This is a genomic window from Streptomyces glaucus (assembly GCF_039533365.1).
Lineage (GTDB): Bacteria > Actinomycetota > Actinomycetes > Streptomycetales > Streptomycetaceae > Streptomyces > Streptomyces glaucus.
Genome location: NZ_BAAATK010000019.1, coordinates 57,672 through 115,342, shown reverse-complemented (window position 1 = coordinate 115,342; position 57,671 = coordinate 57,672). Strand labels below are relative to the sequence as shown.

General features: G+C 74.3%; 46 protein-coding genes and 1 pseudogene (1 of these 47 only partly in view). 35 read left to right on the top strand and 12 right to left on the bottom strand.

The window, feature by feature from the left end:
* Together ABD363_RS16620 and ABD363_RS16615 are read left to right on the top strand one after the other, a co-directional pair.
* Positions 1-764 carry the 3' portion of a GlxA family transcriptional regulator gene (locus ABD363_RS16620; protein WP_344604144.1) on the top strand. 235 nt of this gene lie to the left of the window's left edge, so only the last 764 of its 999 coding nucleotides appear in the window; its start codon lies off the left edge, out of view; it ends in the stop codon at positions 762-764.
* A 155-nt stretch (positions 765-919) separates the two neighbouring features.
* Positions 920-1,861, top strand: coding sequence for an ion transporter (locus ABD363_RS16615; protein ID WP_344604142.1), 942 nt, complete (start codon positions 920-922; stop codon positions 1,859-1,861).
* A gap of 231 nt (positions 1,862-2,092) precedes the next feature.
* Here the strand turns inward: ABD363_RS16615 and ABD363_RS16610 are convergent, their stop codons facing one another.
* The gene (locus ABD363_RS16610) at positions 2,093-2,434 is read right to left on the bottom strand and encodes a putative quinol monooxygenase (protein WP_344604140.1); all 342 of its coding nucleotides are present in this window, start codon (positions 2,432-2,434) and stop codon (positions 2,093-2,095) included.
* Between the two features lie 604 nt (positions 2,435-3,038).
* On the opposite strand from ABD363_RS16610, the gene ABD363_RS16605 reads away from it, so the two are divergent.
* The gene (locus ABD363_RS16605; protein ID WP_344604138.1) at positions 3,039-3,902 is read left to right on the top strand and encodes an SCO6745 family protein; all 864 of its coding nucleotides are present in this window, start codon (positions 3,039-3,041) and stop codon (positions 3,900-3,902) included.
* 247 nt (positions 3,903-4,149) lie between these two features.
* Here ABD363_RS16605 and ABD363_RS16600 read toward each other — a convergent pair whose 3' ends face one another.
* Positions 4,150-5,094, bottom strand: coding sequence for a helix-turn-helix domain-containing protein (locus tag ABD363_RS16600; RefSeq protein ID WP_344604170.1), 945 nt, complete (start codon positions 5,092-5,094; stop codon positions 4,150-4,152).
* A gap of 122 nt (positions 5,095-5,216) precedes the next feature.
* Between ABD363_RS16600 and ABD363_RS16595 the strand changes: the two genes are divergently transcribed.
* Complete coding sequence (locus tag ABD363_RS16595) at positions 5,217-6,737, top strand: alpha/beta hydrolase family protein (protein ID WP_344604136.1); 1,521 nt, start codon at positions 5,217-5,219, stop codon at positions 6,735-6,737.
* Positions 6,738-7,108: 371 nt separating this feature from the next.
* On the opposite strand, the gene ABD363_RS16590 is transcribed toward ABD363_RS16595, so the two are convergent.
* From ABD363_RS16590 to ABD363_RS16580, 3 genes are all read right to left on the bottom strand, one after another.
* Positions 7,109-9,016, bottom strand: coding sequence for a thiamine pyrophosphate-binding protein (locus ABD363_RS16590; protein ID WP_344604134.1), 1,908 nt, complete (start codon positions 9,014-9,016; stop codon positions 7,109-7,111).
* Positions 9,013-9,279, bottom strand: coding sequence for a hypothetical protein (locus tag ABD363_RS16585; RefSeq protein ID WP_344604132.1), 267 nt, complete (start codon positions 9,277-9,279; stop codon positions 9,013-9,015). The genes ABD363_RS16590 and ABD363_RS16585 overlap by 4 nt, the downstream gene beginning before the upstream one ends.
* A gap of 486 nt (positions 9,280-9,765) precedes the next feature.
* Entirely contained in the window at positions 9,766-10,137 is a 372-nt protein-coding gene (locus ABD363_RS16580; RefSeq protein ID WP_344604130.1) for a hypothetical protein, read from the bottom strand.
* 1,310 nt (positions 10,138-11,447) lie between these two features.
* Here ABD363_RS16580 and ABD363_RS16575 point away from each other — a divergent pair.
* The 15 genes from ABD363_RS16575 to ABD363_RS16505 all read left to right on the top strand — a co-directional run bounded on the left by ABD363_RS16575 (position 11,448) and on the right by ABD363_RS16505 (position 29,065).
* The gene (locus ABD363_RS16575; protein ID WP_344604128.1) at positions 11,448-12,383 is read left to right on the top strand and encodes a LysR family transcriptional regulator; all 936 of its coding nucleotides are present in this window, start codon (positions 11,448-11,450) and stop codon (positions 12,381-12,383) included.
* An 845-nt stretch (positions 12,384-13,228) separates the two neighbouring features.
* Positions 13,229-14,128 (top strand): NAD-dependent protein deacetylase, encoded by a 900-nt coding sequence (locus ABD363_RS16570; RefSeq protein WP_344604126.1) that lies wholly within the window; start codon positions 13,229-13,231, stop codon positions 14,126-14,128.
* Positions 14,129-14,408: 280 nt separating this feature from the next.
* Positions 14,409-16,541, top strand: a complete 2,133-nt coding sequence (locus ABD363_RS16565) for an FG-GAP repeat domain-containing protein (RefSeq protein WP_344604124.1) — start codon at positions 14,409-14,411, stop codon at positions 16,539-16,541.
* Between the two features lie 222 nt (positions 16,542-16,763).
* Complete coding sequence (locus ABD363_RS16560; protein WP_344604122.1) at positions 16,764-17,537, top strand: SDR family oxidoreductase; 774 nt, start codon at positions 16,764-16,766, stop codon at positions 17,535-17,537.
* A 37-nt stretch (positions 17,538-17,574) separates the two neighbouring features.
* Complete coding sequence (locus ABD363_RS16555; RefSeq protein ID WP_344604120.1) at positions 17,575-17,901, top strand: nuclear transport factor 2 family protein; 327 nt, start codon at positions 17,575-17,577, stop codon at positions 17,899-17,901.
* 59 nt (positions 17,902-17,960) lie between these two features.
* A complete protein-coding gene (locus ABD363_RS16550) occupies positions 17,961-18,806 on the top strand; it encodes a MerR family transcriptional regulator (RefSeq protein WP_344604118.1) in 846 nt (281 codons plus the stop codon).
* A 184-nt stretch (positions 18,807-18,990) separates the two neighbouring features.
* A complete protein-coding gene (locus ABD363_RS16545) occupies positions 18,991-19,875 on the top strand; it encodes an SDR family NAD(P)-dependent oxidoreductase (RefSeq protein WP_344604116.1) in 885 nt (294 codons plus the stop codon).
* Positions 19,876-20,091: 216 nt separating this feature from the next.
* The gene (locus ABD363_RS16540) at positions 20,092-20,544 is read left to right on the top strand and encodes an MmpS family transport accessory protein (protein WP_344604114.1); all 453 of its coding nucleotides are present in this window, start codon (positions 20,092-20,094) and stop codon (positions 20,542-20,544) included.
* Positions 20,545-20,933: 389 nt separating this feature from the next.
* Complete coding sequence (locus tag ABD363_RS16535) at positions 20,934-21,161, top strand: helix-turn-helix domain-containing protein (protein ID WP_344604112.1); 228 nt, start codon at positions 20,934-20,936, stop codon at positions 21,159-21,161.
* Between the two features lie 321 nt (positions 21,162-21,482).
* Complete coding sequence (locus ABD363_RS16530; RefSeq protein ID WP_344604110.1) at positions 21,483-21,869, top strand: BlaI/MecI/CopY family transcriptional regulator; 387 nt, start codon at positions 21,483-21,485, stop codon at positions 21,867-21,869.
* A 5-nt stretch (positions 21,870-21,874) separates the two neighbouring features.
* Positions 21,875-22,807, top strand: coding sequence for a M56 family metallopeptidase (locus ABD363_RS16525; RefSeq protein ID WP_344604108.1), 933 nt, complete (start codon positions 21,875-21,877; stop codon positions 22,805-22,807).
* 307 nt (positions 22,808-23,114) lie between these two features.
* The gene (locus tag ABD363_RS16520) at positions 23,115-24,497 is read left to right on the top strand and encodes an LCP family protein (RefSeq protein WP_425577992.1); all 1,383 of its coding nucleotides are present in this window, start codon (positions 23,115-23,117) and stop codon (positions 24,495-24,497) included.
* Between the two features lie 1,417 nt (positions 24,498-25,914).
* Positions 25,915-26,988: a pectate lyase family protein gene (locus tag ABD363_RS16515; protein ID WP_344604106.1), complete on the top strand. Its 1,074-nt coding sequence runs from the start codon at positions 25,915-25,917 to the stop codon at positions 26,986-26,988.
* Between the two features lie 15 nt (positions 26,989-27,003).
* Entirely contained in the window at positions 27,004-28,029 is a 1,026-nt protein-coding gene (locus tag ABD363_RS16510) for a pectate lyase family protein (protein WP_344604104.1), read from the top strand.
* A gap of 16 nt (positions 28,030-28,045) precedes the next feature.
* On the top strand, positions 28,046-29,065 hold the full coding sequence (locus tag ABD363_RS16505; protein WP_344604102.1) for a pectate lyase family protein: 1,020 nt from the start codon (positions 28,046-28,048) through the stop codon (positions 29,063-29,065).
* A gap of 213 nt (positions 29,066-29,278) precedes the next feature.
* Here ABD363_RS16505 and ABD363_RS16500 read toward each other — a convergent pair whose 3' ends face one another.
* Positions 29,279-29,674 carry an EVE domain-containing protein gene (locus ABD363_RS16500; RefSeq protein WP_344604101.1) on the bottom strand — a complete coding sequence of 132 codons (396 nt, stop codon included), beginning with the start codon at positions 29,672-29,674 and terminating at the stop codon, positions 29,279-29,281.
* 399 nt (positions 29,675-30,073) lie between these two features.
* Here ABD363_RS16500 and ABD363_RS16495 point away from each other — a divergent pair, with 399 nt between their 5' ends.
* Positions 30,074-31,948: a SpoIIE family protein phosphatase gene (locus ABD363_RS16495; RefSeq protein ID WP_344604099.1), complete on the top strand. Its 1,875-nt coding sequence runs from the start codon at positions 30,074-30,076 to the stop codon at positions 31,946-31,948.
* A 182-nt stretch (positions 31,949-32,130) separates the two neighbouring features.
* On the opposite strand, the gene ABD363_RS16490 is transcribed toward ABD363_RS16495, so the two are convergent.
* On the bottom strand, positions 32,131-32,442 hold the full coding sequence (locus tag ABD363_RS16490) for a putative quinol monooxygenase (protein WP_344604097.1): 312 nt from the start codon (positions 32,440-32,442) through the stop codon (positions 32,131-32,133).
* Positions 32,443-32,611: 169 nt separating this feature from the next.
* Positions 32,612-33,265, bottom strand: a pseudogene (locus ABD363_RS16485) (SDR family oxidoreductase); the annotation flags it as partial.
* 549 nt (positions 33,266-33,814) lie between these two features.
* Between ABD363_RS16485 and ABD363_RS16480 the strand changes: the two are divergent.
* The 5 genes from ABD363_RS16480 (at position 33,815) to ABD363_RS16460 (ending at position 40,297) form a co-directional block, all read left to right on the top strand.
* Positions 33,815-34,282 (top strand): SsgA family sporulation/cell division regulator, encoded by a 468-nt coding sequence (locus ABD363_RS16480; RefSeq protein ID WP_344604095.1) that lies wholly within the window; start codon positions 33,815-33,817, stop codon positions 34,280-34,282.
* A gap of 160 nt (positions 34,283-34,442) precedes the next feature.
* Positions 34,443-35,576: a DUF4158 domain-containing protein gene (locus ABD363_RS16475; RefSeq protein WP_486388793.1), complete on the top strand. Its 1,134-nt coding sequence runs from the start codon at positions 34,443-34,445 to the stop codon at positions 35,574-35,576.
* A 128-nt stretch (positions 35,577-35,704) separates the two neighbouring features.
* Positions 35,705-38,485: a tetratricopeptide repeat protein gene (locus ABD363_RS16470; RefSeq protein WP_344604091.1), complete on the top strand. Its 2,781-nt coding sequence runs from the start codon at positions 35,705-35,707 to the stop codon at positions 38,483-38,485.
* 229 nt (positions 38,486-38,714) lie between these two features.
* Positions 38,715-39,299 carry a recombinase family protein gene (locus ABD363_RS16465; protein ID WP_425577991.1) on the top strand — a complete coding sequence of 195 codons (585 nt, stop codon included), beginning with the start codon at positions 38,715-38,717 and terminating at the stop codon, positions 39,297-39,299.
* Positions 39,300-39,667: 368 nt separating this feature from the next.
* Positions 39,668-40,297: a cysteine hydrolase family protein gene (locus ABD363_RS16460; protein ID WP_344604089.1), complete on the top strand. Its 630-nt coding sequence runs from the start codon at positions 39,668-39,670 to the stop codon at positions 40,295-40,297.
* A gap of 28 nt (positions 40,298-40,325) precedes the next feature.
* Here the strand turns inward: ABD363_RS16460 and ABD363_RS16455 are convergent, their stop codons facing one another.
* Positions 40,326-40,502, bottom strand: a complete 177-nt coding sequence (locus tag ABD363_RS16455) for a hypothetical protein (RefSeq protein WP_344604087.1) — start codon at positions 40,500-40,502, stop codon at positions 40,326-40,328.
* A gap of 424 nt (positions 40,503-40,926) precedes the next feature.
* Here ABD363_RS16455 and ABD363_RS16450 point away from each other — a divergent pair, with 424 nt between their 5' ends.
* Positions 40,927-41,691: an MBL fold metallo-hydrolase gene (locus ABD363_RS16450; RefSeq protein WP_344604085.1), complete on the top strand. Its 765-nt coding sequence runs from the start codon at positions 40,927-40,929 to the stop codon at positions 41,689-41,691.
* A gap of 389 nt (positions 41,692-42,080) precedes the next feature.
* Complete coding sequence (locus ABD363_RS16445; protein ID WP_344604083.1) at positions 42,081-42,914, top strand: alpha/beta fold hydrolase; 834 nt, start codon at positions 42,081-42,083, stop codon at positions 42,912-42,914.
* 131 nt (positions 42,915-43,045) lie between these two features.
* Here the strand turns inward: ABD363_RS16445 and ABD363_RS16440 are convergent, their stop codons facing one another.
* A complete protein-coding gene (locus ABD363_RS16440; protein WP_344604081.1) occupies positions 43,046-43,411 on the bottom strand; it encodes a winged helix-turn-helix transcriptional regulator in 366 nt (121 codons plus the stop codon).
* 151 nt (positions 43,412-43,562) lie between these two features.
* On the opposite strand from ABD363_RS16440, the gene ABD363_RS16435 reads away from it, so the two are divergent.
* The 7 genes from ABD363_RS16435 (at position 43,563) to ABD363_RS16405 (ending at position 51,819) form a co-directional block, all read left to right on the top strand.
* Positions 43,563-44,597, top strand: a complete 1,035-nt coding sequence (locus tag ABD363_RS16435) for a zinc-binding alcohol dehydrogenase family protein (RefSeq protein ID WP_344604079.1) — start codon at positions 43,563-43,565, stop codon at positions 44,595-44,597.
* Between the two features lie 229 nt (positions 44,598-44,826).
* Positions 44,827-45,696 carry an MBL fold metallo-hydrolase gene (locus tag ABD363_RS16430; protein ID WP_344604077.1) on the top strand — a complete coding sequence of 290 codons (870 nt, stop codon included), beginning with the start codon at positions 44,827-44,829 and terminating at the stop codon, positions 45,694-45,696.
* A 330-nt stretch (positions 45,697-46,026) separates the two neighbouring features.
* The gene (locus ABD363_RS16425) at positions 46,027-48,006 is read left to right on the top strand and encodes an AfsR/SARP family transcriptional regulator (protein ID WP_344604075.1); all 1,980 of its coding nucleotides are present in this window, start codon (positions 46,027-46,029) and stop codon (positions 48,004-48,006) included.
* Positions 48,007-48,460: 454 nt separating this feature from the next.
* Complete coding sequence (locus tag ABD363_RS16420) at positions 48,461-49,303, top strand: alpha/beta fold hydrolase (RefSeq protein ID WP_344604073.1); 843 nt, start codon at positions 48,461-48,463, stop codon at positions 49,301-49,303.
* Positions 49,304-49,334: 31 nt separating this feature from the next.
* Positions 49,335-50,054 carry a hypothetical protein gene (locus ABD363_RS16415; RefSeq protein ID WP_344604071.1) on the top strand — a complete coding sequence of 240 codons (720 nt, stop codon included), beginning with the start codon at positions 49,335-49,337 and terminating at the stop codon, positions 50,052-50,054.
* Between the two features lie 78 nt (positions 50,055-50,132).
* A complete protein-coding gene (locus ABD363_RS16410; protein ID WP_344604069.1) occupies positions 50,133-51,005 on the top strand; it encodes an aldo/keto reductase in 873 nt (290 codons plus the stop codon).
* Between the two features lie 202 nt (positions 51,006-51,207).
* Positions 51,208-51,819, top strand: a complete 612-nt coding sequence (locus tag ABD363_RS16405; RefSeq protein WP_344604067.1) for a flavodoxin family protein — start codon at positions 51,208-51,210, stop codon at positions 51,817-51,819.
* Positions 51,820-52,246: 427 nt separating this feature from the next.
* Here ABD363_RS16405 and ABD363_RS16400 read toward each other — a convergent pair whose 3' ends face one another.
* Positions 52,247-54,142: an AfsR/SARP family transcriptional regulator gene (locus tag ABD363_RS16400; protein ID WP_344604065.1), complete on the bottom strand. Its 1,896-nt coding sequence runs from the start codon at positions 54,140-54,142 to the stop codon at positions 52,247-52,249.
* 805 nt (positions 54,143-54,947) lie between these two features.
* Here ABD363_RS16400 and ABD363_RS16395 point away from each other — a divergent pair.
* Positions 54,948-56,336 (top strand): dihydrolipoyl dehydrogenase family protein, encoded by a 1,389-nt coding sequence (locus ABD363_RS16395; protein WP_344604063.1) that lies wholly within the window; start codon positions 54,948-54,950, stop codon positions 56,334-56,336.
* Positions 56,337-56,744: 408 nt separating this feature from the next.
* Here the strand turns inward: ABD363_RS16395 and ABD363_RS16390 are convergent, their stop codons facing one another.
* Complete coding sequence (locus ABD363_RS16390; RefSeq protein ID WP_344604061.1) at positions 56,745-57,593, bottom strand: helix-turn-helix transcriptional regulator; 849 nt, start codon at positions 57,591-57,593, stop codon at positions 56,745-56,747.
* Positions 57,594-57,671: the final 78 nt, after the last annotated feature.

The following is a 57,671-nucleotide window of genomic DNA, read 5'->3' as shown; positions in this document are numbered from 1 at the left end:
TCCCGGGGTACGCGCCGCACCAGCGGGAGCTCCCGGCGGACGTGCTCGCCGCGCTGGCCGAGGCGCACGCCCGGGGCCGGCGGCTGGTGTCCATCTGCACGGGCGCGTTCGCGCTGGCGGCGGCCGGGATCCTGGACGGCCGCAGGGCCACCACCCACTGGAAGTACGCCGACGAACTGGCGGCGCGGCATCCGAGGGTGTCGGTGGACCCGCGTGTGCTCTACGTCGACGAGGGGCAGGTGCTGACCTCGGCGGGTGTCGCCGCCGGCATCGACCTGTGCCTGCACCTGGTGCGACGCGACCTGGGCGCGCGGACGGCGAATCAGGTGGCGCGCGCCCTGGTCTCCGCTCCCCACCGCGACGGCGGGCAGGCGCAGTACATCAAACGGCCGCTGACCCCCGACGCGTGCGGCGTCACCCTCGCGCCCACCCGGGCGTGGGCCCTGGCCCGCCTGCACGAACCACTGACGGTCCCCCGGCTCGCCGCACACACGCACATGGCGCCGCGCACCTTCGTCCGGCGGTTCGTCGCCGAGACCGGCACGACTCCCCTGCGGTGGCTGCTCGCCGCTCGGCTCGACCGCGCCCGGGAGCTGCTGGAGAGCACCGACCTCGGCGTCGACCACATAGCCGACCGATGCGGCCTGGGCAGCCCCTCGAACCTCCGGCTGCACTTCCGGCGCGCCCTCGGGACGACACCCACCGCCTATCGCGCGGCGTTCACCCCGGCGGCACCGCCGGCCGAGGGGCGTCTCCGCCCCTGACGCGGCACGGGCGCCCGGTTTCCCCGGGGCGCCCGCGCATCGGCAACTACAGTGCTGTAGAAGTCTCTTCTGGAGCTTGATCGCTCAACGAGTCGTACCGGGCCGGGCCGGCCGGGCACGGACCGTCGCAGGCACGCAGGAGACAGGGCAGCAGGATGCCGCAGCACCAGGACCACGCAGTCGAAGTCATCGTCCCGTCCGGGCGCCGGCGGGTCGCGCACTACTGCCGCGGCCTCACCGGGACCCGCTGGTTCGCCCTCACCGTCTTCGCCGTGATCCTCGTCAACGCCGCGCTGCTGGGCGCGGAGACGTACTCCGGATTCGTCGCGGAGTGGCACCGCTGGTCACAGCTCGCCGAGCACGCCTGCCTGGCCGTGTTCACCGTCGAGATCCTGCTGCGCATGGCCGCGCACGCCGACCGGCCACGGGACTTCTGGAAGGACCCGTGGAACGTCTTCGACCTCGTCGTGGTCCTGTGCGCCTTCCTGCCCGTCGTCCGTGAGAACACCACCGTGCTGCGGCTGCTCAGGCTGGCCCGGGTCCTGCGGACCGCCCGCTTCCTGCCCCAGCTGCGCATCGTGCTCGTCGCGGTCGCCCGCAGCCTGCCCGGCACCCTGAGCTTCCTGCTCGTCGGCGCCCTGCTGCTGTACGTGTACGCGATGGTCGGCTGGGTCTTCTTCGGCCACCACGACCCCGAGCGCTACGGCTCCCTCGGCCGCGCCGTCCTCACCCTCTTCCTGCTGATGACCCTGGACGGCATCGGCGACGCCGTCCACGCCGGGCTGGAGATCTCCCGCTGGAGCCTGCTCTACTACGCCTCCTACGTACTGCTCGCCTCCTTCGTCCTCGTCAACGTCCTCATCGGCGTCGTCCTCACCTCCCTCGACGAGGCCAGGGACATGGACGCGGCGGACGAGGGACAGACGACGGCACGTCACCCGACGGCGCATCATGCGGGCTCCCGGCACCTGCGTCTGCGCATCGAGGCGGCCCGCCGGGCCCTGGACGACCTGGAGTGCGCCCTCGCCCGGGCCGAGCCGCCCGAAGACGGAGAAAGGCGGCAGACGGTGCCGATCGCGGAAGGACGCGCGCGGTGAGGGTGCCCCGAGGACGGCCCGGGGCGGTGGCGTCCGGGGTGCGGGTCCGGTCAGCGGGGCCCCTCACCGGTCCGCTTCACGGTGTTCCGCGGAAGGGGACGGCACCGGAGACCGGTCGTCGGGGCCGGGGCCGGGCAGGCAGCCCGCAGCCGCTTGTACGCGGGACGGCGCCCGGGGCGCGGTGGAACCGTGCCGCCGCCGTCGCGGACCGGCACCGCGGGGAAGTGCTTCCTACCCGGGCTGCCCCTGCTCCGGAACGGCCATCTCGCCCAGCAGCGACCAGTCGTCCTGCGGGACGTTCGCGTTCACGATGCGGGGTGTCTCGACCAGGTGGCGCGGCAGCGTCTGCTGCGCGGTCTTGAAGTGCGCCGACTGGACGTGGGCAGCGCCTGCCTCGTCGTCACGGAAGGCCTCGACCAGGACGTACTCCGTGGGGTCGGTCACGCTTCGCGACCAGTCGAACCAGAGGCAGCCGGGCTCGCGGCGCGTGGCTTCGGTGAAGTCCGCGGTGATTTCCGGCCATTGGTCGGCATGTTCGGGACGGACCCGGAACTTGGCGGTGATGAAGATCATCAGGCTCCCTCCATGGACGTGTGTCGACCGTACGGGCCCGGCAGGTGGCGAGGACCGGCACGTGCGGCCGCTCCGGCACGGGGTACACCGGCGGCGTCGGGCCGCCGAACAGGCGGTGGCCGACCCCGGCCCGGCGACCGGAACCCTCGGCGACCCGATCGTACGGCGTCCCCCGGTCACCGGCGGTCCGCCCACGCCAGGAGAATGCCCGACAAGATGCATTTTCCCGTCTCCTATTCTCATACGTCCGTTTCCGCCCTGGACCGAACCGCAGGGCAACCGCGCGGATCCGGACCTCCCGGTCGCGTTCCTCGACGCCGAGCGGCGGTTCACCGGCCTGTGCGACCACACGAACCCGGTGCGCGGCGCGGACGCCGCGGTCCACTCCGGCGGCCTCACGTCCTCCCCGGCGCCGCAGCGCGCCACCGTGGGCCTCGACCTGGACCGGCCGGCGGAGCGGAGGCGGCCCATGGCCTGGTTGCCCCGCGGCCGATGGGGGAATGTGCCGACCGGGGTCCGCCCGGTGGGTCCGGCGGCTCGCGGGACCACCGGGCAAGGGGCCGGGGCCCGGTCCGGACCGGGGCGGCCGGGGAGGAGGGCACACGTGGACGCAGCGTTCGCCCGTACGGTCTGGCAGGTCCTGGAACCCCTGCACGCCGTCACGTACTTCGCGCCCGAGAGCCGCGAGGCCGGTCGCGCGGTCGGTCTGCGCGGCTTCTGGACGGGCTACTTCGCAGCCCGGGCCGCGCCGCTGGGAGCGGTGGAGGCGGGTGTGGTGGAGGCGGTCTTCTTCAACTTCCACCCCGCCATGGTGCGGCGCGCCATTCCCGGCGCCTGGGGGGTCGCCGCACCTGAGGCCGTGCTCCGCGCCCGCGTCGAGGCGGCCGCCGCGGCCCTGCGCCGAGTGGCGCCGTCGACGGCGGACGCGGCGGCGAAGGCCGTCCCGCTGCTGGAACGCGCGATCGCCGGCGCGGACGGCGCCGGACGTCCGCTGTTCGCCGCCAACCGCGGCCTGCCCGCGCCCCGGGACCCGGTCGGCGCCCTCTGGCAGGCCGTCACGGCGCTGCGCGAGCACCGCGGGGACGGCCACGTCGCCGTGCTGACCGCCGAGGGCCTGGACGGCTGCGAGGCCCACGTACTCCTCGCCGCGTGCGAGGGAGTGCCCGCGGCGATCCTGCGGAACAACCGCGGCTGGTCCGAGGAGGACTGGCAGCGGGCCGTGCACCGCCTCACCGCACGGGGCCTGCTGGAAAGCGGCGGGCACCCCACCGTCGAGGGGCGCGGCCTGCGCACCCACATCGAGGCCCGCACCGATGCCCTCGCCGTCCGGCCCTACCAGGCCCTCACCGCGGCCGAGGCCGCTCGCCTCCCCGGTCTGCTCCGCCCGCCGGCCGACGAGGTCCTCGCCTCCGGTGTCCTTCCCTTTCCCAACCCCATGGGTCTCCCGGCCCGCCGCACACGACCGTGACCGGTCCGTCCCGTGAGTGATCACGGATGGCCCTCGGCGCCTCTCCGGCGGACGTGACCCGCAGGGGTCCGCCCGCGTGACCGCCGCCGCGGGGCAGGAGTGGTCGTGGCCCGTGCAGCCGTGGGGTTCGCCGGGCCGTGCCCTCGCGCACCGGCCGGCGCACCGAAGGTGTGCGGCGGTGCGGGCCGTCCTGCGGCCGCGGGTGTCCTCCCACAGGTGTGCCGGAAGGCCGGGTGCGGGCCGCGGTCTACGCCGCTCGGGCGTTGTCCCGTTCCAGTGCCGTGCGCAGCCAGTCGTCCGCGGAGCCCGGGGTCGGCTCCGGCCTGCCGCCCGGCGGCGTGAGCACCACGGCCGTCAGCTCCCAGTACCGGTCCAGGCGCGGCCCGGCCGCGAGCCGCGCGGCCAGCAGGCGGCGGAACTCCCGGGTGTCCCGGCTGCCGTACGCGCTCGCGTACGCCGCCACGTAGGCGTCCAGCGCCTCGCCCGGGTACGGATCCCGTGCCCGGCGCAGCTGCGGGCCGGCGAGTTCGTACGCCTCGGCGAGGCCGGCGTACAGCGCGGCCGCCCCGCGGGCCCCGGTCACCCGGTGCACCTCCGGCTGGGGCTGCCGGTCGCCCGGGCAGGGAGCCGTCGTCATGGCGTGCAGCCGGGCGAAGGCGAGCACCTGCGCCGGGTCCGGCTCGTCGGGCGGCTGCGGAACGGCCACCTCCAGGAACGCCGCCGTCGCCCGGGCCGGCATCCGTGGCGGCAGCCAGCCGCGCCAGAACCGGGCCAGCGGCGCCGTGCTCGGCGGGGTGCTCATCGCCCCGATCAGCCGCAGCCGGGCGGCCTGTTCCCCCGGCGGGCACTCCCGTACCAGCCGCAGCGCCGCCTCCCGCCAGCGCAGCGCCTTCAGTTCGCTGCCCAGCTCGCGCAGGCGGCCCGCGACGGCGTCCTCCAGCGCACGGCCCGCGGGGTCCTCGTCCTCGACGACCCGGCGCACCTCGGGCAGCGGCAGGTCGAGGGCGCGCAGGGAGCGGATCAGCCGCAGCCGCTCCAGCGCCTCGGGACCGTACCGGCGGTGCCCGCCGCCGCTGCGGGACGCCTCGGGCAGCAGACCCCGGTCGGAGTAGAAGCGGACGGTCTTCACCGTGGCACCCGCGCGCTCGGCGAGTTCGCCGATGCTCCAGAGCACTTCGTGGGACGTGGACAGTTGAACCTCCCTCCGGGGGAGTTCCTACGGTACCGGCGCGCGGGCCGGGCGTACGCACCGGTCCGCGGACCATGGCGCACGCGCTCGGCGCGGCGCCCTGCGACGGACCCGAGGAGAGGGCCATGACCGTGTTCATCCTGGTGGCGGGCGTGTTCACCGGCGCCCCTGTGTGGCAGGAGACGGCCGCGCTGCTGGCCGCGGCGGGCAGCGAGGCGTACGCGGTCCCGCTGACCGGAGTCGACGCGAACCGCCCCGCCGCGTCGGCCCGCGTCGATCTGGAGACGCACATCGCGGACGTGGTCGCGGCGATCGACGCGGTGGACGCGGCGTCCGGCCGGGAGGTCGTGCTCGTCGGTCACGACTACGGCATCCATCCGGTGCTCGGCGCCGCCGACCGGCGGCCGGAGCGCGTCGCCCGCGTCGTGTACCTGGACTGCGGGATGCCGCAGAACGGCGTCCCGGCCCTGGCCGCCGTACCGGACCAGGCCCTGCGCGCGCAGCTGGCGGAGCGGGCCCGACAGGGCGGGGACCAGGGCGAGCTGGCGCCGCCGGCCCGTGACGAGTGGCAGCGCTGGGGCAGTACCGCCGGCGTCTCCGACGCGGCGCTGGACCGGCTCACCGCCCTCGCCGCGCCGCAGCCGCTGGGCACCCTGCTCCAGCCGCTGCGGCTGACCGGGGCGGTGGCCGCGGTGCCCGTCACCGGGGTGCTGTGCACCCGCAACGGCGTCAGCATCGACCTGATGCAACGGCTCGTCGACTTCGGCGACCCCGCGCTGGCGGCCCTGGCCGGCCCGCAGGTCACCTTCTTCGAACTGCCCACCGGGCACTGGCCGATGCTGTCCTGTCCCACCGAACTGGCGGACGTCCTGCTGCGGGCCGCGGCCGGCGAGGGCCGCCGCCTGCGACCGGCCGGCGCCGGCGCGCCGCCCGCCCATCTGCGTCCGTTTCCGCTGGACGTGCCCGAACTGCCCCGGGAGCGCAGGGAACATGTCGACCTGTACGTCCCCGACGCCCCGGGGCCGCGGCCGGCCGTGGTCTTCGTGCACGGCGGCCCGGTGCCCGCCGGGGCCCGGCCGACCCCGCGCGAGTGGCCGACCCTGGTGGGGTACGCCCGTCTGGCGGCCGCCGAGGGCATGGTCGGCGTGACCCTCGACCACCGGCTGCACGACATCGCCGACTACGGGCGCGCCGCCGCGGACGTCACCGCCGCGGTGGAACTGGTGCGGGCCGATCCCCGGGTGGACGCCGACCGGGTCGCCCTGTGGTTCTTCTCCGGTGGCGGTCTGCTGGCCGCGGACTGGCTGGCCAAGCCGCCGGCCTGGCTGCGCTGCCTGGCCGCCTCCTACCCGATCCTGGCGCCGCTGCCCAACTGGGGGCTGACCGGCAGCCGGTTCCACCCGGTCCGGGCGGTCGCGCACGCGGGCGACCTGCCCGTCGTCCTCCTGCGTGCGGGGCTGGAGACGCCCGAGATCGCCGCCACCGTGGAGGCGTTCACGACCGCGGCCGAGGACTGCGGGGCGCGCCTGGAACTGGTCGACGTGCCCCACGGCCACCACGGCTTCGAGACCCTGGACGCGCCCGAGGAGACCCGCCCGGCCCTGCGGCGTGCGATGCGCTCGGTGGTGGCCCACCTGACCGGCTGACGCCCGGACCGCGCATCCCGCCCCGCCGGCAAGAACCCGGGGCCGCCGGACGCGCCGGAGCCGGCCGCGGGGACGGCCGCGGCCGGCGCTTCGCTGTCGCCGCTCACGCACCGGTACGGCAACGCCTCGTGATCGCCGCCGAGCGGCAGCGTCGTCTCGCGCCGCCCGGCGCCGTCCCCGGGTCCGGCCCGAAGGTGCGACCCGGCCCCGACGTGCCGGCGATGCGACGGTGCCGCGTCGTCATGCGGATCGGGCCGTGGTCGACGCGCGTCGGCGCGTCGGGGTTCCTCGGCGCGCCGGGATTCCGCCCGACGACGGTGACCGCGTCGGACGGGACCGGCACGCCGGTGTCTGCCCGTCTCCCGCTCCCTTCACCCGCGGGGGTTTCCTGGGACGCCGTCTCGGCGCGTGTTCTCCCGCCCTCCGGGCCGGCCGGTCCAGGGGGCCGTCGCGGAGGGCTTCGGCACCTTGTACGCCATCGCTCGCGGGTAGTCGTGCCGGTGCAGACGGACGCGGACCAGCAGCGGTCCGGCGTTGACCGGGTCGGTCGGGTCGGTGAGGCGGGCCAGCAGGGCGTCCAGTTCGGAGGGGTGTTCGATGCTGACCCCGTTCGCCGGGGTCTTCTCCCCGGCGAAGACGGCCGCGAGGCGGTCGTGGTGCCACGGGTGGAGGACGTTGTAGGGGTCCGGGTCGGCGAAGCCCGGCTCGGCGTAGTAGGACGGGTGCACCAGCATCTGCTCGATGCCGTAGAAGTGCCCGTTGTCCAGGACGAACACCACCGACCGCAGCCCGAGCCGGGTGTGGGTGGAGATCTCCTGGCAGGTCTCCTGGAAGGCGCCGTCGCCGACGAACACCATCGGCCGGGTGTGTTCGCGCTCGGGGGCGAGCGCGACGCCGGTGGCCGCGCCGACCGACCAGCCGATGGACAGCCAGCTGATCTGTGACAGGAACCCGCCCGCGGGCAGGGACAGGTTCATCGAGCCGATGAGGGAGAACGCGGCATCGGAGACGACCGTCCAGTCCTGCCGGGTCTCGTGGCCCAGGAAGTGGTTGATCCGGTCGAACACGCCGTCGTAGGTGAGCCGTTCGGCGTGCCGGGACGGTGTGCCGGAGACGTGGAGCGAGGCGCGGTGGTGCGCCAGGCCGGCGGGGCGGTCCCCGGGCGCTCCGTGGTGGGCGTGGGCCTCGGCGTAGTAGTCGGCGGCCAGTCCCCCGGAGCCGTAGGCCTTCACCAGCGCGTCCTGGAGGGCGGGCAGCAGGTGGCCGAGCTGGACGTCGGGGAAGTAGGAGGTGCCGACGCTGACGCCGCCGTTCGCGGCCATCACCCAGTCGCCGCCGACGCACTGCTCGCCGCCGAGGTTCTTCGACGTGGACCAGGCGCCGAGCCCGATCCGGCAGGTGGCCCAGTCCTTGAAAATCCAGCGCACGTCCGGGTGGCTGGCGTGGCCGTTGTAGACGCCGTGGAACCGCGGCAGGTCCTCGTCGACGACGGCCTTGGCGCCGACGGTGGTGCAGAACGGCACTCCGGTGGCCTCCACCAGGTCGGTGAGCTGCCCGCCGAGGCGGAACCGGTCGATCTCCTCGCCGGCCCACACGATCGGGCGGGGCCTGCCGTCCGGGCCGGGGTGCTTCTCGACCAGGGTGAGGATCGCGTGCACGGCGTCGTTCAGCATGAGCCGGCTGCGTGCGCCGAACGGCCGCTCACGGCGGAGGACCGGCTTTTCCGGCGCGGCGCAGGGCTCGTCCCACAGGTCCTCCATGACCTCCAGGTAGACCGGCCGGCGCTCGGTCAGGCACGCGGTGAGCGCGGCGTCGATCTGGCCGGGGGCGAGGCCCGGGTTGGAGATGACCTGCGCGTCCACGGTGACCTGCCGGTAGACCTCCAGGTTGCTCTCGGGGCGGGGGCTCATGTGCGAGGTGAGCAGGCCGAGGGCGCGGTAGTTCTGCCACTGCTCGTAGGACGGGGAGGCGTTGACGGCGATCAGCGGGACCCGCTCGACGTAGGCGCCGCCGCAGGCGCCCAGCAGGTTGAACGCGCCGACGCTGTAGGTGACCGCGGCCGCGCCGACGCCGTGGAGGCGGGCGTAGGCGTCGGCGGCCTGGCCGGCGCCGCCCTCGGTGGGGGTGCCGACCCACTCGATGTCGCCCTCGGCCCGCAGGGTGGTCAGGAACGGCCCGAGGTGATTGCCGGGGACGCCGAACAGGTGGGTGATGCCCAGCTCGGCCAGGCGCAGGGCGAGATAGCGTGCGACCGTGCACTCGGGGGCGATCGCGGTCATGAGCGGTCCTCCTCGTCCGGGTCCGGGGCGGTGGCGGGCGGGGCCTGACGGGCGGCGACGAGGCCGGTGGTGCCGGCGCCGCCGAGGATCTTCTTGCGCGGGCGGCGGGCGGGGCCGAGACGGCCCGTGTCGATCGGGGTGTGGAGGCGGCCGGGTTCGAGGTCCTTGTCGTCCGGTCCGACGAGGAGGGGGTCACGAGCGGGCTCGGGACGCGTCCGCCGGCGCGCGCGGCTGACGGAGCCGTCCCGGGAGATGTCGGTCATAGCCCGCGATGGTAGATATAGAGAAACGATTCCCTGATTCTTCCGGAAAACAAAGTCCTGAAATAATCCATCGCACCGCTCGACGGAATTTCCGCTCGGCCCGATTTCCTTGCGGAGGCAGAAGTTCCACCTGGGGCGGGTGAGGGAAGGGAGCGGAGACGAAACAACGATCCACCCGCGGAATGTGGAAATTCTGTGCCTTGCGCGGTGGTGTTTCCGCCGGCCGGCCGGGGCCGAGAAGACGCGCCGGGGGTGATGTCCGTCCGGTCACCGCCGCCGCAGCCCCGTGGGACAGCGGGCCGGTCGCCTCGACCACCTGTCCGAGTCCGCTCCGCCGGCCGTGCGCCTCCGCCGGCGAGCGCGCCGAGCCGCGTTCAGCGGGATGACCGCACCGCTCCCGGCCGGCCGGGAGCCGGTGGCGGCACACCGCCCACCACACCCGCTGATCCCCGGCGGGAAGGCCCGAGCCCTTCCCGGCCACGGTGGTCAGTCCGCGTACACGACGACCAGGCACAGGGCGGCGAACAGCACGACGGACGCGCCGAGCAGCGTCAGTACCGCCGGGACCGCCGCCGTCAGCCGCTCCTCGCCCCTGCGCCGGCCCAGGCGGAACACCACGCGGGCCGGAACGAGCGGCAGCGCCAGGAGGACGAGGAGGAGCGCCGGCACCGAGAGCCGGCCGAACGCGGTGGTGCCGGTGCCGGTGGCCGGATGCCAGGCGGTCGTGCCGAAAACCACTGCCGGGCCGGCCAGCAGGACGAACGAGAGGAGCGACGCCACGGCGACGGTCAGTCCTTCGGTCAGCCGCTCGGCGCGCGTCCGCTCCCGGCGCGCCTGCGTCGTCCCGCCGTACTCCATGCCCGCTCCCCCAGGTGCCGCAGTTCGGTCTCGCCGGCGCTCCGGTCGAGCCGCTCGGCCCAGGACCGGCAGGACCACGGCGCCGGGGCCCCGGGCCGCGGACACGATGGTCCCATGGGTCCGCCGCCCCGTCGGCGTCCTCCACGCCGGTGCACGGCTCGGGTCCCGCCCGGCCGGAACCCGTTCCGCGGCCGGCCCCGCACCCGCCGGGCCATGCGTCCCGGCCGTCAGGAACGCCGTGCTGGAATTCCGCCGCCGGCCCTGCCGAGCGGACCGCCGCGTCGGCACCCGGCCGGGCGACGGGGAACAGCGACGGGCCGGACCGGTCCCCACCGTGCCGCAGCCGCCCTCGGCCCGTGAGGTCCTCCGGCGAGGCCGCCGCCCCATGCGCCGGGACCGCGACACGACGAAGTCCCGCCCCATGCGCCGGGACCGCGACACGACGAAGTCCCGCCCCGCGAGGCGGGACGGGACTTCGTGTTCGAGCGCCGGGCAGGCCTTGCACCTGCATCTCCCCGCAGGAAGCGGGGCGTCTTTCCTTGGACCACCAACGCGCGAGCCGCGACCGGGGACTCCGGCGACCAGCTCAAGATCAATATAGCACGGCTCGCCGAGGGGCCCGGTTTCTCCCCGCGGGAGAAGCCGGGCCCCTCGGCGAGCCCGACCGGTCCCTTGGACGCTGCGGGTGCCGGCCACGCCTGCGGGATCCGCCCCGGCACCGTCCACGCCTTCGCCGTGTCCGGCCCCGACGCCTTCGCCCCCTGCGCGCCGCGGGCCACCGGGACCGCCCGCTCCCCCTCCGCGGCCGCGCCCCGGCCGGCAGTCGACGCTCCGGCCCGGAAACCGAGGCGCCCGGCTCCGCAGCCCGTGGCTCGCACGTCGGCCGCGACACCGGCGCGGCGGCCGTGACCTGATGACCATGGCCGTGCGTCGCGAGCCGCGCCGGATCCACCGCGATCAGCACCGGCCGCTCGCGGTGGAACTCCGCCCGCGGGCCGGGCGGCACCGCGGCGGCCCTCACGGGGAGGGCGCGGCGCCCCCGGCCGGTCCGCCGTGCAGCACCCGGCCGGCGCTCGGCGGGAACGCGCCGAAGGCGCGCCCTGTGCCGAGCGCGCCGGCCCCGTACGTTCCCCGCAACCCCCGGATCGCCGCCCCCGTCGCCGCCCGCTCCGGGTGCCCGACGCCCCTCGCCGCTCACCCGCACGACCGGTCCGCGACCGCGAGCATCAAGCGACGCACCCTGACCAGGGGGCGGACGACCGCACGGCCACTCCGCCACGGCCATCGGCTGTGCCCCTAGGGTGTCGGCCGTGGACCTCGACACCGTCCGGACCTTCGTCGCCGCCGCCGACGCGGGGCAGTTCCAGGAGGCCGCCGCCGAGCTGGCGGTCACCCAGCAGGCCGTCTCCAAGCGGATCGCCGGCCTGGAGCGCAGCCTCGGCGTGCGGCTGTTCACCCGCACCGCGCGCGGCGCCGAGCTCACCATCGACGGGCAGGCCTTCCTGCCCCACGCGCGCGAGCTGCTGCGCGTCGCCGAGCGCGCGGTCGCCTCCGTGCGCGCCGGCCGCCGTCCGCTGCGCGTCGACGTGATCGCCTCGCGCGGCGCGGCGTCGGGCCTGATGCGCGGCTTCCACCACGCGCACCCCGGGATCGACCTCGACGTGGTGATGCTGCCCGGCATCGAGACGGCCGTCGCCGCCCTCCGGTCCGGTGCCATCGACGCGTCCTTCCGCGCCGTCGCCGCGCCCGGCCGGCCCTTTCCCGAGGACCTCGTCTCCGTGCGGGTGCTCGACGAGCCGCTCCAGCTCCTCACCGGCCCCGGCCACGCGCTGGCCGGGGCCCGGTCGGTGACCGTCGCTCAGCTCGCCGGGCACCGGATCTGGATGCCCGGCATCGTCCCCGGTACCGAGTGGGCCGCCTACTACGACGACCTCGTCGCCGAGTTCGGCCTCACCATCGAGGCGACCGGCCCCAACTTCGGCTCCGACGCGCTCCTCGACACCGTCGCCGACACCCCGGCCCTGGCCACCTTCATGGGCGCGCACACCCGCCTCGTCTGGCCCGCCGGCCACGGCCTGCGCCGCATCCCGGTGACCGACCCGACGCCCGTCTACCCGCACTCGCTCCTCTGGCACCGCGACAACCCCCACCCGGCGCTGGTCACCCTCCGCGCCCACCTCGCCGCCACGGCGGGCGGTCACGACGCCCCCGGGACCTGGACGCCGGACTGGGTGGTCCCGCGCTGAACGCCACCGCGTCCGCGAATCGCCGTGGCCGGATCGACGGACCGGGAGCCGCACGCGCGTCGTCGTCCCGCCCGGCCCGCACCTCCGCCGGCTGCCCGGCCGGCCGTTCCTCGAGTTCGCCCGGTTCCCGCGCCGCGCGGTGATCCGTTCCAGCGCCCCGGGACCCGTGCACCGGATCGTTTCGAGCCGGCCACAGCGCGCGGGAACCGTCGGGTCCGCACCGGCGGATCGCGCTGCTCGCCCGGAGGGGGACCTGGCGTTTTCGAAGGCCGCCAGGCCCCACGACACGCGGGGGGTGCGGGCGGCCGGGTTCGACGGCTGCGGCGTCGCGGACGGAGTCGGTGACCAGGCGACTGGGACCGGCGGCCTCCCCGACCCGGCCCTGGTCACCCGGAGGAGGCAGCGCGCCACGCCCGCACCGCGGGAGGCGCCGTCGAGAAACTGATCGACGACGGCTTCGGCCCCGGCCACGGCGGCCCCCCGGTCGTCCTGGCCGGGGGACCCGGCAAGAGCGCCGCCACTGCGGCCGCACCGCAGGCAGCCGACCGGATCGGGGAACTCCCGGGCGTCGTCCCCGTCTCCCCGCCCCGGCCGTCTCGTGGCTGCCGCGCTTCCTCCAGCGCGTCCCGCCCAGCGTCGACGTGGGGGCGAACGGCTCATGCGCCGCGCTGCCACCCCGCAGCCCCCGCGACACCAAGCGCCGCGGACCGTCCCCGCCCGGTACGACAGGCAGGCCAGCCGGACGGCCCCGGAGCCCCGGGCAGCGCGCCGGACGCCCTCTCGGGGCCGTCTTCGCCGTCGGCGGCGAAGGCGGGCGGGGGCGGTCCGTTCCGTACCCTGGCGGCATGCGTATGCGCCCCACCGTGAGCTGGACCCCTCCCGAGGACCTGCCGCCGGGCACCACGGACCTGGAGCCGGTCGCCGATGCGCTGAGCGCCGGCGGTGTGCTGGTGCTCAGCGGGGCGGGCCTGTCCACGGAGTCGGGCATCCCCGACTACCGGGGCGAGGGCGGGAGCCTGAGCCGGCACACCCCGATGACCTACCAGGAATTCACCGCCGACGCCCGGGCCCGGCGCCGGTACTGGGCGCGCAGCCATCTCGGCTGGCGCACCTTCGGCCGTGCCCGCCCCAACGCCGGGCACCGGGCCGTGGCCGCGTTCGGGCGGCACGGCCTGCTCTCGGGTGTGATCACCCAGAACGTCGACGGCCTGCACCAGGCCGCCGGCAGCGAGGACACCGTGGAGCTCCACGGAAGCCTGGCCCGGGTCGTCTGCCTGTCCTGCGGCGCCGTCAGCCCGCGCCGCGAACTCGCCCGGCGGCTGGAGGAGGCCAATGCGGGCTTCGAGCCGGTGGCCGCCGGAATCAACCCGGACGGTGACGCCGACCTCACCGACGAACAGGTCGGGGACTTCCATGTGGTGCCCTGCGCGCTCTGCGGCGGCATCCTCAAACCGGACGTGGTGTTCTTCGGCGAAACCGTTCCGCCGCACCGGGTCGAGCACTGCCGTCGGATGGTCCGTGAGGCGGCCTCGCTGCTGGTCCTGGGTTCCTCGCTGACGGTGATGTCCGGGCTCCGGTTCGTCCGGCAGGCGGCTCAGGCCGGCAAGCCGGTGCTGATCGTCAACCGGGACCCGACCCGGGGCGACCGGCACGCCGTCGCCCGGGTCGCCCTCCCCCTGGGAACGGCCCTCACCGCCGTGGCCGGCCGGCTGGGCGTCCCCGTCGACGGCCGGGCGACGGCCTGAGGCAGAGGGCGCCGGTGGCGGAACGCCACCGCTCCGGGAGGCCCGGGGGCGGCCGGGCGGGGGCCGGCCGCCTGTGCCGCGGCCGCCGAGCGGATGCCCGGCGCTCCGCCGGGTCCGGGGAGAGGCACTGCGCCACTGGACGCGCCGGCCGGATCCCCTGAGCAGCGGCGGGAAACCCCCACGAGGGGCGATCTTGGCTGGTATACGCTTCGCCTGACTTTTTCGAACAGTCCGGCGAATCCGTATCACCGGATACGTCCTGCCCGGGGGGGGCATTCCCATGACTTCGCAGTCCCGCGCGGTGCTCGGCATCGCGCTCACTCCCGTCCTCGCCCTGACGGCCGCGGTCCCGGCCACCGCCCACACCACCGCCGCGGCCGCCGGCGCCGCCCCGGCCGCGGTCGGGACGCGTGCGCCGGGCCCGTGGGGCGCCCGCACCCCGCACACCCCGGACTCCGCCTCGGGCGGGCTGAACGCCCTGGTGTCGGCCGGGAACGGCGCCCTCGTCTCCCTCACCGGCGGCGGGCTCTCCCGTTCCACCCGGATCCGGCCCGCCGGCAGCACCCGCTGGCTCGCCCCGCAGACCTGGCCGGACGCCGGCGGGTACAACACCGAGCTGGTCTCGCTCGGCGACGGCTCGGTGCGCCTGGTCTGGCGGGCCGAACGCCCCGACGACCACAACGACCACTGGCTGAAGGTGGCCACCCTCGCGCCCGGTGCGACCGCCTTCTCCGCACCCGAGTACGTCGCCGCGGTCCCCGAGACGGGCTACCACCACCTGGCGGCGGCCCCCGACGGCCGGCTGGTCGCCGTGTGGACGGTCTCCGGTGTCGTGACGGCCGCCGAGAAGACCGGCCCGCGGGCCGCGTGGACCGCTCCGGCCGGCCTCAACGAGCGGCCGCCGTCCGGCAGCCGGGACATCTCCCACATGGACCTGGCGATCGCCGAGGACGGCACCGCCCTGCTGGTGTGGCAGTGGCGGACGAGCAAGGCCGTCGTCGCCCTGGAGAAGGCTCCCGGCGCGACCGCCTGGACCGCGGTCCAGGACTTCCCGGTCCCGGACGTGGACCTGGCGCGCCCGAAGGTGTTCGCCGATCCGCGGGGCGGCTTCGACGTGTTCTACGACGACTCCGCGCACCTCATGCACACGCGCCGGCCCGCCGGCGCCACGCGGTGGAGCACCCCGCGGTCCGCCGCCGCCCACGGCAGCACGTACGGGATGACGGCGCCCGTCCACCTGCCCGACGGCGACCTCTTCGTCGCCGGCGGGCCCGGCTACTCGACCGGCCCCTGGTACGCGGTGCGTTCGGCGGCCACCGGCGTCTGGCAGCCGTACACGCAGCGCTTCTCCACGCACAAGAAGGTGCGCTCGGTCGACGCCGCCGCCACCTCGGGCGGCACGGTCACGGTGACGTGGCGGGAGGGCCACTCGTACGAGGAGTACGCGATGGCCGCCGTCTTCAAGGGCGGCACCTGGTCCGCCCCGCGGCGTCTGAGCGCGACGAGCGCCCGGTTCGCCGGGGTGCCCCAGGTGGCCGCCGACGCGCTCGGCCGGCCCGTCGTGCTGTGGGACGAGCACCGGCCGTCCGGGACGGACGGCGCCGTCCCGGACGGCGTCCACCAGGCCACCACCGGCAGCCGTGCGCTGCCCGAGTGGCGCGACCACACCGACGACGGCAGGGCCGACCTGTTCGGCCGGAACAGCAGCGGGCTGAAGGTGTACGCGGGCGACGCGACGAGACTGTCCGCGGGGCAGCGCGCGAGCAGCTGGCCGACGGGCGCCCTGGTGCTGCCGTTCGGCGACCTCGACGGCGACGGCTGCAACGACGTGTTCGTCCGCCTCCCGAAGGGCGAGGCCCGCGTCCATCCGACGGTCTGCGGCGGGCTGCCCGACCAGCAGTCGCTCCACGTCAGGGTCTCCTCGGACTGGAGCGGGTACGACGCGGTCGTCCCGCCCGGCGACGTGACGGGCGACGGCCGGGCCGACCTGCTGACCCGGTCCGCCTCGACCGGGAAGCTGTACGTGTACGCGCACAACGGCGCGGGCGGTTTCAAGACCCGCGCGCTCGCCGGGTCCGGCTTCGGCGGCTACAAGAGGCTGATCGCCGCCGGGGACCTCGACGGCGACGGCAGGAACGACCTGCTGGCCCTCGACGCGTCGAACGAGCTGTGGCGGTTCAGCGGGACCGGAACCGGCACCTTCAGGTCCCGGTCACTGGTCTTCGAGAACTGGGGCACCTCCTACAAGGACGTGGTCGGCGGCCTCGACCTGTCCGGGGACGGCCGGGCCGATCTGATCTCGCTCGACAAGGACGGCCGCGCCTGGCTGAACCGGGGCAACGGCCGGGGCGGCTTCGGCAACCGGTCGCAGGTCGGCAAGGCCACGGACTGGTCGGGCATCCGCATCTCCTGACGACACGGGGCAGAGGCCCCCTCGGGCGCCCTCGGGTCCACGCGGGTCCCGGGCCGGGGCCGCGTCCGGTCCCGGCGGGTCCGCCCGGGCCGCCCCGCCCGGCGTCCGTCCCGCGGCGGCAGGCCGCCGGGGCTTCCCGCCCGCCGGGCCGTGGCGTCACGGCCCGGCGGGCGGACGGGCGCGCTTGACCCTCTCCCCGCGGGAGGGTCCATGGTCGCGTTCATGAACAGCAACGATCTCGACGGTCGCACCGCGGTGGTGGCGGGCGGCAGCAAGGGAGCCGGTCTGGCCACGGTGCGCCGGCTCCAGGACGCGGGAGCACGGGTCGTCACCCTCGCCCGTACACCCGCGAAGCAGCCCGGCTCCCCGTTCGTGCAGGCCGATCTGGGTACCCCCGAGGGCGTCGCCGCGGCCGCCGGGGCGGTGGCGGAGCTGGTCGGCGCACCGGACATCCTGGTGCATGTCGTGGGCGGCTCCCACGCCCCGGCCGGCGGCTACGCGGTCCTCGACGACGGAGTGTGGGCGCAGGAGCTCGCGCTCAACCTGTTGTCCGCCGTCCGGCTGGACCGCGCACTGGTCCCGGCGATGGCGGCCCGGGGATCCGGCGCCGTGGTGCACGTGACGTCGATCCAGCGCCGGATGCCGCTGCACGACTCGACGCTGGCGTACGCCGCGGCCAAGAGCGCCCTGGCCACGTACAGCAAGGGGCTCGCGAACGAGCTCGCGCCGGCCGGTGTCCGGGTCAACTCGGTCGCCCCCGGCTTCATCCGCACCGACGGCGCCGAGCGCCTCCTCTCCCGCCGGATGAGCGAAGCCGGCGTCACCCGGGAGGCCGCGCTCGACGACCTCATGCGGGCCCTCGGCGGAATTCCGCTGGGCCGGCCCGCCGAGCCGGAGGAGGTGGCCGATGTGATCGCTTTCCTGGTCTCCGACCGGGCGAGCGCCGTCACCGGCGCCGAGTACGCGGTCGACGGCGGCACCGTCCGCGCGCTCTGAGCCCGTTCCCCCCTACCAGGACACAGGAGTTGCGAGCATGAAGGACGCAGAGGAGTTCGCCGAGGAGTACTTCGCCGCGGCGACGGACACCGATCGGGAGCGCTACTTCTGCCTCTTCGACGACGACGTCGTCGTGCACGACGACGGCCGGAGTCTGCGGGGGCTTGCGGCGGTGCGCCGCTGGCACGGCGAGGTCCCGCCCGTGCGGTACGACCTTCGCGAGGCCGCCGGCACCGCCACGGCGTGTCATGCCGTGGCGGTGGTCTCCGGTGACTTCCCCGGCAGCCCGGTCACCCTTCGCTTCACCTTCGAGCGCGACGCCCGGGGGAGGATCACCCTGCTCGGCATCGAGCCCGAGGCCTGAGACGGGCACCCGGATCCGGCCGTGGACCGGATCCGGGTGCCCCCGACGAGGAGGAGACCATGGCGGAGCGGCTGACCATCGGAGAGTTCTCCCGCATCACGCACCTGAGCGTCCGGGCACTGCGGCGCTACCACGAGCAGGACCTGCTCGTTCCCGCGGAGGTGGACCCCGCCACGGGCTACCGCTACTACTCGCCCGCGCAGGTCCGGCCGGCGCTGACCATCCGGCGGTTCCGGGACCTCGATCTCCCCCTGGCGGACCTGCGGAGCTTCCTGCGAGCGGAGTCCGCCGGCGGGGAGGCGGGGAACCGCGGCGCGGCGCAGGAGATCGTCGCAGCCCACCTCCGCCGGCTGGAGGACCGGCTCGGCCGGACCCAGCGGGCGGTCGAGGCGCTCCGGGAACTCCTCGACCCGGACGCCGCGCGGACGGTGAGCCTCGAGGTCCTGCCGGCTCAGCGCGTCCTCGCCGTGTCCCTCGACGTCCCGCCCGGGGCCGGCCTGGACTGGTACGACACCGCGATGGAAGAACTGGACGCGGCGGTCGGTCCGCGCCCCGTGCTCCCACCGGGCGGCCGCTACCAGCACACGCTCTTCACGGAGGGCCATGGCCGCGCCACCGTCTACCTCCCCGCCGAAATGCCGCTGCCCCCGGGCGCGTCGGCCACCGTGAGGGAGCTGCGACTGCCCGAGCGCAGGGCCGTCGTCACCACCCACACCGGCCCCCACGACGACCTCGACCTCGCCTACGCCGCCGTGGGCTCCTTCGCCGCCCGCAACGGCCTGGGCTCCCAGGATCTCGTCGAGGAGGTGTATCTCATCGGGCCGCGCGACACCGACCAGCCCGATCGCTGGCGCACTCTCGTCGCATGGCTGATCCCGCCCGGCACCGGCCGGCCGAGCACGTGAGGGACGCCGGCGACCGGTGTCGCCGCCGGGCCCGGCGGCCGCTCTCCTTGCGGAGATCACGGCCCTGGCAGGCCGGACGGTCCTTCCAGCGGTCCTTCCAGCGGCTCTTCCAGCCCTGCCCGGAAGCATGGCGCGTGCTGTCGCAGAGGCCGAGGAGGATGCCATGGGACGAGGGAAACGAGCCGTGAGCCGCCGCAGGGTGATCGGGGCGGCGGCTGCCGGGCTCGCCGGGGCGGGAGTGCCGGGTGCGGCCGGCGCCGCCGGCGGACGGGCGGCGGAGCGGGGCGGCCGGTACGCGGGGAAGACCGTGCTGATCACCGGCGCCACCTCCGGGATCGGGCGGGCCGCGGCCGTCGCGTTCGCCGCGGAAGGGGCACGTGTGGGGTTCTGCGGGCGGCGGGAGCGGCTGGGCCGGGCGGTGGAGGAGGAGATCCGCGCGGCGGGCGGCGAAGCGACGTACATCCGGGCGGATGTGCGCCGGCCCGATGAGGTGGAGGACTTCGTGAACCGGGTGGTGCGCACCTACGGAGGGCTTGACGTGGCGCTCAACAACGCGGGGATCCAGAAGCCGTTCACCGATGTGCACGAGGTGACGGTCCAGGAGTGGGACGACGTGGCGAGCACCAACATCCGGGGGATCTTCCTGGCGCTCAAGTACGAGATCCCGCACATGCGCGGACGGGGCGGCGGCGTGATCCTGGTGACCGGTTCGTCCAACCAGTTCGCCACCCGGCCCGGTCTCGGGTCCTACACGGCCGCCAAGAACGGCGTGAGCGGTCTGGTCCAGGCCGCCGCTCTGGAGAACGCGCCCCACAACATCCGTGTGGTCGCTCTCGCCCCGGGCATGACCGACACCCCGATGCTGGACGTCCACCGTCCGGACGGACTGACCGATGAGCAGTGGGCGCAGGAGAAGGCCCGGTTCGCGGCCCTGGGGGTCGACGGGTTCAAGCGCATGGCCCGGCCCGAGGAGATGGCGTCGGCGGCGCTGGCCCTCGCCTCGCCCGACTTCGCCTTCCAGACCGGCGCTTCGGTGCTGGTGGACGGCGGCCAGCTCGCCGGCCTGTGATCCGGGGGGCGCGCCCTGCGGACGGGCGGCGCCCCGGCCCGCGGGGGCAGATTCCCGAACCCACCGGCTGGTTTCCGGCGGGCCGTCGGCTCGAACGCCCTGTGCGCCGGGGCGGGTTGACCGACGGTTTCGTCCGGTCGTCAACAAGTTGACTTTGCCTCCCCCGCACTGTTGTCTTCCCTTGCACAGTCCGCGTTTCCCGGGGGGTCGTTCCATATGAACCGCATCAGCCGCTCCATAGCCTCCGCGCTCGTCGTGGGCGGCCTCGTCCTCGGCCTCGGCGCCTGTTCGGACATCACCGACGAGGCCGCCGAGCAGGTCGAGAACGAGGTGGTCGAGGAGGTCGACAAGCAGATCGACAAGGAGTACGAGGTCACCTACGAGGTGACCGGTGCGGAGGTCGACTCGATCGAGTTCAACGCGGGCGGTGGCGACGCGACCGACCCGAAGCTCGAGACGGTGAAGAACCCCACGCTGCCGTGGAAGAAGACGGTGAAGCTGCGGGGCATCGAGGCGCCGACCGTCATCCCGGTGGCCCTGGACGTCAGCGGCGGCTCCGGCGACCTCTCCTGCAGGATCGTCTACCAGGGGAAGGCCATAGCCGAGGAGTCCGACTCGGGCGTGGTGTCCGCCGCCGGCTGCGTCGCGGTCTCCCCGGTCGTCGGCTGAGCCCCTTCCCCGACGGGTGGGCCCGTCGGGGAGCCGCCCCGGCTCGGCACCTCACGGCGACAGGCGCCGCTTCGCTGCGCCGCCCGTCGCCGGCCGGTCTCCGGACGGCTGTGTCCGGGTGCTTCGCTCAAGGGAGCAGCGCCCGGAACCGCGGGCAGGGATTTCCCCCGCCGAGGCGCACCGCAGCGGACTCGTCGAGCGGCCGGCTCCGGCGGCGTTCCGTGTCCTGAGCGGTGTTTCGGCGGTGGCAGCGGCGGACGGCCGGGGGGCTGCCGGTGTGCGGCGCCTGCTCGGCGGTCCCCGGCAGCACGTCCGTGTTCTGTGGCTTTTTCCCTGCCCGGGGTAGACGACGATCACATCCGGACGTCGATCACCGAAGGAGACGCGTGGTGAACAAGGGCAAGCAGATCACCGGTGCGGCCCGCGAGGAACTCGCGCGGGAGATGCGGAAGCAGTACGAGAAGGGCCTGTCCATACGGGCCATCGCCGAAGCGCACGGACGCTCGTACGGGTTCGTCCACCGTGTGCTCACCGAGGCGGACGTCCCCCTGCGCAGCCGAGGCGGGGAGCGCCCGCACCGGCGGCTCGAAGAGGCCGGCGGCCGTTCGCAGCGGTGAGGACGGCCCGCCCCGCGGGGGAAATCGCCGGCTCCCCGGCAGGTCGTCCGGGCAGCCGGCGGCCCGGGTGGACGGCACGGTCGGTGGCGTGAGCGCTGCCGGAGCCGATCCCGAGCCCCCGTCCGGGCCCCGGCCCCCGTCCGGTCCGGGCGGGGGCCGGAACGGGTCCAGGGTCCCGGTCCGCCCGGTGCCCCTGCGCGCGGTGGCGGCGGGAGCGGCGAGCAGGACGCGGACGCGGACTCACCGGGTGGCGGGCGGGCGCGGGGGGCGTCTATACGATGTCGGCCCGGGAAACGGACGGCGGCGGAAGGGAGACGGGACGTGACGGATCAGCGGCGTCCCCGGCGGCGGGGGCAGGGTGAGCTGGAGGCGCTGGTCCTGTCGGCGCTCAGGGAGGCGGACGGCCCGGCGACGGCCGGCTGGGTGCAGGAGCGCCTGGGCGGCGGCCTCGCCTACACGACCGTGATCACCATCCTGACCCGGCTGCTGGCCAAGGGCGCGGTCACCCGGGAGCGGGCGGGCCGGTCCTTCGTCTGGACGCCCGCGTCGGACCAGGCGGGCCTGGCGGCGCACAGGATGCGCAGGCTGCTGGACGCCGAGAGCGACCGGGAGGCGGTGCTGGCCAGCTTCGTCACCGGCCTGGGGCCGGACGACGAGCGGCTGCTGCGGGAGCTGCTGGGCCAGTCCCGGGGCGAAGGGGACGACTGAACCTCATGGGGGTGTTCGTCTTTCTGCCGCTGGTGCTGCCTTTGACGGCGTGGCCGATCGCGCGCCTGGCCGAGCAGCATCTGCATCCGCGGACCGCGACCCGGCTGCTGACCGGGGTGGCCGCGGTGATGGCGGCCTGCAGCACGCTGTGCCTGGGCCTGGTGATGGTGGTCGGCACCGCCCAGCTGCCCGGCAACCCGCTGCCCGACGGCTGGTCGGACCCGGAGGTGCGCGAGGCGGTGCCGTACGACGAGGTCGTCGGCAAGGCGGCGATCCCCGCGCTGTGCGCGGTGCTGGTGGCGTGCGGCCGGACGCTGTGGCGACACCGGCGGGTGCACCGGCGCGCCCGCCGGGCGCTGGCCGGGCTGCGGGAGACGGCGGTGGCCGTCCTTCCGGACGACGCCCCTTACGCGTACGCGCTGCCGGGCGGCCGGCGGGACCGCGTGGTGGTGAGCACGGCCCTGCTGGACTGCCTCGAACCCGCCGAGCGCCGGGCGCTGTTCGCGCACGAGCGGGCCCACCTCGCCGCCCGCCATCACCGCTTCCTCCTCGCGGTCCGGCTGGCCGCGCGGGCCAATCCCTTCCTGCGGCCGCTGCGCACGGCGGTGTCGTACACCGCGGAGCGGTGGGCGGACGAGGACGCCGCCCAGGCGGTGGGCAGCCGCCGGACCGTGGCGCGCGCCATCGGCAAGGCGGCCCTGGCGTCCCGGAGCACTCCGGAGGCCGTCCTGGCCGGCTTCGCCGCGGCCGGACCGGTGCCGCGCCGGGTGGCGGCCCTGCTCGGGCCCGCTCCGGCGGCGCGTCGCTGGCCGCCGCTGTTCACCTCCGTGGGCGTGGCGGCGTGGGGCGCGGCGGCCGGAGCCGCCGTGTCGGCGATGTCGTCCGCGAACTCCGCCGTGACGATGGTCCTCATCCTGCGCGCGGCCACCCCCCTTTGACGCGGGCGGGGAACGGGCAGCCGCCCGGCGTGAGGAAGACGTCGGCCTCCGCCGCCCGTTCCCTCCCACGGACGTCCGTACGGCCCCGGCCTCCGTCCGCGCGTCGTTGCCGCTGCGGCCCGCCCCCGGAGGGTCCCTGTCCCGCACTTGCGCGGGGGCGGGATCCTCGCCGCGCGGGCTCCGGTCGCGGCGAGGATCCCGTCCCCCATTGTCTCTACAGGAACGTAGAGTTCAGTCGTTCGGCGGGCACGAAGCCGGGCATCCGAACACAGCGGACGACGCGACCGAGGCCGAGGAGTGAACATCAGTGGACGGTAGGGGAAGGCGGCGCGCTCCGGCCGGGGCCGGGAAGGTCCGGCTGACGCGGCGGGGGCGGATCCTGGTGTGGAGCGCGGGCGTGTGCGCGGCGCTCGTCCTCGGCGTCGCGGGCGTCGGCGCCTGGGTCTACCAGGACCTGGACGGCAACATCCAGGGCGCGGACGTCCACGACGGGCTCGGCGGCGACCGTCCGGTCAACCTCAGCCCCGGCTCGAAGAACATCCTGGTCGTCGGCTCGGACAGCCGCGACGGCGACAACGCGCGGTACGGCGGGGACCTGACCACCATGCAGTCGGACACGCTGATGGTCGTGCACGTCCCCGCCGACCGGAAGTGGGCCACGGTCGTGTCGTTCCCCCGTGACTCGTGGGTGGGGATACCGGCCTGCGACAAGGGCGACGGCACCACGTCCGAACCGCACCACTTCAAGATCAACCAGGCGTTCGCGATCGGCGGCACGGGGGGTGGGATCGCCGAGGCCGCCGCCTGCACCATCAAGACGATCGAGGCCAACACCGGCCTGCGCATCGACCACTTCGTGTCCCTCGACTTCCAGGGCTTCAAAGGCATGGTCGACGCCCTCGACGGCGTCGAGGTCTGCCCCGAGGAGGCCATCCACGACGACAAGGCCCGCCTGGACCTGGAGGCCGGCTGCCAGACCGTCAGGGGCGAGGACGCGCTCGGCTATGTGCGTGCCCGCTACAACGTCGGCAACGGCTCCGACACCGGACGCATCGGCCGCCAGCAGGAGTTCATGCAGGCCCTGGCCGAGAAAGCGCAGTCCAAGCTGGCCAGCCCGAACGCGCTGTACGGCTTCCTCGAGTCCGCGACCGAGTCCCTGACCACGGACAAGGACCTGGCCGGCATCAGGCCGCTGTACGGCCTCGCGTCCGACCTCAAGGGCGTCCCCCGCGACCGCCTGACGTTCCTCACCGTGCCGAACTACCCGCGGGAGGCCGACGTGCCCGCCGACAAGGCCAACGTCATGTGGCAGTACCCGCAGGCCGCCGACCTGTTCGCCGCTCTGGCCAAGGACGAGGAGGTCGACGCGGAGCGGCTCCGGGCGGACGCCGAGGACCCCGTGTACGCCTCCTCCGTACGCGTCCGGGTCCTCAACGGCACCGGTGTCCCGGGCCGCGCCGCCGCGGTCGCCGAGAAGCTGCGCGCGGCCGGATTCACCGTCGTCGGCACGGGCAACGCCCCGGAGACCGCCCGCACCACCACGGTCGGTCATCCGCAGGGCCTGAGGGAAGAGGCCGAGGTGCTCGCCTCCCGGCTGCCCGGGGTGCGCGCCAGGCAGGACACGGGCGCCGCCGCCGGTGTCGTGACCCTGGTGGTCGGGACCGACCTCGACCCCGAGGCCATCGGGTGAGGTGTGAGCCGGCCGGATCCGGGCCCGGTCGGGCGTCCGCCGCGCTTCCCCCGGCGCCGGCCGCATGGTCCCGGTGGCGGCGCTCGACCGCGAAGCCGTCGTAGGAGGTGAGTTGGCCGGCGTCGTTGCAGGTATAGGTGTGCTGGGCGTTGTCGCAGGCCGGAAGGGACGTGCCGGTGGAGCTTGCGGTGCGGTTGCCGGCCTTGTCGTAGCAGTAGGACCAGCCTGCCGTGGTGGAGCCGTTCCTGGTCTCGACGGCCTTGGTGAGGCGGCCGAGGGTGTCGTAGGTGTAGGCGTCGGAGCACACTCCCGTCGCCTGCGCCACCGCGCCGGCGGGGTTCCCGGCCTCCGTACCCGCGGCAGGAGCGGGAGCGCCCGTCGAGGGCGCGGGCCCCGTACCCGCGGCAGCCACACCTGTCCCCAGCAGCGACGAAGCGGCCCCCGCCACCGTCGCCGCAGCCGTCATACGCGCACGTCTCGCGTGCATCCCCCTCTGCCGAAGCGCGGCCACCAGGTATCCGACACGAGCAACCCGGGCGGCTCGCGCGGAACGAAGGCACATCAACCGATGCGCCTTCACATCTTCATCAATATGCGAGGCGGAGTGTCGCATTCCATGAATGAAACATGCTGAGCGACCGAGAGAGCGCAGAGTGACGTCACGGATTTACCGCTCGGTCACTCTCGTTTCAAGAGCAGGGACATGCATCAGGAGCCGCAACAAAGGTCAGCGACCCGGCGCCCTCGCATTCCTCATCACCCCCCTTCCGGTATGACAACTCGAACAGGCATGTCCGCATCAATCAGGGGCAGTGGGAGGGGCTTTCGCCCGGCCGAGCACACCGGCGCTCCCCGGACCGCCGGTGTCCAGCAGTTCCGCAGGACAGACCTGCCCGCCCGGCCTGCGACCGGCGCAAGCGGGCGGGCCTCCCCGATCCGCCCGGCCGTCTCGCCGACGCCGATCGAGCAGCCGCGGACCGTGTTCGGGTCGCCGAGCGAGCCGAGGAAGGCGTCCGCCGCCGTACGGACGGTCAGCGCCTTCCCGGCCGGCGGTCGCACCGCGGCGGGCACCGCTTCTCCCGCGCCGCGGACAACAGGACCGCTTCACGTGCGCCCGGAGAACGTCACCGAAGGCGAGGACCGGGCGCCCGCCCTCGACGCCCCGGCCGGGTCGCCTCTCCTCGCCCTTCCGCCTCGAGGCTGCGGGGCGTTCCGGCCCCCTCAGACATCTGTTTCCTTCTGTTGGAAACTCTCGTCTTTCGCGCACACGCACGCCTGTTGACGCGCTCGCAACAAGGGCTTTACTTTCCACAGAAAGCGCTTACCGAATACTGCGCCGCCATTCGGTCAGTACAGCCCACCACGCAAGCACCTTCTCCGCCATGCCCGGAAACAGTTGCAGAAAGGGCTATCCGTCATGCGATTATCCAGACGCCGTGCGTCCGGAGCCGGACTGATCGTCGCCGCGCTGGCCGTCTCCCTCCTGACCACCGCGCCCGCCGGCTCCGCTTCCGCATCCCCCTCCGCCTCCTCCCCTCCCCCTGCCTCCTCCCCTCCCGCTGTCCCGGCCGCGACCGCCGACGGTTTCGCCTCCGTCGACGCCCTGGGACAGAACGGCACCACCGGCGGCGCGGGCGGCGCGGTCGTCACGGCCACCACCACCGCGCAATTCCTCGGCCACATCTCCCGCCCCGAACCCCTGGTCGTGCAGGTCAGCGGTACGATCACGCTGCCCACCGGGTCCCGCGACGGCATGCACCCGGTCGCCTCGGACAAGACCATCGTCGGTCTGGGCAGCACCGCCCGGCTGACCGGCGGCGGCCTGAACATCGGCCTCCCGGCGAGCGACGGCGTCACCTCGCCGCCCCCGAACGCCGTGCACAACGTCATCATCCGCAACCTGTCGTTCGACGGGGCCACGGACGACCTCGTCAACATCCAGATGTTCTCGCACCACATCTGGATCGACCACAACGACTTCTCCGACGGCGACGACGGCGCCGTGGACATCAAGCGCGGCTCGGACTTCGTCACCGTGTCCTGGAACCGCTTCCACGACCACGACAAGACCCTGCTGCTCGGGCACGACGACGACAACGCCGCCCAGGACCGGGGACGGCTGCGCGTCACCTATCACCACAACCATTTCGACGCCTCCGACCAGCGCAACCCGCGGGTGCGGTTCGCCGAGCCGGTGCACGTCTACAACAACTACTACCGCGACAACAGTTACGGCGTGGCCTCCGCCATGGACGCCGGGGTGATGCTGGAGGGCAACTACTTCCACAGCGTCAACAACCCGGCCCGGGTGGACTTCAGCGGCGACCTCGGCCGCCTGGCCGCGCGCGACAACATCCTCGTCGAGTGCAACCACCCCGTCGAGACGCGGGGTTCGGTCGTCGAGCCGCGCACGTACTACGCCTACACCCCGCACCGGGCGGCCGAGGTCCCGGCCGTCGTCCCGGCCGGGGCCGGCGTCGGGAAGATCTGAGAGACGGAGACGACCATGCGGAACCTCCCCTCCCTCACCCGCCGCGGCCTGCTGGCGGGCACCGCCGCCACCGCGGCCCTCGCCGCCCTGCCGGCCGCCGGCGGGAGCAGCCTCGCGCGGGCCGCCGCGCCCGCCCCCGTACCGCGGGTCCGAGCCGCCGCGGCGGCGCAGAGCGCCGACGGCTTCGCGGGCGTCCCCGCGCTGGGCCTGTCCGGCACCACCGGCGGCGCCGGCGGCCCGGTGGTCACCGTCACCGACGCCGAGACGTTCCTGGACTACTGCGACCGCGACGAGCCCTACGTCATCCAGGTCCTCGGCACCCTGCGCATCAGCAGCAAGCAGGGCGTCCGCTCGAACAAGACCATCATCGGGCTGGGCGGCGACGCGGAGATCACCGGCGGCGGCCTGGACATGTACCGCAGACAGAACGTGATCATCCGGAACCTGCGGTTCACCGGTGCCGACGACGACTCCCTCAGCATCCAGCAGTCCTCGCACCACATCTGGATCGACCACTGCACCTTCAGCGCGGGCGCGGACGGCCTGATCGACATCGTGCGCGGCGCGGACTACGTCACCGTCTCCTGGAACCACTTCCACGACCACAGCAAGACCATGCTGATCGGCCACTCGGACGCCAACGGCAGCCAGGACCGGGGCAAGCTGCGGGTCACCTTCCACCACAACTTCTTCGACGGCACCGACCAGCGCCACCCGCGCGTCCGGTTCGCCGAGCCGGTGCACGTCTACAACAACTACTACCGGAACAACCGGCTCTACGGTGTGGCCTCGACCGAGGACGCGGGCGTCCTGGTGGAGGGCAACTACTTCGAGAACGTCGCCCACCCGATCCACTCCGGCTACGACGAGAGCGGTCCGGGCCGGGTGGTGGAGCGGAACAACCTCTACGTCGGCTCCGGGACGCCCCGGACGCTGGGCACGGTGATCGAGCCGCGCACCTACTACGCCTACACCCTCGACGCCCCCTCGACCGTCCCCGCCACCGTCCCGGCCGGCGCCGGCGTCGGCAGAATCGCCTGAACCCAGGAGGCACACGATGCACCGCAAAGGCACGCTCCTGCTCACGGCCCTGGCCGCGCTGGCCGCCACGGCCGCCGCTCCCTCCCCCGCTCCCACGGCCCCTGCCGTACTGGCGGAACCGGCGCCCACCGGGTTCGCGAGCGTCGACGCGTGGGGACAGAACGGCACCACCGGCGGCGCGGGCGGTCCGACCGTGACGGTCTCCACCGCCGCCGACCTGATCGCCGCCGTCAGGGCCGAGGGCCCCAGGATCGTCCACGTCAACGGCATGATCACGCTGCCCGCCGGGATGTACGACGTCAGCTCCGACAAGACGATCGTCGGTGTCGGCGCGAGTTCCGGGATCTCCGGCGGCGGCCTGAACATCGGCCTGCCGGCGAGCGACGGCGTCACCTCGCCGCCCCCGAACGCCGTGCACAACGTCATCGTCCGGAACCTGACGTTCAAGAACGCCAGCGACGACTCCATCAACATCCAGATGTTCTCGCACCACATCTGGATCGACCACAACGACCTGTCCGCCGGTTACGACGGGCTGATCGACATCAAGCGGGGCTCCAGCTACATCACCGTCTCCTGGAACCACACCCACCACCACACCAAGAACATGCTGCTGGGCCACTCCGACAAGAACGGCGCCCAGGACACCGGCCGGCTGAAGGTGACCTACCACCACAACTGGTACGACCGCACCCCGCAGCGCAATCCGCGCACCCGCTTCGGCGACCCGGTCCACATCTACAACAACTACTTCCTCGACAACAGCGACACCGGCCCGGCCTGCAACGCGGACTCGGGCTGCTTCGTCGAGGGCAACTACTTCGACGACGTCGAGGAGCCCATGACCAACAGCTACTCGGGGCCGGAAGGCGGCGTGTTCGAACGGAACAACGTCTTCGTCGGTGACACCGGCGAACCGGTCACGGGCGGCAGCGTCGAGGATCCGGCGGACTACTACGACTACACCGTCGACGACCCGCGGACCGTCAAGGACACCGTGACGCGGGGCGCGGGTCCGGGCACCATCGGCCTCTGAGGCCCCCGCCGCAACGCCGTTCGGAGGCGGTGCCGGCGGACCGGCAGTCGGGCCCGGGAAACACCTCGTGGATGCCGCCCGCGGACCTCCCGGCGGATCCGCGGGCGGGCGGACCGGCGCGGCAGCGTGACCGCCCGCCGGGCCGCCCACCGCTCGGTGCCCCGGCCGATGTCCCGGCCGGGGCCGTGGCGGGCGGCCCCGGGCGCGGCGCCGTCACAGGCCCGCGTGCTCCAGCAGCAGCCCCAGATCGTCGTCCTTCACCCGGGTGACCCCTTGCGGGTGCCGGTTGGACAGGGCGTGCAGCGGGACGGGGTCGCGGTGCAGCCGGCGGGTCGCCGCCGGATCCAGCGTCGCCGTGAACCGCCACGGCTGGCGAGGGCTTCCGGTCACCTCGTACGGCTCGCCCTCGATCTCGGCCACCGCGGCGACCTCCCGCACCGGCGCGGAGAAGTAGATCCACAGGCGGTCGCCGGGGGCCATGCGCCGCCGCCTGGACAGGCACCACTCCCGGCGGGGCGCGGTCTCGGCGAGTTCCAGCATGCGGTCCTTGGCGAAGGAGCCGCCGTCCGGGGCGGTGTCTGCGGGTTTCACGATGAACAACCAGTCCACGGGTGCTCCTCGGCTCGTGCGTACGCGGACCCGTACCGTGCCGGCACAGGTCCCTGTGTGCTGCCCGGTGGACGAGCCGCCATGCCCGGCCGCGCGCACGCGCCGCGCACCGGATCCAGGACGGCGGTGGCCGGCGGCAGCGCCCAAAGGACCGCTCGCCGGGAAGGCGGTGACCGGACGGGGCGGAGGCGGTGGCGCCCCGTCGGGCTCCCGGCCCCCCGGGCACGGACGAGGGGCCGGACCCGGCGCGCTTCCCGCAGGCGGCCACGGCGTGGCCCGGCGCGGAAGGCACCGGCCGCGCAGGGCGGCCGGCGGGAGCAGGGCGCGGTACGTCACCACGCAGAGGGGGGCGCGTTGTGGTCTGCTGTGTAGAAGCAGTGCCGCGAGGAGTGGTAGCCCATGACCGGACCAGGCGGCCCTTCGGACCCCGGCTTCGCGAACGCTGTCCTGCACAGTATCGGCGCGGGCGTCTTCACCATGGACACCGTCGGCCTCATCACCTACGTCAACCCGTGGGCGGAACGGCTGCTGGACCGGTCGGCGGCGGAGATGCTGGGCCGTGACGCGCACGATCTGCTCCACCGCCGTCCCGACGGCGACCCGGTCCCGCGTGAGCAGTGCCTCATGCGGGCCCCCTTGCTGGGCAGCCGGAACCCCGAGGAGGGCAGCGAGGAGTACTTCCTGCGGGGCGACGGCACCACCCTGCCGATCATCTGGTCGACGACGCCCCTGATGCGCGCGGGCCACGGGGAGGGGCTGGTGGTCGTCTTCAGCGACTTCAGCCTGCACCGCGACGCCGAGAGTCGGGCGGCCGCCCACACCGCCGCCCTGGAAGCGCTGACCGGCCGGTTGAACCTGCTGGCGGACGTCTCCTCGGTGCTGTTGTCGGGCATGGACGCCTCCGCCGCGATGCGCCGGCTGCTTCCCCTGCTGGTTCCGGAACTCGGGGACTGGGCCGCCGTCGACCTGGTCGACGCGCGGTCCGGGGCGCCGGAGCGCGTCGCGGTGCGCAGTCCGGCCCATCCGCGCCGGGCGAGACAGCTGGAGGGACCGCTGCCGCTGCCGGCCAGGTCCCAGCGGCCCAGGTCACCGGTCACGGGCGGGACCCATTCGTTCCTGGTGGACGCCGCCGACGTGCGGGATCCGGATGCGCCGCTCGCCGTGACCCACCGCATCCTGTTCGAACGGCTCGGCGGCCAGTGGGCCGCCGTGGTCCCGATCCGTTCCCGCCGGCACCACTACGGAGCGCTGACCGTGGCGCGTGCCGAGGGCTCCCCCGCCCCCGCCGAAACCGAGGTGCGGCTGCTCGCGGACATCGGCCGGCGCCTGGCCCTGGTGCTGGACAACGCCCGGCTGTACTACGAGCAGCGCAATGTCGCCGAGACCATGCAGCGCCAGCTGCTGGCCCCTCTGCCGCAGGTCGACCACCTGCGGATGACCGCCCGCTACCTGCCCGCGCAGAGCGCCATGGAGATCGGAGGCGACTGGTACGACGCCTTCCTGCTCGCCGACGGCGTCATGGCCCTGGTCATCGGGGACGTGGTCGGCCACAACCTGCAGGCCGCCGCTCACATGGCCGAGGTCCGCAACATGCTGCGCGCCCTCGCCTGGACCCATGTGGAACCCCCCAGCATGATCATGCGCCGGCTGGACGAGGCGGTGACCAACACCAGCGATGCGCCCATGGCCACGCTGGTCTTCGCCCGTGTGGAAGGCCCGGAGGGAGGGCCGTGGCGGCTGCACTGGGTCAACGCCGGTCATCCCCCGCCACTGCTGATCACGCGCGACGGAGGCACGCGTTTCCTCACCGGCGGGCACGGGCCGCTGATCGGCATGAGCGCCACCCTCCATCTGGGGCTGAGCTGGCCGGACGCGTACGAGGACCTGCCGGCCGACGCCACCCTGCTCCTGTACACCGACGGCCTCGTCGAGAGCAGGGACCGCCCCATCGACGCCGGCCTGACCAAGCTCCGCCACCACGCCTCCGTCCTGGCCCGGCGGCTGTCCGGGCGGAGTGTGGACGTGTTCTGCGACCAGCTGCTGCAACGCCTCTCCCCCAGCGGCGACGACACCGCCCTGCTCGCCCTGCGCCTGCCCGCGGCCGGCGCCGGCTCCCCCGGCGACCACAGCCCGCCACCGCCCCCGCAGAGCTCCCGCAGCCCCGCCGCCCCGGACAGGGCCGCCCCCGGCTCCGTGCAGGAGCAGGCTCCCGTGCAGGACCCCACGCGCCGGGCCGGGGAGGAGCTGCGGATCCGCAGCGGCCCCGGGGAGTAGGCGCCGCGCACGTCGGCCGGCCGCCGGGACGCGCCGGGTGAGCCCCGAAAGCCGGGCTGCCGTCCCTCCTCACACCTGATCGCGCCGCCTCTCGGCGGGCCGGCCCCTCCGAGTCGGCCCCCGGCGGGGCCGGGAGCCGCGCCGAACGGTTCGCGGGCCTCGCCGGTGACGGTGACCGACGCCTACACCTCCAGCTCGGTCAGCCGCTCGATCCGGATGCCCCCCACCGTCAGCGTGTCCGCCAGTTCGGCGAACTTCCGCAGGTGGGCGCTGGCGGAGTGAGCGCGCAGGTGTTCCTCGCTCTGCCACACCTCGTGCATCACCAGCAGACCGGGGTCGTCCAGGCTCTGGTGCGGCACGTAGGTGAGGCAGCCGTCCTCCTGGCGGGTGGCCGCCACCAGGGGCGACAGCGCGTCCTTCAGCTCCTGCTCCTTGCCGGGACGCGCCTTCATGCGGGCGACGAGGACGATGGGGCCGGTGTTCCGGGCGGTCATGGGGTTCTCCTGTTCGTGAAGGTGTGAGCGGGTGCCGGCCCGCCGCCGGCACCCGGCGTCCCCGCGGCGGTCCGTTCCGCGACGCGGGGCGAAGCGGCTGCGCCAGCCGTCCGCCGCCGTCCACGTGCAGGACGGTGCCGGTGACGTAGGGGGTGTCGATGGCGAACAGCACGGCCTTGACGAGGTCGTCCGGGGTGCCGACGCGCCGGGCGGGATTGCGCTCGGCGACCGACCGGAGGAACTCCTGCTTGCCGTCGCCGAGTCCGTCCCAGGCGCCGCTGTCGACGATACCCGGGGACACGGCGTTGACGCGCAGCGGGGCGATCTCCACGGCGAGGGCCCGGACCAGGAAGGCGAGGGCGCCGTTGGTGGTGGCCATCACGGTGCGCCCGGGGGCCGGACGCCATGCCGCCACGCCGGAGAAGAAGGTGAGGGAGCCGCCTTCGCTGGCCTGTCCGGCCAGGTGCTCGGCGAGGAACAACGGGCCGGTCACCTTGGCCGCGAAGGCGCGCTGGACACCTGCCGGGTCGAGCTCGGACAGCGGCCCGTTGGCCGGTACGGCCGCCGTGGACACCAGGTGGTCGAAGGCGCCGGCCTCGTCCGCCAGCCGCGCGATCGACGCCTCGTCGGTGATGTCGAACCGGATCGCGCGGGAGGGGCCCGGCAGTTCGCCGGCCGTCCTCTCCAGCCTGCCGAGGTCGGGGCCCGCCAGGACGAGCTCGGCGCCCTCGGCCGAGGCGGTCTGCGCGAGTCGGCGTCCGATCGCGGATCCCGCGCCGATGACGACGAGTCGCTGTCCGGAACGCGCCTGGGTGTCGCTCACAAAGATCTCCTTCGGTGAGGGACCGCCGCTCGGCCGGTCCCGCGGCCGGCACCACTGTCGCCGCCGCGCACCGATAAGGCCAATGATTGTTCGTACCGGCTCCCATGAGTTCTGTTCATGTCTTCCGGTGCGGCCGTGAGCGAGTGCGGCGGTGGGCCGGTGCGGTGGCTTCGCCGCCTGCCGGCGGGCGGGCGGAGTGCCCGCCGCGCGTCGGGGCCGCCGCCGTGCCGGCCGGGCCGTCGGACACGGATCGGATCTTCCTGCGGGTGGTGCCGGGCCGCGGCCGGGAATCCGGCCGAGCGGTCGCGGGCGGCCTCCTCGTCCGGCGCCGCGGCGGATCGGGGGACGAAGCGGCCGGTCGAGGTGGGACGGGACACGGCCGAGGGCAGGATCAGCCCCTTGTTTTTCCGCGTCCGTGCCTTCCTTCCCCTCCTGGGCGCATGCCTGTGCACCGACTCGTCCGCAGTCGTTCTACCGATGCGTGACCGATCGCCCGCACGGACCATGACAAGCGTCAGTGCAGGAGACGGCCGGAAAGAGAGCATCCCGATGAACGACAGGAGTACGCCCACCGGACACGAGGCCCTGGCCGGCCGCTGTCCCCCGGTCCTCCTCACGACGGTCCGGCGGCTGTTCGCTCCCGCCGGCCCCGGCCGGCTGCGGTGCCGGCTGCGGTACACCGTGGACGACCCTTACGCGGTCGCGCTGGACTTCGTCGTGGACGCCGGGACCGGCCTCTGCGTGACCTGGGTCGTGGCCCGGGACCTGCTGGACGAGGGGACGCGCGGGCCGAGCGGCGAGGGCGACTTCCGCGTCCGGCCGTCCCCCCGGCGGCACGACGAGGCGGGCCGTGTCCGCTTCAGCCTGAGGCGGCCCGACGGCCAGGTCACCTTCGAGGCGGAGCTGGCAGGCGTCCGGCGGTGGCTCGACGCCACGTACGCGCTGGTCCCCGCGGGCAGCGAACACCGGATGCTCGACTGGGACGCGCTGGAGGCCGACCTGCTCGGCCGGGACTGACCCCTCCCGTGCTGGGGTGCCGGTAAGAATCCTGTCACCAGCCGCAAACGGCGGTGATCTTGCGAGAGTGTCACCTATGTGGGTGGGTCCGGGGCCATACGGCTGCGGTGAACGAAGCCCCGCAAGGACGATCAAGGATCGTGGCCCGTACCCCGTGGACTTGGACGAACTGGTCGAGCACTGGACGCTGCTGAAGGACGAGCAAGGGCTCGTGTCCGGCAAGCGCGGCGCGACGCGCCTGGGCTTCGCCGTTCTGCCGAAGTTCTACACGCAGTACGGCCGGTTTCCCCGGGGCCGGTACGAACTGCCGGCCGACGCGGTCGAGTTCGTCGCCCGGCAGGCACAGGTGCCCGCATCCGAGCTGGACTCGTACGAGTGGACCGGCCGGACGATCGAGTACCACCGCGCGCGGATCCGCGGTCGCCCAGGCTTTCGTGAGTGCAGTGTCGCGGATGCGGACAAGCTGACGACCTGGCTCGCCGAGCACGTCGCGTGCAAGGAGCAGCGGCCGGAGCAGGTACGGGTGGAATTGCTGGCTCGCTGCCGCACGGAGAGCATCGAGCCACCGACTTCGGGGCGGTGCGACCGGATTGCGGGCGCCGCGCTGCGGGCGGTTGAGGAGACGCTGACGGCGAGGATCTCGGCGCGGTTGACGGCGGAGAGCACGAAGCGGATCGTCGCCCTGGTCTCCGGCGCCGACCAGGCGGACGACGCTGTACCCGGTGAAGCCAGTACCAGTGAGGGTGGGGACGGCCCGCCGACCCTGGGGAGGATCAAGGAGGCTCCGGGCAATGTGAGCCTGGAGACGATGCTCACTGGGATCGACAACTCGACATGGGCGCCCGCCTCGACCTCACTGCCGTCACTGTGCCTGGCCCCCGCACATCGGAGAATGAGGGGCGCGGCCAAAGCACTCCCCTCGCGACTCAGCCTGAGCGACGATGACGGGATGACGTTGAAGCGTGTGGTGTTGGTCGTGACGTGCGTGGTGGTCGCCGTCCTGGGGTGGATGTTCACCGTCTCGCAGTGGGAGACAGCAAGCCGGATCGCGACGGTGGCCTCCGCTCTCGCAGGCGTGGCAGCGGTAGGCGTCGGAATCTGGGCCGCGCTCCCTGGCGCCAGCCAATCAGCCGTCGTCGTCCGCGAAACCAGCACCGCCAAGTCAGCAGGCAAGGGCAACGCAGTCACGGGTTATCACGGGGGCGGATCTACACGCCCCGTCACCGTCGAGCGGACAGGCGACGCCGAAGCGACCGGAGATGGCGACGCCATCAGCGGATACAGCGACAAGTAGCCCAGGGCATCAGCAGGGGGAGCGGTATGGCAGGACGGCGGGGTATCGAGGTTCGGGACACAGGTCAGGCCACTTCCGGGCCAGCAGGAGTATCCATCAGTGGATACCACAGCGGCGACATCACCACCGTGCACGTGCATGGGCGGGAGCCGGTCCCGTGGCCGCACCAAGTCGGTGTCCTTCCCCGCGAAGCTGCGGCCTTCCAGAGACGAGACGAGATCGACCAGCTGCGGGCCGCGCTGACCGACAGCGGCACCGCGGTGCTGTGCCAGGTGCTACGCGGCACCGGCGGCGTCGGCAAGACCCAGCTCGCCGCCCACTACGCGCGGCAGGCGTGGATCGGGGACGAATTGGATGTGCTGGTCTGGGTCAGCGCCAGTAGCCGCCCCGCCATCGTCTCCGCCTTCGCCCAGGCTGCCGAAGAACTCCTCGCCCACGAACCTGGTGACCCCGAAAGATCCGCAGAGGCGTTCCTGAGCTGGCTTGAACCTAAGCCGCCAGGATTCGAGCCCGTGTGCCGATGGCTGGTCGTACTGGACGATGTCGCCGACCCCGCTGACGTGACCGGACTGTGGCCGGCGAAGAACCCGTACGGCCGCACGGTGGTCACCACACGGCGCCGCGATGCCGCTCTACCTGGACATCGAATCGACCTCGGGGTGTTCACTCCGGACCAGGCAGTCGCGTATCTGGTTGACTTCCTCGCTGAGCATGGACGGCACGATAACCCGGACGAGCTCCGTGCGCTGGCCCAGGACCTCGGCTACCTGCCGCTAGCCCTCTCACAGGCTGCTGCCTACATCGTCGATGCCGACATTCCCGTCAGCTGCTCGCGATGTACCCACCAGCAGTGCCCGAGCTACCGCCGTCGGCTCGCCGACCGCGCCACCAGCCTCGCCAGCATGCTGCCCGAGCCCGGCACGCTGCCAGACGACCAGAACACCACCGTGAGCGCAGCCTGGTCGCTGTCGATCGAACGCGCTGACAATCTCAACCCCGCCGGCCTCGCCCGTCCTACGCTTCAGCTCGCTGCCATGCTGGATCCGAACGGCATTCCCCAGAGCGTTCTAACCAGTGGGCCTGCTCGAACCTACCTCGCGCAGCACCGTACCCAGGCCGCAGCTGAGCAGGGCACCGTGGATGAAGTGACGGAGCTGGACGTGTGGGGCGCACTCCGTGCTCTGCACCGCCTGAGCCTCATCGACCACGATCCCGAGTCTCCGCAGCAGTCAGTACGCGTTCACCAGCTCATCCAACGCGCCACCCGCGACACTCTTGGTCCTCAGGAGCATCGCCAGATCGTCCGTGCCGCTGGTGACGCCCTGCTCGAAGGCTGGCCTGCCCCCCACCTGCCGTTGGCTCAGACTCTGAGAGCCAACGCGCAAGTCCTCATCCACTGCGCTGGCGACGCCCTATTCGGCGAGAATGAGCACCATCACGTACTCATGCACGTTGGCGTCAGCTTGAGCAAGGCGGGCCAGTTCACCGCTGCCGTGAGGCACTTCCAGGACCTGGTGGACAGGGCTCGGGCACTTCTCGGTCCGGACCATCCGGAGACTCTGCTTGCTCGGGACAACCTTGCTGCGAATCGAGGAGAGGCTGGCGATGCACGCGGTGCGGTGGAGGCTCTGGCTGAGCTTCTGACCGACCGACTTCGGGTCCAAGGCCCGGACCATTCCGACACCCTGGACACTCGCTACGGTCTTGCTCGGTGGCGGGGAGAGGCCGGAGACGCGGCCGGAGCCGCCGGGGCTTACGCCGAACTGCTCACCGACCGGCTGCGGATCCAAGGCCCGGACCATTCCGACACCCTGGACACTCGCATCGCTCTTACTCGCTGGCGAGGAGAGGCCGGAGACGCGGCCGGAGCCGCCGAGGCTTTCGCTGAACTACTCACCGATCTCCTGCGGATCCACGGACCCGACCACCCATCCACCTTGGACACTCGCCACAAGTTCGCGGAATGGCGCGGGCACGCGGGGGATGCCGCCGGTGCTGCGGAGGCTTTGGCCGAGCTTCTGGCGGACCGTGTTCGTGCCGTCGGTCCTGACCACCCCGAGGCCTTGAACGACCGGTTCTGCTTGGCCCACTGGCGGGGAGAGGCTGGGGACGCGGCCGGAGCCGCGGAGGACCTGGCCGAACTACTTACCGACCGGCTGCGGATCCTGGGACCCGACCATGTCGACACCCTGCGTGCCCGCTTCGGTCTTGCCCGCTGGCGGGGAGAAGCTGGGGACGCGGCCGGAGCCGTCGAGGGTTTCGCCGAACTACTCACCGAACGGCTACGGATCCTGGGACCCGACCATCGAGACACCCTGAGCGCCCGCTATTGGCTGGCCCGTTGGCGGGGAGAGGCTGGAGACGCGGCCGGAGCCGCGGAGGACCTGGCCGAACTACTTACCGACCGGCTGCGGATCCTGGGACCCGACCATGTCGACACCCTGCGTGCCCGCTTCGGTCTTGCCCGCTGGCGGGGAGAAGCTGGGGACGCGGCCGGAGCCGTCGAGGGTTTCGCCGAACTACTCACCGAACGGCTACGGATCCTGGGACCCGACCATCGAGACACCCTGAGCGCCCGCTATTGGCTGGCCCGTTGGCGGGGAGAGGCTGGAGACGCGGCCGGAGCCGCCGAGGCCCTGGCCGAACTGCACACCGACCACCTGCGGATCCAGGGACCCGACTATCCGGACAAGTTGAGTACGCAGAACGAGCTTGCTTACTGGATGGCCATTATGCGGGGAGAGGCTGGAGACGCGGACGGGGCCGCGGAAGATCTGGCCGCACTACTGGTCCGCCGGCAGCAACAGGACGGCCCCACCCATCGCAACACCCTGAGAACGAAGAACCAGCTCGCCCATTGGCGGAGGCGGGGCTCGATGGAAGCAGACGGTCATCTATCGACCGATTGATGAGCAAGATCGGTAAGCGGCGGCGCGCGGCCGGATCGGCGCCGGATCATGTCCATAAAACGGTGTCAGAAAGTCGATGTGCTCAAGAGCTTGAGCAATACCGTTTTCTGCACGATCTGGCAGGTGCAGCCACCCCAGGCCGACGACACCGCCGGTCTCCTCGTCCCCGTTCCGGCCGTACGGACCGGCGGCCTCGCGGGATACGCACGCGTGTCCCACCAAGGGACAGTTGCTCGACCGGCAGATCCACGCACTCACCGAAGCAGGGTGCATCCGGATCTTTTCCGACAAGAAGTCCGGCAAGAGCGCCGAACGCGAGGAGCTGTGGAAGGCCCTCGACTACCTGCGCGAGTGCGACACCCTCGTCGTCCCGTCGCTGGACCGGCTCGGACGCTCCATCCAGGACCTCATCGCCATCGTGTCCGGCCTGCGCAAGCGCGGTACCGGCTTCACCTCACTGCACGAGGCGCTCGACACCACCACGCCCGGCGGGCGCCTGGTCTTCCACGTCCTCGCGGTCCTGGCGGAGTTCATCCGAGAACTCATCGTCCAGGGCACGAACGAGGGCCTGGACGCCGCCCGCGCCCGCGGTGCCCGACTCGGCCGCCCGCCGGCAATGACCGAGGAACAGGTACGTCACGCCCGCGACCTACTCGCCCGCCCAGAGAACAGCGTCACCTCGATCGCGAAGCTCCTCGGCGTCTCCAGGAACACGATCTACAACTACGCGCCTGAGCTGAAGGGCGGCCGCCTCGCACTCGCCGAGGCGACCAACACGCCGGAACTGCCCCGACCTGCCAGGTCCCAGGACTGATCACCGCCGTTTGCGGCTGGTGACACGGTTCTTGCCAGCACCCCGTGCTGCGGGCACGGCCGGTCCCGCCCCGTCGTCGCGGGCCGCCGCCGGCGGTCCGGCGCGGCCCCGTCCGGGCCCCGCCTTCCTCGTCGGCCCGCTCGGCCCGGACCCGCGTCATGGCGTGGACCGGTCACCGCGGCCGGCCGCGCGGGCACCGAAGCGGCCGGCGCCCCGACGAATCAGTCGACCGACCGATGCCCGGACGGACCGCCGGTGACACGCTCGGAGCGGCTCGGCCACGATCCGGCCGGGCGCCCTCCCCGCGTCCGGCCGGGGCCTCGCCCGGAGCGCGCCACGGCGGTGCGGCGGATGAAAGGAATGCCACGATGACCAACGCGTCCACGACCTCGGCGCCGATCGGCCTCGTCCTGATCGACACCGTCAACGAGATCTTCTCCGAGCGGGGCAAGGGGTACCCCGGTTTCAAGGCGGAGTTCGAACGGATCGGCACCCTGGGCAACCTCAGGCGGCTGCTCGGGGGCTTCCGCGACCGGGGCTTCCCCGCGTTCTTCTCGCCGATGTCGTACACCGACGAGGAGTACACCCACTGGAAGCACCGGTCTGGCATCCACCACATGATGTTCGACAACCGCATGTTCGAGGCGGGCAGCTGGGGCGCGGAGTTCCACCCCGACCTCGCACCGGGCCCCGGCGACGTGACCGTCGCGCCGCACAAGAACCTCGACGTCTTCGCCACCACCGACCTCGACACGCAGCTGAAGCGGCGCGGTGTCGAGCACGTCGCCGTCGCGGGCATGATCGGCACGATGTGCGTGGAGTCGACGGCGCGCAGCGCCATGGAACGCGGGTACCGGGTGACCCTCGTGAAGGACGCCACGGCTCCCGAGGGCGGCCCCGACTCCTACGAGCAGATGCTGCGGCGCTACGCGCTGATCGCGCACGACGTGCTGACCACCGACGAGCTGCTGGCGACGGAACCGTTCCGGAGGCGCTAGCCGCCGCGTCGCCGGGGCCGGCCCGCCGTCACCGGGGGGAGACGTCCCGTCGTCCGCGGGCCGCGCGGGCGAGGTTGTTGTGCACACGGCGCAGGTACTTGGCCACGGAACAGGGCCTTCCGTCCGCGTCGCACTGACGGCAGGTCCGCAGGTGCGTCTCGTACTCGTCGGCCGCCTGGTCGGGGCGGTCCTGGAGAGGCTGCATGAGTATTCCCGGGATGATGCGAGGGCAGGGACGGACACAGGAACGGCCTCAACTGGTTGCCTGAGGCTCACTTCCGGATTGTGATCTTGTTACTCGGGGTACGGCAAGGCGGATCCGGCCACATGCGCCGGACGGCGGCAGCGGCCGCCCGGTGGCCGGCACGTGTCTCGGCCGCCCGCCGCAGGTGTGCCGGGCCGCTCTCCGCCCACCGGCCGGGGCGGCGCCGCCGGGTGTGTCGGCCGCCCCGGCCGCCGCCAGGTGTGACCGCCGCCGTCCCGTCACCGGTCACACGGCCGTTCACCGCGCCGGAAACACTCACCGGCTACCGTGAGGCGCCTTCGCGCAGGGGAGTCGGGCTCCCCTGTCCGCCTGCCCGGCGGCCGGAGGGCGGATTCGCCGGGCGCGCCGTACGAGAGGAACACACATGCCGTACGTCCTGCCCGACGACGACATCGTCCATGTCCGCGACCAGGTGTACCTGGTCACGGGCAGCAACACCAACTGGGTCATCGTCAAGGAGGGGAACAGCGCCACCCTGATCGACACCGGCTATCCGGGGGATCACGACAAAGTGCTCGCCTCGCTGGCCTCCGTGGGGCTGGCGCCGGGTGACGTGACCGCCGTGCTGGTCACCCACGCCCACAACGACCACATCGGCGCGGCCGAGCGGCTGCGGTCGGCGCACGGCACCCCGGTCCTCATGCACCCGGAGGAGGTCCCGCACGCCCGGCGCGAGTTCCTGCAGCAGGTCTCGGTGGGCCGGGTGCTCGCCAACGCCTGGCGTCCCGGAGTGCTTCCCTGGGCCGTGCACGCCGTCCGGTCGGGGGGAACGGCGCACGTGCCCGTCGCCGAGCCGCGGCCGTTTCCCGCGCCGGGGCCGCTCGACCTGCCCGGCGCCCCGGTGCCGGTCCACACCCCGGGACACACCGACGGGCACTGCGCCTACCACCTGCCGGGCGCCGGCGTGCTGGTCAGCGGGGACGCGCTGGTGACGGCTCATCCCACGTCGCGTGCGTCCGGACCGCAGCTGCTGCCCGACATGTTCCACACCGACCGCGAACGGGCGCTCGGGGCCCTGGCGCGGCTGGAGGAGGTGGACGCCGACCTCGTCCTGCCGGGCCACGGGCCGTCGCACCGCGGCACCGTGCGGGAGGCCGTGTCCCGGGCCCGCGAGCAGGCCGCGCGGTAGGCGGCGGCCCGCCCGCCGGGGCGGGTCAAGAAGGCGGCCACAAGGACTCCACAACGGTGCGGAAGGCTGACGGCGCGGCCCGTGGTGCGGCACCCGCGCCGGACGGGACGGCCGCGGCAGCCGCCGTCCCCGGCGTTCCCGCTGGGTGCAGGAGCCGTCATGGCCACCTGCCGCGCCACCGGGATCGTTCCCGGCGGCGCTCCCCGCGCCACCGGATGCGCGCCGGAACCGGCGTCGCCCGCCGGGTGCGCGTCCGGGTCGTGGAGCGGGTGCCCGCCGTCCCGGGGCGGCGGCCACCCGCTCCACGGCCGGAACCGCACAGACCCTCACCAGAACCGGCCGCCGGCCCGTGCGCGGCCCGGCCGGCCGGCATCCGACAGGAGCCCACCATGACCGCCTTCCTGGCCGACTCGGCCGAGACCCGCTACGTCGACGGACCCGAGGGGGAGCGCTTCGCCTACCGCCGCTTCGGCCGGGCGGGCACCCGCCCGCTCGTGATGCACATGCGCCTGCGCGGCACCATCGACCACTGGGACCCGGCACTGCTGGACCTGCTGGCCGCCGAGCGGGAGGTGATCGTCTTCGACAACCGCGGGATCAACTTCTCCACGGGCAACCCGCCCGCGGTCATGGAGGACATGGTCGAGGGCTCCCTGGCCTTCGTCCGCGCCCTGGGACTGACCGACATCGACGTGCTGGGCTGGTCCATGGGCGGGATCGTGGCCCAGGGGGCCGCCCTGGCCGCCCCGCAGCTCGTGCACCGCCTGGTCGTGGCCGGCAGCTCCCCCGGCGGTGTGCCCGACCTGCCGGCCCCGCCGGAGCGCACCCGGCGGACCGTGGGCAAGCCGGTCAACGGCGACGAGGACTTCCTGTACCTGTTCTTCCCCGAGACCGAGAAGGCGCGGGCGGCCGGTCTGGCGTCGCTGCGCCGGCTGGACCGCCGGCTGAAGGAGTCCCACGCCGTGGTGGGACCCGAGGCGGTGCGCGGCCAGCTGACGGCCATCAGCGGTTTCCAGGGCTTCTGGCACCGCCGGCGGGAACTGGCCCTGCCCGTCCTGGTCGCCAACGGCGCGCACGACGTGATGATCCACGCCTACGCCACGTACGCGATGTCACAGGTGCTGCCCGACGCCAAGGTCGTCCTCTACAGCGACGCCGGGCACGGCTTCCTCTTCCAGCACCCGGAGGACTTCGCCCACGAGGTCAACCGGTTCCTCGGCTGAGCGGCGGCCGCCGCCGGGACCGGTGTCCCGGCCGCGGCGGGCGAGCCGGGGCGCGGCCCGCTTCCCCCCGCGGGGCCGCCCCCCCCTTTCCGCACCGGGGACGGCGTACGGAGCCGGAGGCGGGGGCGCGGTCACGCGCGCTGGGCCTGCGCGATCTCGTCGAGGTGGTTCTCGACCCAGTGCCGCAGCTGCGCCAGCGGCTGCGCGACGCTGCGGCCCAGGTCGGTGAGCGCGTACTCCACGTGCAACGGCACGGCCGGGTAGATGGTCCGGTCCACGAATCCCTTCTCCTCCAGGCGGCGCAGCGTGTTGGTGAGCACCTTCGGGCTGATGCCCTCCAGCCGCCGCTGCAGCGCCCCGAAGCGCTGGGGTCCCTCCTCCATCGCCCCGATCGCGAGCGCCGACCACTTGTTGGCCAGCAGGTCCAGCACCTCGCGGCACGGGCACTGGGCCGCGTACACGTCGTGCCGGTCGTGCTGTTCCGTCGCGCAGATCATGACCATGCTTCACGCCTTCCCTTGATGAATCACCGCTCCCACCAGCTTACTTCCCCAAAGGAAGTAAGTGCCCTTGCGCGTTACTACCTCCCTGGGTCTACGTTGCAATGGCAGCCAGCACCACCTACCAGTTACATGAGGAGAACATCCGATGAGCGAGACGTCGCACACCACCATGCCGGCGGTCGCCTACCGCAAGAGCCTGCCCGTGGACGACGCGGAGAGCCTCGTGGACGTCCGGCTGCCGGTGCCGCAGCCGGGCCCGCGTGACCTGCTCGTGCAGGTGGAGGCCGTCGCGGTCAACCCGGTGGACTACAAGGTGCGGCAGAACAACGACCCGGGCGGCGAGCCCAAGGTCCTCGGCTGGGACGCCGCGGGCACGGTCGTGGCCGTCGGCGACGAGGTCGAGCTGTTCGAGGTCGGCGACGAGGTCTTCTACGCCGGCGCCCTCGACCGGCCCGGTACCAACGCCCGCTTCCACGCCGTGGACGAGCGCATCGTCGGCCGCAAGCCCTCGACGCTCTCCTTCACCGAGGCCGCGGCGCTTCCGCTGACCTCGCTGACCGCCTGGGAGGGCCTGTTCGAGCGCCTCGGCCTGCACGACGGCGCCCTGAAGCAGACCGGGACCCTGCTGGTGACCGCGGCGGCCGGCGGTGTCGGTGCGATGGTGGCCCAGCTGGCGCGCGCGCTCACCAGCCTGACGGTGATCGGCACCGCGTCGCGCCCCGAGACCACCGAGTTCGCCCGCCGCATGGGGGTGACCCACGTGGTCGACCACCGCAAGCCGCTGGCCGAGCAGGTGCGCGCCGTCGCGCCCGGCGGAGTGGACCACGTCTTCAGCACCACCGGCACGGACCGGAACCTGGCCGTCTACGCGGACGTCCTCAAGCCCTTCGGAGGACTGGTCGCCATCGACGACTTCGGCCCGGTGGAGATCGGCCTGCTGAAGTCCAAGAGCATCTCCTTCCACTGGGAGCTCATGTTCACCCGGTCCCTGCACCGGACGCCCGACCAGGCGGTGCAGCACCACATCCTGAACCAGGTGGCCCGCCTGGTGGACGCCGGCATCCTCACCACCACCGCCACCACCGACCTCGGCACGATCAACGCCGAGCACCTCCGCGAGGCGCACCGCGTCCTGGAGTCCGGCAGGGCGATCGGCAAGATCACCCTCACCGGTTTCTGAGCACGGGGAAGTGGAGGCGCCGGGCCCGTGGCGCACCGGCGCCCCACAAGGACTCCACTGCTCCCGCCTACGGTAGGCGGGCGGGCGGAAACGGCCGTGGACCGCGTCCGACGCACGGCGGGACCCGCGCGCCGGACGCGGCCGGCTCCCCCTGCGTCCGACGCCGGCCGGGCCCGCCCCGACGCGAGGGCCCGGCCACGGCCCCACCCACCGGAACGGAGCAGCGCCGATGCTGTCGATCGACGTCTTCACCAGCGACTACAAGCCCATCGCCGCCACCCTGCCGGGCTGGGACCCGCGGCAGCGGGCCACCTGGCCGGCGAGTACGGCGACGCTGATCCACGGGCCCCGCGAGGCGGCGCTGGTGGACGCGCTCGTCACCGAGCGGGAGGCCCGCGACCTCACCGCGTGGATCCGGGCCAAGGACAAGGTCCTGACCACGGTGTACGTCACCCATGGACACGCCGACCACTTCCTGGGGCTGTCGGTCGTGCTCGACGCCTTCCCCGACGCCGTGGCCGTGGCCCTTCCCGACGTGGTCCCGCACGCGCGGGAGCAGCTGCGCGGCCCCTCCCTCGCGTACTGGGAGTCCCTGTTCCCGGGCCTGCTGCCCGCCCGGCGGGTGGCGCCGCGGCCGCTGGCCGACGAGGTGATCGGCGTGGACGGGCACGAGGTGAGACCGGTCCGGGTCGGACAGAGCGACACCGCCCCCTCCAGCGTGGTCCACGTGCCCGGCCTGGACGCCGTGGTGGGCGGCGACGTCGCCTACAACGGCATCCACATGTGGCTGGCGCAGACCGACCGCGCGGCACGCGCCCGCTGGCTGGACGCCCTGGACGCGGTGGAGGCGCTGCGGCCCGCCCGGGTGATCGCCGGTCACCGGCACCCCGGCGCCCCGGACGACGACGCGGCCGGCGTCCTCGCGGCGTCCCGCCGCTACCTGACCGACTTCGACGGCGCGGTCGAGGCCGGTGCGGACGCCGCCGACGTCGTGCGGGCGATGACCGCCGCGCACGGCGACCGCGGCAACCCCTACACCCTGTTCGTCTCGGCGACCGCCCAGTACCCGGAGCCGGCCGGGGCCGACGGCACCCGCTGAGTCGCCCGCGTTCCGCGCCTCAGTCATCCGACGGATGTGCGCGCGGTCCGGACGTCCTACCGTTCGATGGCCGGGACCCGGACGCGCACCCGCCGCACGCCGGATCCCGGGCGGCGCGGTCCGGGACGGTTCCCGGACCCCGCGGCGCCCGGCCCGCGGGGTCCGGCGCGGCGGGGCGACGAAACCCCCGCGCGCCCCCGCCCCACGTCCTGCCCGCCCTCCGCCGCGCGGCCGGGCGGCACGGCCGGGCGCGGCGGACCGTTCGCGCCCGCCCCGGCGCGGCACCGGGACGGGCGCGGCTCCACGAACGTCAGGCGCGAGGAGACCACCGTGACAGGGCCACGACGCACAGCGGACGACGACACCGTCCGGTTCTCCGTCCTCGGGCCGGTGCGGGCCTGGCGCGGCGGGAGGGAACTGCTCATCGGCCCCAGGCAGCAGCGGCTGATCCTCGCCGTGCTCCTGGCGCGGGCCGGGCGTCCGGTGTCGATGGGCGAGTTCACCGATCTGCTCTGGGCGGGCAGCCCGCCGGCCAGCGCCGTCAACGCGGTGCACCGGTACGTCGGCGCGCTGCGCCGGCTGCTGGAGCCCGGCCTGCCCGCCCGGTCGCCCGGCCGGTGGCTCGCCCGGCAGGGCGGCGGATACCTGATGCGCGTCGACGCCGGCCGCCTCGACCTGCTGCGGTTCCGCGCCCTGGTGGAGCAGGCCCGGCGGTCGCCGGCGGCCGACGACCCGGCGGCGGCGGTCGGCCTCTTCACCGCCGCGCTGGACCTGTGGCAGGACCGGTGCGCCGCGGACCTGGAGCCGACGGGCGTCGCCCACCCCGTCTTCACCATGCTCGAACACGAATACGTGTCCGTGGTGTGCGAGGCCGCCGAGGCGTCCCTGCGGTGCGGCCGGGCGGCGGCGATGCTGCTCCCCCTGCGCCGGGCCGCGGACCGTCATCCCCTGGACGAGGCGCTGGCGGCCCACCTGCTCCGGGCGCTCGCCGCCGACGGCAAGCAGGCCGAGGCCGAGGCCCTGTACCTGGAGGTGCGCCGCCGCCTGGCGGACGAGCTGGGCGTCGATCCCGGGCCGGAGCTGTGGGCGGCGCACGCCCGGTCGCTGCGCCACCGGCCCGCCGGTCCGCGCGGCGGGAAGACCGCGGGCGACGGGCCGTCCGAAACGCACGACGCCCCCTCCCCCGCCCCGGCGGGGCCCGCGGTGCGGCCGGCGCAGCTCCCCGCGGACCTGCCCGGTTTCACCGGACGCGGCGCAGCGCTCCGGCAGGCCGCGGCGCTGGCCGCGAGCGGGGACGGCGCACTGCGGGTGCTGGCGGTCGACGGCATACCCGGTGTCGGCAAGACCGCGCTGGCCGTGCACTTCGCGCATCGCGTCGCGCGCGACTTCCCCGACGGCCAGCTCTACGCCGATCTGCGGGGCTTCACGTCCGACGGCGGCCCCGCGGACCCGGGGGACGTGCTGGCGGGCTTCCTCGACGCCCTCGGCGTGGCCCGGCATCGGATACCCGCCGCCGCGCAGATGCGTGCGGCGTTGTACCGCAGCCTTCTGGCGGGCCGGCGGATGCTCGTGGTCCTCGACAACGCCTGGGACACGCGGCAGGTCAGGCCGCTGCTGCCCGGCACCGCGGAGTGCATGGCGGTGGTGACCAGCCGCAGCCGGCTGACCGGGCTCGCGGCGGCCCACGGGGCCCGGCTGCTCACCCTGGACGTGCCGTCGGCCGAGGAGGCGGCCGAGACCTTCCTGGAGCGTGTCCGCGGCTGCCGTCCCGGCCTCGAAGCGCCTCAGGTCCGGCCGATCGTGGACCGGTGCGGCCGCCTCCCGCTGGCCGTGGCCGTCGTCGCCGCCCGTGCGGCGGCCCATCCCGAACGGCCCCTGGCGCAGATCGAGTCCGAGTTGTCGGCCGCCGGGAGGAGTCTCGACGGCTTCAGCGACGACAACCTCGACAACGACGTCCGCGCCGTGTTCTCGTCGTCGTACCGCACGCTCGGGCCGCAGGCCGCACGCCTCTTCCGGCTGCTGCCGCTGCATCCGGGCCCGGACGCCACGGTCACCGCCCTGGCCGGCCTGGCCGGCACACCGCCCCGGGAGACCGCCGCGGCCGTCGGGGAGCTGGTACGGGCCCGGTTGCTGACCGTGCGGCAGCGGGACCGGTACCGGTCCCACGACCTGGTGCTCACCTACGCCGCCGAACTGGCCGGTCCGGCCGGGGCCGGGTCCGCGGCCGGACCGTCCGGGCCGCGCGGCCGCGGGCGCCCGCCGGCGCACACCGGCGGCCTGCCGCTGCGACCCCTGGTCCGCCGGGGGTGAGACCCGCCCCGGCCCGCCCGTGAGCCGAGCACCGGCCGCTGTCCCATGCCGTCGTGCGGCGGGAGCGCCCTCCCGGGTCCCCCACCGACTCCGCCCGCCCCCGCTCCCTGCGCGGCGCAGACCGTGACGGCGCCGCCCCGGCGGCCGTGCGGGACACCGGGGGCGGGCCGGGGCCGCGGGGCGGGGGCCGCCCCCCGTCCGCGCCGGCGCACCGCGTTCAAGAAGCGCACCACAAAGCTTCCACTCGGGGCGGTCATGCTGGTCCGGTGACGGCGAGCGGCCCGGCCCGTCCGGACCACGACGCCGGCCCGTCCGGACCCCGACGCCGGCCCGTCCGGACCACCGCGCCGGCACGGCCCCGCGAGCGGCCGGGGATCAGCCGGCCGTCGCGCCCGGCCCCTCACCCCCCTCACCCCCTCGCCCCGGATCCGACACCGCCCGTCAGGGAGAAACCATGGCCACAGTGACGCACCAGACCGCGCCCACGCAGTTCGCCGAGGCGGGCGGCGTCCGTTACGCCTACCGCCGGCTCGGTCCCGCGGGGACGGTGCCGCTGGTGATGCTGCAGCACTTCACCGGCAACCTCGACAACTGGGACCCCGCCCTCGTCGACGCCCTCGCCGCCGAGCGCGAGGTCGTCCTGGTGGACTACCCCGGGGTGGCCTCCTCCACCGGGACCCCGGCGACCACGGTGGCCGAGCTGGCCCATCAGATGATCACCTTCACGGTGGCCCTGGGCCTGGAGCGGATCGACCTGCTCGGCTTCTCCCTGGGCGGCTTCGCGGCCCAGGACATGGCCCTGGTCCGGCCCCGCCTCGTCCGCCGCCTGGTCCTGGCCGGCACCGGGCCCAAGGGCGCACCGGGCATGCACGGCTGGCGCAAGGACATCGAGACGCACGCCCGCGCCGAGGTGCCCACCGGCGAGGACCTGCTCCACATCTTCTTCGCCCACACCGAGACCAGCCGGGCCAAGGGCGTGGAGTTCCTCGGCCGGTTCATGGCGCGCACCGAGGACCGGGACGTGCCCAGCAGCCTCGCCTCCCGCGACGCCCAGTACGACGCCGTCCTGGAGTGGGGCATCCCCGACCACTCGGCGCTGCAGCGGCTGACCGGCATCCGGTGCCCCACCCTCATCGTGCAGGGCGACGACGACCTGATGATCCCGACCAAGGTCAGCCACCTGATGGCGGGGCTGATCCCCGACGCGCGGATCCTCGTCTACCCCGACGCCGCCCACGCGTCGCTGTTCCAGTACCCGGCCGAAGCCGCCAAGGACATCAACGAGTTCCTCGGCTGACGCCCGCGCCCACCGCCCCAGGAGAAGCACCATGTCCGATCTGCTCACCACCGTCCTCGACGCCCACGGCGGCCGCGCCCGCTGGGAGGAGGCGCACCGGATCACCGCCCGCCAGTTCTTCGGCGGCGCCCTGTGGGGCATGAAGGGCCACCCCGGCGCCCTCGACGGCGTGGACGTGACCGTCGGCCTGCGGCGCGAGCACGTGTCGCAGAAGCCGTTCTTCGACGCCGGCCACCACACCTCCTTCTCGCCCGGCCGGGTCGCGGTGGAGGACTCCGACGGCAAGGTGGTCGAGGAACTCCTCGATCCGCGTGCCTCGTTCGCGGGCCACGACCTGATGACGCCGTGGAGCCGGCTCCAGCTGGCGTACTTCTCCGGCAGCGCCATGTGGACCTACCTGGCCGAACCGCTGTCGCTGACGTTCCCCGGGGTGCGCACCGAGGAGATCGGCCCGTGGACCGAGGACGGCGAGAAGTTCCGCCGGCTGCGCGTGGTCTTCCCCGAGAGCATCGCGACCCTCAGCACCGAGCAGACCCTGTACGTGGACTCCTCCGGGCTGATCCGGCGGCGCGACTACAGCGTGGAGATCGCCGGCGGCACCCCCGCCGCCCACTACGTCTCCGGGCACCAGGAGGTCTCCGGGCTGGTCGTCCCCACCACGCGGATGATCTACAGCCGGGACGAGAACGGCCACAGGGTGCCCGAGCCGCTGGTCGTCTCGGTGCGCCTGGAGGACGTCGCCGTCTCCTGAGACGGCCGGAAAAGGGCGCTCCACCGCGCCGACGGCCGCCCCGACGGGGGGCGGCACGGACAAGAAAGGCAGCCAGCCATGAGCAGCATCTCAGCCGCGTCCTCCGGGTCGTTCAGCATCGGCGGCGAACTGAAGGTCGACCGGCTCGGCTACGGGACCATGCAGCTGACGGGCCCCGGCGTGTGGGGCCCCTTCCCCGACCAGGACGCGGGGGTGCGCGTGCTGCGCCGCGCCGTGGAGCTGGGCGTCACGCTCTTCGACACCGCCGACTCCTACGGTCCGGAGACGGCCGAGCAGCTCCTGCACAAGGCGCTGCACCCGTACTCGGAGAACGTGGTGATCGCCACCAAGGCCGGTCTGACCCGGCCCGGTCCGGGGCAGTGGCGGCCCGACGGGCGGCCCGGGTACCTGCGGCGGCAGGCGGAGTCCAGCCTGCGCAGGCTCGGTCTGGAGCGCATCCCGCTGTTCCAGCTGCACCGCGTCGACCCCTCGGTTCCGTTCGAGGACCAGATCGGCGTCCTGAAGGAGCTCCGGGAGGAGGGGAAGGTCGCGCACATCGGGCTCTCCGAGGTCGGGGTGGAGGAGCTGGAGCGGGCGCGCGCCATCGTGCCGGTCGCCTCGGTGCAGAACCTGTACAACGTGGCCCAGCGCGACTCCGAGGACGTCCTGCGGTACGCCGAGGAGCACGGCATCGCGTTCCTGCCCTGGTTCCCGCTGGCCACCGGGCAGCTGGCGCGCCCGGGCGGTCCGCTCGACCGGATCGCCGGCCGTCTGGGCGCCTCGCCGTCGCAGGCCGCGCTGGCCTGGCTGCTGCGCCGTTCGCCGGTCGTGCTGCCGATCCCGGGCACGTCGTCGGTGGCGCACCTGAAGGACAACGTGGCCGCGGCGGCGCTGGAGCTGTCGCGGGCCGACTTCGAGGCGCTCAGCGACCCGTTCCCCCCGCGCGGCTGAGGACGCCCGCGGCCGCGGCGCCCCCCCCGGGCGGCGCTCCCTCCCGTGGCCGCACGGGGCCGGGGCGGGGCGTCCCGCCCGCGCCGGGGCACGGCCCGCCCCGGCTCCCCCGAGACGACCGGTCATGTCCGACCGTGTCGCCTCGGCACCCCGGGGAAACCCCGGGTCCGCCTCTCCACACACTCACACCTCAGAGGTCAACATGTCCGACCTGTTCCCGAACCGTCCGTCCGTCGCCGTCGCCTACCACTCCGGTTACGGGCACACCGCCGTCCTCGCCGAGGCCGTCCGCCGCGGAGCCGCCGCAGCCGGGGCCGACGTGGCCTTCGTCGACGTGACCGCGGTCACCGACGAGCAGTGGGACCTGCTGGACGACGCGGACGCGATCGTCTTCGGGTCGCCCACCTACATGGGCGGCGCGTCCGCGGGCTTCCACACCTTCGCCGAGGCCACCAGCAAGCGGTTCGTGGAAGGGCGCTGGGCCGACAAGCTGGCCGCCGGGTTCACCAACTCCGCCTCCAAGAGCGGCGACAAGTCCAACACCCTCGCCTTCTTCGCCGCCTTCGCCGCCCAGCACCAGATGCTCTGGGTCAGTCTGGGGCTCGCCCCCGGATGGAACTCCACCACCGCCTCCGAGGACGACCTGAACCGCCTGGGCTACTGGGGCGGGGCCGGCGCCCAGACCCCGATGGACGGCGGCACCGACACCGTCCACGGCGCGGACATCGCCACCGCCGAGCACCTCGGAGCACGGGTGGCCCGGCAGGCCGCGCTCGTGAGCGCCGGCCGCCACGCCCTCGCCGTCGCGCCCTGACACCGGGCCGTGTCCCCCGAGGCACACGCGCCTCGCTTCGACCGCCCGGACGGCCGGCCGCGAGGAGACGCCGTGGAGCTCCCTGCGGTCAGCCCCCGCCGGACACCGCACGCGCTGCGGGTGCCGGGGGCGCCCGGGCGGTCCGGTCCCGGCCGGCCGCTGTCCACCCTGGGCGTGGTGACCGCCTCGATCGCCGTCGCCTTCGGCGCCGGGGCGGGAAGCCCGCTGTTCGTGCTCCACCGGCGGCAGTGGGGCTTCCCCGACTGGGAGCTGACCGCGGCGTTCACCGTCTACGCGGTGACCCTGCCGGCCACCCTGCCGGTGGCCGGCTCGGTGAAGGCGCGGCCGGGATCGTGCTCCGCCCCGCCCGGGCCATGGACCTCTCCGCCCTCGAGGGGAGCGGTCCGGCACCGGAGCGGCTGCACGCTCACCCGGCCCGCCGGAGCGACCGGATCCGGGCGTCCGGGGCGGGGGCCGGCCGCTCCCCGGCGTCCTCCCGCCCCAGCTCGGCGGCGTACGCCAGGGCCAGGCGGTGCGCCTCGTACCGGCCGGGCCGGCCGGCGGTCAGCAGTCCGGCACGCACCAGTTCTCCCGCCGCCTCGGTCGCCGCCCGCGGCGGGAGCCCGGCCAGGCCGGCCAGGGCCGCGGTACCGACGTCGGGGCCCCGGTGCAGCGGCAGCAGCCGGAACATCCGTGCCGCCCGGGGGCCCAGGGTGCGGTAGGACGAGGAGAGGACGGCCCGTACGTCGTTGTCGTGCCCGTCGTCGCCGAAGCCGTCGAGGCTCTCCCCGGCCGCGGTCAGCTCGGCCGCCAGCTCGCTCAGCGGCCGGTCCGGGCGGGCCAGGGCGCGGGCGGCCGCGACGGCCAGGGCCAGGGGCAGCCGGCCGCACCGTTCGACGATCTCCTCGACCACACCGGGCCGCGCGCCGCGGTGGGCCGGACCCAGCCGTCGCAGGAGGCATCCGGCCGCCTCCGCCGGCGCGGGAACCCGGAGTCCGACCAGCCGCGCCCCGTACGCGGCGGCCAGTCCGCTCAGCCGCCGCCGGCCGGTGACCACCACCATGCACAGCGGGGTGCCGGGCAGCAGCGGCCGCACCTGTGCCAGGTCCAGGGCGTCGTCCAGCACCACCAGGACCTTCCGGGCGGCCAGCACGCTGCGGAAGAGCGCCGCCCTGGACTCCGTCGACGGGGGGATGCGGCGGCGCTCCACGCCCAGCGCCTCCAGGAAGCCGTGCAGGACGTCACCGGGGTCCGCCGGGCTTCCGCCGGGGGCGAAGCCGCCGAGGTCCGCGAAGAGCTGCCCGTCGGGGAACCGCGCGGCCACCCGGTGGGCGAGGCGCACCGCCAGGGCGGTCTTGCCGATTCCGGGGATGCCGTCGATCGCCAGCACGCGCAGGGCCTCGGCCGGCTCCTCCGCGAGGGCCAGCGCCTGGGCCAGGGGCCGGTCCCGGCCGAAGAAGCAGGGCAGGTCCGCGGGCAGCTGGGCGGGGACCGTGACCGGTGCGGGTCCGTGCGGCGCGGGCCCGGCGGCCGCCGGTGCGGCGTCTTCCTCGCCCACGGCCGTCGCCGGGCGGGGCGCGTCCGTGCGGTGCCGCAGGACGCGCTCGTGCGCGGCGCGCAGTTCCGCGCCCGGCCGCGCGCCCCGCTCCCGGTACAGCCGGGCGCGGATGTCCCGGTACCGGGTGAGCGCCTCGGCCTGCTTGCCGTCCGAGGCCAGCACGAGCAGCAGGCGGGCCTGGAGCCGTTCGTCCAGGGGGTGGCGTTCCGCGGCCTGGCGCACGACCAGCAGCACGGCGCCGGGGCGGCCGGACCGCAGGGCGGCGTCCGCCGCCTCGCACACCACCGAGGCGTACTCGTGCTCCAGCGTGGTGAAGACCCGGTGGGCGCCGGCGGCGGACAGCAGGTCCGCCGCGCACCGCCCCTGCCACTGCTCCAGGGCCGTGCCGTACCGGCGCACCGCCTCCCGCGCGTCCCCCTCGGCGGCCGCCCGGCGGGCCTGCCGCACCAGCGCGCGGAACCGGAGGAGGTCGAGGTGGTCGGCGTCGACGCGCAGCAGGTAGCCGCCGCCGTGCCGGACGAGCCACCGGCCCGGGCTCCTGGGCGGCAGGCCCGGTTCGAGCAGGCGCCGCAGCACGCCCACGTAGCGGTGGACCGCGTTGGCCGCGCTGGCGGGCGGTTCCCCGTCCCAGAGCAGGCCCACCAGGTCGGCCAGCGATACGGGCCGTCCCGCGCGGGCCAGCAGGGCGGCCAGGACCAGGCGCTGCTGCCGGGGCCCGAGCGGCAGCTCCGCGCCGGCCCGGCACACGCGCAGGGGACCCAGCACCGAGAACCGGACGGTCTCCTGCGGCGGGACGGCCGTCCCGCCGGGCCCGCGGGGCGGTGCCGGCGCTCGGTCGCCCGGCGCCTCCGCGGGCGTCCGGACGGTGTCGCGCGGCGGCTCCCGGTCGCCCGGGGGACCGGGAGGGGCGGCCGGGGAGGCGCGCCGTGCCGGGGCGGGGCCGTGCGCCTCCCGGTGCCGGTCGTCGCCGTGCGCGGACGCGCCGGTCGTCGGGCCGGGACGGGCCCCGTGCCCTGACCGGGGCACGGACGGTGAACATGTTGTGGTCATGACGCTCTCCCACTCGGTCGTGCACGCCGGGCGGCCCGCCGCCTCCGCCGGCTGCCGAGCCGGTGCGGGCCGGGCGGCGGGCCGGGCCGTCCTTCGCCTGCCTGAACTGTTCGCCGGGCGGCCGCGACGCCCGGGGCCCCGCGGCCGTTCCCGGAAGCCGTCCCGGCGCACGCCCGCGCGGCCGGGCCCGGGACGGCGGGGATCCGGACCGGCCCTGCGCGGCCACCGTAGATTCCGCTTCGGCGCCCCCGCATCGGTCGGATGACTCATCCCCACGGGGCGGGATGCCGAGGTGTTCCGGGAGCGGCCGACGGGGGCGGTCCCGGAACGGCCGCGCGGGACGCCGTCCCCTTTCGCCGGGGCGGGTCCGGGAAGCCGCCGGTGAAGCGAGTCATTCGACGGATGCGTGCCGCCGCCGGCGAGGCGACGCTGTGGGGACGGGGCCGCGACCGCGGTGCGCGGCGGCTCGGCCGTCGTCGGCAGACCCCGTCGGTCGTTCCCCGGAGGAGGACGCACAGTCATGATCGGTCCCAAGGATGCGGTGGAGGACGTCGACCTGCTGGTGGTGGGCGGCGGCAAGGCGGGCAAGACCCTGGCCATGGACACCGCGCGATCCGGCCGCAGAGTCGTCATGGTCGAGCGCGGCATGATCGGGGGCACCTGCATCAACGTGGCGTGCATTCCCACCAAGTCCCTGGTGACGAGTTCCCGGCTGGCGCGCCGAGCGGCCTCCGCCGGGTCCCTGGGCCTGAACGTGGGCAAGGTGGAGGTCGACCTGCGGCAGCTGCGCGCCCACAAGGAGGGCGTGGTCTCGGACATGGTGGCCCTCAACCACCGTCAGTTCCTGGACAGCGGCATGGACCTCGTCCTCGGCACGGCGCGCTTCGTGGCGGAGCGGACGGTCGAGATCGACCTCAACGACGGAGGACGCCGGGTCGTGCGCGGCGCGGACGTCGTGATCAACACCGGGACCGTCCCGCGCCTCCCGCTGATTCCGGGGCTGGCCGAGGCCGACCCGCTGACCAGCGAGACCATCATGAACCTGGACCGGATCCCGGACCGTCTCGTGGTCGTCGGCGGCGGCTACGTGGGCCTGGAGTTCGCGCAGATGTTCGCCGGCTTCGGAAGCCGGGTGACCGTGCTCGACCGGAACGAGCGCCTGCTGCCGCACGAGGACGCCGACGTCGCCGGGGTCCTGGCCGAGTGCCTGCGCGAGGACGGGGTCGAACTGCTCTCCCGTGTCGCGGTCAAGGAGGTCGCCCGCGAGGACGGCGTCGTCCGGGTGCTGCTCGACGACGGCCGGAGCCTGACGGCGGACGACGTGCTCGTGGCCACCGGCCGTGATCCGGTCACCCGGGGCCTGGGGCTGGACGCGGCGGGCGTCCGGACCGACGCACGCGGTTTCGTACGGGTCGACGACAGGCTCGCCACCGACGCCCCGCGCACCTGGGCCGTGGGCGACGTCGCCGGCAGCCCCCAGTTCACCCACGTGTCGCTGGACGACTACCGCATCGTGAAGGCCAACATCGCGGGCGGCTCGCGCAGCACCGCCGGCCGGCTGGTCCCCTGGAACCTGTTCACCGACCCGGAGCTGGCCCGGGTGGGGCTCACCGAGGAGCAGGCCCGGGCCACGGGCCGCGACATCCGGGTCGCCAAGCTGCCCGTCGAGGCGATCCCCCGGGCCCGCACGCTGCGCGAGACCCGGGGCGTGTGGAAGGCGGTCGTCGACCGGGACACGGAGGAGATCCTGGGCGTGGCCCTGCTCGGCCCGGACTCGTCGGAGGTCCTGACGGTGGTGCAGACCGCGATGTGGGCGGGGATGCCCTTCACCCGGCTGCGGGACGGGCTCATCGCGCATCCGACCATGGCGGAGGGGCTGAACGCGCTGTTCACCAGCTGGGTGGAGTGAGCCCCGGGGCCCCGGCCCGCGGGTCGGACGCGGTTCTCCGCCTGGCACATCCAGCTCTGCTTCTCCGGCTCGGCGGTCGGCCCGGTCAGCAGGTCCTGGGGCACGGCGGCCGCCTTGCCGGTGCTCTCGATCCGCGCCCGCATCCGGTCGGCAAGCGCGCGGAACGACGCGGCCGGGGCCTCCGCGGCCGCGGCGTCCGCGGCCCGGCCGGACGTGAAACCGGGCAGGCCGCTGCCGGCCGCGATCGTGGCGGCCCGGCCGCCCGGGCCGGCCTCCGGCGCGGCGGCCCGCTCGGCGACGTGGTCGGCGTAGTCACGGGCGGTGGATCCGCACGGGCGGGCGGCCGCCTCTTCCCCGGCAGTGGCTCCGGGCCGCCGTCCCCGGGAGCGCGGTCCGTCCGGTGTCCGGTCAGGACGCGTTCTGCCGGTCGAACGCGGCCAGGGCGTCGCGCAGCGCGGCCCGCGAGGTGACGCCCAGTTCGGGGAAGACGCGGTACAGGTGGGCGCCGGCGGTGCGGGGCGAGATGTTCAGCTGGCGCCCTGTCTCCTTGTTCGACATCCCGCTGGCCGCGAGTTCGGCGATCCGGCGTTCCTGGGCGCTCATGGGCACGGTCCCGCCGCCGTCCGGGACCCGGACCACGACCCCGGCGGCGCGCAGCTCGGTGCGGGCGCGCCGCGCCCACGGAGGGGCTTTCAGACGGTGCTGGAAGATCTCCAGGGCCGCGCCGAGGTGGCCCCGTGCGGCCGTGTAGTCCCTGCGGCGGCGCAGCCACTCGCCGTAGAGCAGCCGGAGACGCGCGTACTCGTGGGTCCACAGGGAGGCGTCCGGGACGGCGAGGGCGGCCTCGTACAGTTTCCCGGCCCGCTCGCCGGGAGCCGCCACCGCGGCGGCGACGGCGAGGATCAGCTCGTGGCGCGGTGAGACGGTGTGCAGCCGCGCCCGCTGTCCCGCCTCGACGTGGGCCCGCGCCGCCGCGGTCCGTCCGGTGCGCACCGCGGACTCCACCAGGTCGAGGAAGACGTGGTGCAGATTGGGGGACGACGGCAGGTCGCCGGGGGCGCTCACCGCCGCCGCGTGCTGGTGGGCCGCCTCGAAGTCGCCGCGGCCCATGGCGGCCCGGGCCCGGAACCCGCTGACGGCCGCCGTCATGAGCCGGAGCCGTCGCGGCTCCGCCCACGCGGTGAGTTCGTCGCAGTGGGCGCGCAGCGTCTCCTCGTCCCCGCGCCCCGTCCGCCGGCGGACCGGTGGGGACGGCACCGTCCCGTGGGCCGCGGGCGGCCGGGCGGGAACCCGGCAGGACGCTCCCGCTGTGCCGGTCCGGGGCGGTCGGTCCGG

Coding starts and splice junctions, on each gene's coding strand:
- ABD363_RS16490 (WP_344604097.1), bottom strand. CDS start 32,442: ATGACCGCCCGGAACACCGGCCCCATCGTCCTCGTCGCCCGCATGAAG.
- ABD363_RS16495 (WP_344604099.1), top strand. CDS start 30,074: ATGACCGGACCAGGCGGCCCTTCGGACCCCGGCTTCGCGAACGCTGTC.
- ABD363_RS16525 (WP_344604108.1), top strand. CDS start 21,875: ATGGGGGTGTTCGTCTTTCTGCCGCTGGTGCTGCCTTTGACGGCGTGG.
- ABD363_RS16405 (WP_344604067.1), top strand. CDS start 51,208: ATGTCCGACCTGTTCCCGAACCGTCCGTCCGTCGCCGTCGCCTACCAC.
- ABD363_RS16450 (WP_344604085.1), top strand. CDS start 40,927: ATGCCGTACGTCCTGCCCGACGACGACATCGTCCATGTCCGCGACCAG.
- ABD363_RS16440 (WP_344604081.1), bottom strand. CDS start 43,411: ATGATCTGCGCGACGGAACAGCACGACCGGCACGACGTGTACGCGGCC.
- ABD363_RS16560 (WP_344604122.1), top strand. CDS start 16,764: ATGAACAGCAACGATCTCGACGGTCGCACCGCGGTGGTGGCGGGCGGC.
- ABD363_RS16430 (WP_344604077.1), top strand. CDS start 44,827: ATGCTGTCGATCGACGTCTTCACCAGCGACTACAAGCCCATCGCCGCC.
- ABD363_RS16420 (WP_344604073.1), top strand. CDS start 48,461: ATGGCCACAGTGACGCACCAGACCGCGCCCACGCAGTTCGCCGAGGCG.
- ABD363_RS16570 (WP_344604126.1), top strand. CDS start 13,229: ATGCGTATGCGCCCCACCGTGAGCTGGACCCCTCCCGAGGACCTGCCG.
- ABD363_RS16610 (WP_344604140.1), bottom strand. CDS start 2,434: ATGATCTTCATCACCGCCAAGTTCCGGGTCCGTCCCGAACATGCCGAC.
- ABD363_RS16510 (WP_344604104.1), top strand. CDS start 27,004: ATGCGGAACCTCCCCTCCCTCACCCGCCGCGGCCTGCTGGCGGGCACC.
- ABD363_RS16460 (WP_344604089.1), top strand. CDS start 39,668: ATGACCAACGCGTCCACGACCTCGGCGCCGATCGGCCTCGTCCTGATC.
- ABD363_RS16515 (WP_344604106.1), top strand. CDS start 25,915: ATGCGATTATCCAGACGCCGTGCGTCCGGAGCCGGACTGATCGTCGCC.
- ABD363_RS16395 (WP_344604063.1), top strand. CDS start 54,948: ATGATCGGTCCCAAGGATGCGGTGGAGGACGTCGACCTGCTGGTGGTG.
- ABD363_RS16480 (WP_344604095.1), top strand. CDS start 33,815: ATGAACGACAGGAGTACGCCCACCGGACACGAGGCCCTGGCCGGCCGC.
- ABD363_RS16505 (WP_344604102.1), top strand. CDS start 28,046: ATGCACCGCAAAGGCACGCTCCTGCTCACGGCCCTGGCCGCGCTGGCC.
- ABD363_RS16410 (WP_344604069.1), top strand. CDS start 50,133: ATGAGCAGCATCTCAGCCGCGTCCTCCGGGTCGTTCAGCATCGGCGGC.
- ABD363_RS16455 (WP_344604087.1), bottom strand. CDS start 40,502: ATGCAGCCTCTCCAGGACCGCCCCGACCAGGCGGCCGACGAGTACGAG.
- ABD363_RS16415 (WP_344604071.1), top strand. CDS start 49,335: ATGTCCGATCTGCTCACCACCGTCCTCGACGCCCACGGCGGCCGCGCC.
- ABD363_RS16540 (WP_344604114.1), top strand. CDS start 20,092: ATGAACCGCATCAGCCGCTCCATAGCCTCCGCGCTCGTCGTGGGCGGC.
- ABD363_RS16615 (WP_344604142.1), top strand. CDS start 920: ATGCCGCAGCACCAGGACCACGCAGTCGAAGTCATCGTCCCGTCCGGG.
- ABD363_RS16595 (WP_344604136.1), top strand. CDS start 5,217: ATGACCGTGTTCATCCTGGTGGCGGGCGTGTTCACCGGCGCCCCTGTG.
- ABD363_RS16580 (WP_344604130.1), bottom strand. CDS start 10,137: ATGGAGTACGGCGGGACGACGCAGGCGCGCCGGGAGCGGACGCGCGCC.
- ABD363_RS16590 (WP_344604134.1), bottom strand. CDS start 9,016: ATGACCGCGATCGCCCCCGAGTGCACGGTCGCACGCTATCTCGCCCTG.
- ABD363_RS16435 (WP_344604079.1), top strand. CDS start 43,563: ATGAGCGAGACGTCGCACACCACCATGCCGGCGGTCGCCTACCGCAAG.
- ABD363_RS16445 (WP_344604083.1), top strand. CDS start 42,081: ATGACCGCCTTCCTGGCCGACTCGGCCGAGACCCGCTACGTCGACGGA.
- ABD363_RS16550 (WP_344604118.1), top strand. CDS start 17,961: ATGGCGGAGCGGCTGACCATCGGAGAGTTCTCCCGCATCACGCACCTG.
- ABD363_RS16565 (WP_344604124.1), top strand. CDS start 14,409: ATGACTTCGCAGTCCCGCGCGGTGCTCGGCATCGCGCTCACTCCCGTC.
- ABD363_RS16585 (WP_344604132.1), bottom strand. CDS start 9,279: ATGACCGACATCTCCCGGGACGGCTCCGTCAGCCGCGCGCGCCGGCGG.
- ABD363_RS16555 (WP_344604120.1), top strand. CDS start 17,575: ATGAAGGACGCAGAGGAGTTCGCCGAGGAGTACTTCGCCGCGGCGACG.